At 74.2% G+C, this 57,476-nt stretch carries 45 protein-coding genes and 2 pseudogenes; 28 read left to right on the forward strand and 19 right to left on the reverse strand.

What is annotated here, in order from left to right:
• On the reverse strand, window positions 1-350 hold a 350-nt coding region (locus tag ACFWIC_RS24540; protein ID WP_380520022.1), incomplete at its 3' end, for an ATP-binding cassette domain-containing protein.
• A gap of 11 nt (window positions 351-361) precedes the next feature.
• Complete coding sequence (locus ACFWIC_RS24545; RefSeq protein ID WP_380520023.1) at window positions 362-1,027, reverse strand: DUF4097 family beta strand repeat-containing protein; 666 nt, start codon at window positions 1,025-1,027, stop codon at window positions 362-364.
• Window positions 1,028-1,248: 221 nt separating this feature from the next.
• On the opposite strand from ACFWIC_RS24545, the gene ACFWIC_RS24550 reads away from it, so the two are divergent.
• Window positions 1,249-1,983 carry a helix-turn-helix domain-containing protein gene (locus ACFWIC_RS24550; protein ID WP_329952934.1) on the forward strand — a complete coding sequence of 245 codons (735 nt, stop codon included), beginning with the start codon at window positions 1,249-1,251 and terminating at the stop codon, window positions 1,981-1,983.
• Between the two features lie 223 nt (window positions 1,984-2,206).
• On the opposite strand, the gene ACFWIC_RS24555 is transcribed toward ACFWIC_RS24550, so the two are convergent.
• Entirely contained in the window at window positions 2,207-2,656 is a 450-nt protein-coding gene (locus tag ACFWIC_RS24555) for a VOC family protein (protein ID WP_329952935.1), read from the reverse strand.
• A gap of 132 nt (window positions 2,657-2,788) precedes the next feature.
• Here ACFWIC_RS24555 and ACFWIC_RS24560 point away from each other — a divergent pair, with 132 nt between their 5' ends.
• Window positions 2,789-3,712, forward strand: a complete 924-nt coding sequence (locus ACFWIC_RS24560) for a DUF4231 domain-containing protein (RefSeq protein WP_329883247.1) — start codon at window positions 2,789-2,791, stop codon at window positions 3,710-3,712.
• A gap of 126 nt (window positions 3,713-3,838) precedes the next feature.
• Here ACFWIC_RS24560 and ACFWIC_RS24565 read toward each other — a convergent pair whose 3' ends face one another.
• A complete protein-coding gene (locus tag ACFWIC_RS24565; RefSeq protein WP_329952936.1) occupies window positions 3,839-4,237 on the reverse strand; it encodes a VOC family protein in 399 nt (132 codons plus the stop codon).
• A 176-nt stretch (window positions 4,238-4,413) separates the two neighbouring features.
• Between ACFWIC_RS24565 and ACFWIC_RS24570 the strand changes: the two genes are divergently transcribed.
• Window positions 4,414-4,848: a MarR family transcriptional regulator gene (locus tag ACFWIC_RS24570; RefSeq protein ID WP_329883249.1), complete on the forward strand. Its 435-nt coding sequence runs from the start codon at window positions 4,414-4,416 to the stop codon at window positions 4,846-4,848.
• A gap of 86 nt (window positions 4,849-4,934) precedes the next feature.
• The gene (locus ACFWIC_RS24575) at window positions 4,935-6,566 is read left to right on the forward strand and encodes an MFS transporter (protein WP_380520024.1); all 1,632 of its coding nucleotides are present in this window, start codon (window positions 4,935-4,937) and stop codon (window positions 6,564-6,566) included.
• Between the two features lie 64 nt (window positions 6,567-6,630).
• Here the strand turns inward: ACFWIC_RS24575 and ACFWIC_RS24580 are convergent, their stop codons facing one another.
• Complete coding sequence (locus ACFWIC_RS24580) at window positions 6,631-7,149, reverse strand: GNAT family N-acetyltransferase (protein ID WP_329952937.1); 519 nt, start codon at window positions 7,147-7,149, stop codon at window positions 6,631-6,633.
• 45 nt (window positions 7,150-7,194) lie between these two features.
• Between ACFWIC_RS24580 and thpR the strand changes: the two genes are divergently transcribed.
• Window positions 7,195-7,782 carry an RNA 2',3'-cyclic phosphodiesterase gene (thpR, locus tag ACFWIC_RS24585; protein WP_380520025.1) on the forward strand — a complete coding sequence of 196 codons (588 nt, stop codon included), beginning with the start codon at window positions 7,195-7,197 and terminating at the stop codon, window positions 7,780-7,782.
• Window positions 7,783-7,891: 109 nt separating this feature from the next.
• Here thpR and ACFWIC_RS24590 read toward each other — a convergent pair whose 3' ends face one another.
• Entirely contained in the window at window positions 7,892-8,557 is a 666-nt protein-coding gene (locus ACFWIC_RS24590) for a TetR/AcrR family transcriptional regulator (protein ID WP_329952939.1), read from the reverse strand.
• 84 nt (window positions 8,558-8,641) lie between these two features.
• On the opposite strand from ACFWIC_RS24590, the gene ACFWIC_RS24595 reads away from it, so the two are divergent.
• Window positions 8,642-9,466 (forward strand): SDR family oxidoreductase, encoded by an 825-nt coding sequence (locus ACFWIC_RS24595; protein ID WP_329952940.1) that lies wholly within the window; start codon window positions 8,642-8,644, stop codon window positions 9,464-9,466.
• 218 nt (window positions 9,467-9,684) lie between these two features.
• On the opposite strand, the gene serC is transcribed toward ACFWIC_RS24595, so the two are convergent.
• Window positions 9,685-10,803, reverse strand: coding sequence for a phosphoserine transaminase (gene serC / locus ACFWIC_RS24600; RefSeq protein ID WP_329883254.1), 1,119 nt, complete (start codon window positions 10,801-10,803; stop codon window positions 9,685-9,687).
• Between the two features lie 276 nt (window positions 10,804-11,079).
• Entirely contained in the window at window positions 11,080-12,180 is a 1,101-nt protein-coding gene (locus ACFWIC_RS24605; protein ID WP_329883255.1) for a citrate synthase 2, read from the reverse strand.
• Between the two features lie 416 nt (window positions 12,181-12,596).
• Between ACFWIC_RS24605 and pdxH the strand changes: the two genes are divergently transcribed.
• From pdxH to ACFWIC_RS24640, 7 genes are all read left to right on the forward strand, one after another.
• Window positions 12,597-13,229, forward strand: coding sequence for a pyridoxamine 5'-phosphate oxidase (pdxH, locus tag ACFWIC_RS24610; protein WP_329883362.1), 633 nt, complete (start codon window positions 12,597-12,599; stop codon window positions 13,227-13,229).
• A gap of 246 nt (window positions 13,230-13,475) precedes the next feature.
• Window positions 13,476-13,655, forward strand: coding sequence for a hypothetical protein (locus ACFWIC_RS24615; RefSeq protein ID WP_380520026.1), 180 nt, complete (start codon window positions 13,476-13,478; stop codon window positions 13,653-13,655).
• Window positions 13,656-13,823: 168 nt separating this feature from the next.
• The gene (locus tag ACFWIC_RS24620; protein ID WP_380520027.1) at window positions 13,824-15,254 is read left to right on the forward strand and encodes a TIR-like protein FxsC; all 1,431 of its coding nucleotides are present in this window, start codon (window positions 13,824-13,826) and stop codon (window positions 15,252-15,254) included.
• The gene (gene fxsT, locus ACFWIC_RS24625; protein WP_380357506.1) at window positions 15,244-19,374 is read left to right on the forward strand and encodes an FxSxx-COOH system tetratricopeptide repeat protein; all 4,131 of its coding nucleotides are present in this window, start codon (window positions 15,244-15,246) and stop codon (window positions 19,372-19,374) included. Before ACFWIC_RS24620 ends, fxsT (ACFWIC_RS24625) begins: the two co-directional genes overlap by 11 nt.
• A gap of 228 nt (window positions 19,375-19,602) precedes the next feature.
• Entirely contained in the window at window positions 19,603-19,788 is a 186-nt protein-coding gene (locus tag ACFWIC_RS24630) for a hypothetical protein (protein ID WP_329883259.1), read from the forward strand.
• 52 nt (window positions 19,789-19,840) lie between these two features.
• On the forward strand, window positions 19,841-22,294 hold the full coding sequence (locus tag ACFWIC_RS24635) for an FxsB family cyclophane-forming radical SAM/SPASM peptide maturase (protein ID WP_380520028.1): 2,454 nt from the start codon (window positions 19,841-19,843) through the stop codon (window positions 22,292-22,294).
• 211 nt (window positions 22,295-22,505) lie between these two features.
• Window positions 22,506-23,411 (forward strand): aminoglycoside N(3)-acetyltransferase, encoded by a 906-nt coding sequence (locus ACFWIC_RS24640; RefSeq protein ID WP_380520029.1) that lies wholly within the window; start codon window positions 22,506-22,508, stop codon window positions 23,409-23,411.
• 119 nt (window positions 23,412-23,530) lie between these two features.
• Here the strand turns inward: ACFWIC_RS24640 and aspS are convergent, their stop codons facing one another.
• Window positions 23,531-24,808, reverse strand: coding sequence for an aspartate--tRNA(Asn) ligase (aspS, locus tag ACFWIC_RS24645; protein ID WP_329952950.1), 1,278 nt, complete (start codon window positions 24,806-24,808; stop codon window positions 23,531-23,533).
• Between the two features lie 630 nt (window positions 24,809-25,438).
• Here aspS and ACFWIC_RS24650 point away from each other — a divergent pair.
• The 3 genes from ACFWIC_RS24650 (at window position 25,439) to ACFWIC_RS24660 (ending at window position 31,927) form a co-directional block, all read left to right on the forward strand.
• Window positions 25,439-26,830, forward strand: coding sequence for a TIR-like protein FxsC (locus ACFWIC_RS24650; RefSeq protein ID WP_329952951.1), 1,392 nt, complete (start codon window positions 25,439-25,441; stop codon window positions 26,828-26,830).
• Window positions 26,827-30,819 (forward strand): FxSxx-COOH system tetratricopeptide repeat protein, encoded by a 3,993-nt coding sequence (gene fxsT, locus ACFWIC_RS24655; protein ID WP_380357513.1) that lies wholly within the window; start codon window positions 26,827-26,829, stop codon window positions 30,817-30,819. Before ACFWIC_RS24650 ends, fxsT (ACFWIC_RS24655) begins: the two co-directional genes overlap by 4 nt.
• Window positions 30,820-30,952: 133 nt before the next feature.
• On the forward strand, window positions 30,953-31,927 hold the full coding sequence (locus tag ACFWIC_RS24660; protein WP_329952952.1) for a D-glycerate dehydrogenase: 975 nt from the start codon (window positions 30,953-30,955) through the stop codon (window positions 31,925-31,927).
• Between the two features lie 26 nt (window positions 31,928-31,953).
• Here ACFWIC_RS24660 and ACFWIC_RS24665 read toward each other — a convergent pair whose 3' ends face one another.
• The 3 genes from ACFWIC_RS24665 to ACFWIC_RS24675 form a co-directional block, all read right to left on the reverse strand.
• On the reverse strand, window positions 31,954-32,823 hold the full coding sequence (locus ACFWIC_RS24665; protein WP_329953014.1) for an alpha/beta fold hydrolase: 870 nt from the start codon (window positions 32,821-32,823) through the stop codon (window positions 31,954-31,956).
• A gap of 149 nt (window positions 32,824-32,972) precedes the next feature.
• Entirely contained in the window at window positions 32,973-33,917 is a 945-nt protein-coding gene (locus tag ACFWIC_RS24670; protein ID WP_329883265.1) for a DUF4231 domain-containing protein, read from the reverse strand.
• A gap of 235 nt (window positions 33,918-34,152) precedes the next feature.
• Window positions 34,153-34,917 carry an SIS domain-containing protein gene (locus ACFWIC_RS24675; protein WP_380520030.1) on the reverse strand — a complete coding sequence of 255 codons (765 nt, stop codon included), beginning with the start codon at window positions 34,915-34,917 and terminating at the stop codon, window positions 34,153-34,155.
• Window positions 34,918-35,137: 220 nt separating this feature from the next.
• On the opposite strand from ACFWIC_RS24675, the gene ACFWIC_RS24680 reads away from it, so the two are divergent.
• Window positions 35,138-35,830, forward strand: a complete 693-nt coding sequence (locus ACFWIC_RS24680; protein ID WP_329883267.1) for a metal-dependent transcriptional regulator — start codon at window positions 35,138-35,140, stop codon at window positions 35,828-35,830.
• A 499-nt stretch (window positions 35,831-36,329) separates the two neighbouring features.
• On the opposite strand, the gene ACFWIC_RS24685 is transcribed toward ACFWIC_RS24680, so the two are convergent.
• Entirely contained in the window at window positions 36,330-37,037 is a 708-nt protein-coding gene (locus tag ACFWIC_RS24685) for a bifunctional DNA primase/polymerase (protein WP_329883268.1), read from the reverse strand.
• Between the two features lie 317 nt (window positions 37,038-37,354).
• Here ACFWIC_RS24685 and ACFWIC_RS24690 point away from each other — a divergent pair, with 317 nt between their 5' ends.
• Together ACFWIC_RS24690 and ACFWIC_RS24695 are read left to right on the forward strand one after the other, a co-directional pair.
• A complete protein-coding gene (locus ACFWIC_RS24690; RefSeq protein ID WP_329952955.1) occupies window positions 37,355-38,731 on the forward strand; it encodes a transcriptional regulator in 1,377 nt (458 codons plus the stop codon).
• A gap of 174 nt (window positions 38,732-38,905) precedes the next feature.
• A complete protein-coding gene (locus ACFWIC_RS24695) occupies window positions 38,906-40,060 on the forward strand; it encodes a hypothetical protein (protein ID WP_380520031.1) in 1,155 nt (384 codons plus the stop codon).
• A gap of 101 nt (window positions 40,061-40,161) precedes the next feature.
• On the opposite strand, the gene ACFWIC_RS24700 is transcribed toward ACFWIC_RS24695, so the two are convergent.
• Entirely contained in the window at window positions 40,162-41,463 is a 1,302-nt protein-coding gene (locus tag ACFWIC_RS24700; protein ID WP_329952957.1) for an ABC transporter substrate-binding protein, read from the reverse strand.
• A gap of 173 nt (window positions 41,464-41,636) precedes the next feature.
• Here ACFWIC_RS24700 and ACFWIC_RS24705 point away from each other — a divergent pair, with 173 nt between their 5' ends.
• Window positions 41,637-42,152 (forward strand): hypothetical protein, encoded by a 516-nt coding sequence (locus ACFWIC_RS24705; RefSeq protein ID WP_329883271.1) that lies wholly within the window; start codon window positions 41,637-41,639, stop codon window positions 42,150-42,152.
• 157 nt (window positions 42,153-42,309) lie between these two features.
• Window positions 42,310-43,176, forward strand: a complete 867-nt coding sequence (purU, locus tag ACFWIC_RS24710) for a formyltetrahydrofolate deformylase (protein ID WP_329883272.1) — start codon at window positions 42,310-42,312, stop codon at window positions 43,174-43,176.
• A 52-nt stretch (window positions 43,177-43,228) separates the two neighbouring features.
• Here purU and ACFWIC_RS24715 read toward each other — a convergent pair whose 3' ends face one another.
• Window positions 43,229-44,431: a zf-HC2 domain-containing protein gene (locus ACFWIC_RS24715; RefSeq protein ID WP_380520032.1), complete on the reverse strand. Its 1,203-nt coding sequence runs from the start codon at window positions 44,429-44,431 to the stop codon at window positions 43,229-43,231.
• On the reverse strand, window positions 44,428-45,069 hold the full coding sequence (locus ACFWIC_RS24720; RefSeq protein WP_329952959.1) for a sigma-70 family RNA polymerase sigma factor: 642 nt from the start codon (window positions 45,067-45,069) through the stop codon (window positions 44,428-44,430). The genes ACFWIC_RS24715 and ACFWIC_RS24720 overlap by 4 nt, the downstream gene beginning before the upstream one ends.
• A gap of 586 nt (window positions 45,070-45,655) precedes the next feature.
• Between ACFWIC_RS24720 and ACFWIC_RS24725 the strand changes: the two genes are divergently transcribed.
• From ACFWIC_RS24725 to ACFWIC_RS24750, 6 genes and pseudogenes are all read left to right on the forward strand, one after another.
• Complete coding sequence (locus ACFWIC_RS24725; RefSeq protein ID WP_329952960.1) at window positions 45,656-46,156, forward strand: ATP-binding protein; 501 nt, start codon at window positions 45,656-45,658, stop codon at window positions 46,154-46,156.
• 556 nt (window positions 46,157-46,712) lie between these two features.
• The gene (locus ACFWIC_RS24730) at window positions 46,713-48,038 is read left to right on the forward strand and encodes an MFS transporter (RefSeq protein WP_380520033.1); all 1,326 of its coding nucleotides are present in this window, start codon (window positions 46,713-46,715) and stop codon (window positions 48,036-48,038) included.
• A gap of 181 nt (window positions 48,039-48,219) precedes the next feature.
• Entirely contained in the window at window positions 48,220-48,747 is a 528-nt protein-coding gene (locus ACFWIC_RS24735) for a GNAT family N-acetyltransferase (protein WP_329883276.1), read from the forward strand.
• Between the two features lie 119 nt (window positions 48,748-48,866).
• Window positions 48,867-49,232 carry a DUF4229 domain-containing protein gene (locus ACFWIC_RS24740; RefSeq protein ID WP_329883277.1) on the forward strand — a complete coding sequence of 122 codons (366 nt, stop codon included), beginning with the start codon at window positions 48,867-48,869 and terminating at the stop codon, window positions 49,230-49,232.
• 215 nt (window positions 49,233-49,447) lie between these two features.
• The gene (locus tag ACFWIC_RS24745) at window positions 49,448-50,422 is read left to right on the forward strand and encodes a LacI family DNA-binding transcriptional regulator (RefSeq protein ID WP_380357529.1); all 975 of its coding nucleotides are present in this window, start codon (window positions 49,448-49,450) and stop codon (window positions 50,420-50,422) included.
• A 114-nt stretch (window positions 50,423-50,536) separates the two neighbouring features.
• A pseudogene (locus ACFWIC_RS24750) lies at window positions 50,537-53,491 on the forward strand (SdrD B-like domain-containing protein); the annotation flags it as partial.
• Between the two features lie 77 nt (window positions 53,492-53,568).
• Here ACFWIC_RS24750 and ACFWIC_RS24755 read toward each other — a convergent pair.
• A pseudogene (locus ACFWIC_RS24755) lies at window positions 53,569-53,820 on the reverse strand (hypothetical protein); the annotation flags it as partial.
• Window positions 53,821-53,976: 156 nt separating this feature from the next.
• Complete coding sequence (locus tag ACFWIC_RS24760) at window positions 53,977-55,221, reverse strand: MFS transporter (protein WP_380520034.1); 1,245 nt, start codon at window positions 55,219-55,221, stop codon at window positions 53,977-53,979.
• 443 nt (window positions 55,222-55,664) lie between these two features.
• On the opposite strand from ACFWIC_RS24760, the gene ACFWIC_RS24765 reads away from it, so the two are divergent.
• Window positions 55,665-57,011, forward strand: coding sequence for a dicarboxylate/amino acid:cation symporter (locus ACFWIC_RS24765; RefSeq protein WP_329952964.1), 1,347 nt, complete (start codon window positions 55,665-55,667; stop codon window positions 57,009-57,011).
• Window positions 57,012-57,222: 211 nt separating this feature from the next.
• Here ACFWIC_RS24765 and ACFWIC_RS24770 read toward each other — a convergent pair whose 3' ends face one another.
• Complete coding sequence (locus ACFWIC_RS24770; protein WP_329883282.1) at window positions 57,223-57,426, reverse strand: cold-shock protein; 204 nt, start codon at window positions 57,424-57,426, stop codon at window positions 57,223-57,225.
• Between the last annotated feature and the right edge of the window lie 50 nt (window positions 57,427-57,476).

Genomic DNA, 57,476 nt, shown 5'->3' on the forward strand with positions numbered 1-57,476 from the left:
GCGATCCGTCGTCCCTCCTGCTTGGGGAGGTGGTGGAGGTCGGCCATGAGGAGCATGTTCTCCTCGCCGGTGATGAGGCCGTCGACGGCGGAGAACTGGCCGGTGACGCCGATGGCGGCGCGTACCGCCTGCGGGGCGGCCGTCAGGTCGTGGCCCGCGATCCGGGCCTGCCCGCCGTCGGCACCGATGAGCGTGGAGAGGATCTTGACGACGGTGGTCTTGCCGGCGCCGTTCGGGCCCAGCAGGGCGAAGACCGTTCCTTCGGGGACGGCCAGGTCGATGCCGTCGAGCACGGTCTTGTCGCCGTAGGACTTGCGCAGCCCGTTCGCCGCGATGGCCAGGTCGGTCATGTCGATGCTCCTTAGAGGCTGCGGGCGGTGATGTCGCCGTGGCCGGTGGTCGCGTGGACGGTCAGGTCGGCGGCGCCGTCGGCGTTCCGGAGTGCGTTGTGGATCCGGCCGTGGCCGGTGCCGGCGTCCAGGGCGGCGGAGACTCCGCGGGCGGCGCCGACCTCGATCCCGCCGGCCTCGGTGCGCAGCGTGACGGTGCCCTGGACGGCCTCGGTGATCCGGATGTCGCCCTTGCGGGTGCTGATCTCGGCGGGGCCGCCGAGGCGGGTGACCGAGATGTCGCCGGCGAGGAGGGTGAGGTGGGCGCCGGCGGTCTCGTCGAGTTCGACCGAGCCGTGGGAGAGCTCGACGGTGACGTCGCCGAGGCGTCCGGTGCTGCGGAGTTCGGCGGTGGCGGCCTTGGCGTCGACGCGAGAGCCGGCGGGCAGGTGAACGGTCACCTCGACGTGGCCGGAGGAGCCGAGGAGCCGGTTGTCGGCCGAGGTCCGGATCCGCAGGGCGCCGTCGGCGTACTCGACGGTGGTCTGCTCGGCGGCCTTCACGTCGCGGCTCTTCGAGGGGTCGGCGGGGAGGATCGCGACCGTGGTGTCGGCCCGGTCGGCGGCGATGAGCCGGATGCGTCCTGCGGGGATGTCGAGGACGGTGGCGACCGGGGCGGGGGTGTCGAACTTCTGCATGATGCTGTCCTTCGGCTTGTCGTTTCTGACGATGGAAAAGCTACGTTGCTTTCCAAGTATCGGCAACAAGCTCGTTGCGCAGAAATCCTATTGATGCAGGTAGAAGGCTTGAGATCGTTGCGAAGGCTTCGAATCAAATGCAACGATCGCCAGCGGGTGCGTTGCAATGATTTGGATGTGAACGCTATGCTGGGGCATCACCGACCATGAAGGAGGCCGCGATGCCGGGAGGCAGGCTCACCCAGCAGGAACGCCAGCAGATCGCGTCGGGGGTGGCCGACGGGCTCGCCTACGCGGAGATCGCCAGGCGCCTCGACCGCCCTACCTCGACCGTTACGCGCGAGGTGATGCGCAACGGCGGCCCCACCGCCTACCGGGCCGACCTGGCCCACCGCGCCACCGAACGCCGCGCCCACCGGCGCACGCCGACCGCCCCCCGGGGCGCGCAGGAGCCCGCGCAGGCCCACGGCCGCGACGCCGAGGCGGTGCGCGAGTACGAGGAGACGTTCACCACCGTCCTGATGGCTTCGGGCATGCCCAAGATGATGTCGCGGGTGATGGCCTGTCTCACCCTCACCGACACGGGCAGCCTCACCGCGTCCGAACTCGCCCAGCGCCTCCAGGTCAGCCCGGCGTCCGTCTCCAAGGCGGTCACGTTCCTCGACAGCCAGGGCCTCGTCCGCCGGGAGCGCGACGAACGCCGGCGCGAGCGCTACGTCGTCGACGACGACGTCTGGTACCAGACGATGATCGCCAGCGCCCGCGCCACCGCCCAACTCGTCGAGATCGCACGGCAGGGTGTCGGCATCCTCGGCGCCGACACCCCGGCCGCGGCGCGCCTGGAGAACATCGCCCGCTTCGTCGACTTCGTCAGCGAGAGCATCACCCGGGCCGCCGAGCAGGCCCGCGAGATCCTCCACACGCGGGTCGAGCCGGGGGCGGGCGGTACGACCTGAGGGCCCGGCTCGCGCCGCACGGCCCGGCCGGTGTCGAGCGGGCTCGGCCGGTGTCGAGCGGGCCGGCCGGTCGGCCCTCGGTGAACCGCACGGAACGCGGAGAGCCGCAGCCGACCGGCGGTGCGCCTGCGGCTCTCGTCCGGTCCGACGCTCCCGCGGCAGAGCCTGCGGGGCGGGCGGATCGCCCCCGCGGCCGCACCGGAGCTCGCCCGGCGGACAGGCTCTAGTGGACGCAGAACTCGTTGCCCTCGGGGTCCTGCATGACGACCCACGAACCGGCGGGTTCGTCGACGCGGGTGAGGACGGTGGCGCCGAGGGCCCGGAGGCGCTCGACGGCGTCGTCGCGGGTGCCGGGCTCCGGATGCACGTCGAGGTGAAGGCGGTTCTTGCCCTGCTTCGGTTCGGGGACCTGCTGGAAGAGGAGGCGGCGGCCGAGCCCGGTGTCGGTGGCCGGGTCGTGCGGGTCCTCGGGGTGGCGGACGGCGGCCAGGGTGCGCCAGGCGTGGCGGCCCCCGACCTCGGTGACGAGGTCGGGGCCGGCGGCTCCGGCGGCCAGCAGGCGGTCGATCAGGGCGCTGTGGTCCTCGACCGTGTAGTCGAGGGCGGCGGCCCAGAAGGCGGCCTGGCGGTGCGGGTCGGCACAGTCGATGACGAGCTTCCAGTGCAGTGGCATGTAACCGGTTATACCGGTAATCATGGGTGACGGGCAATCACCGTTCGGCGCGGGGTGTCAAAAAGGTGGCCGTGTAGGGCAGTTGGTGGAGGGAATACTGGCTGGACGGAGAGCGGGGAGGGGGATCGGCTGATGGTGCGAGAAGACCCGCCGGCGGGGGTGGAGGCGCAGTTGCTGCCGGAGCTGTTCCGGACGGCGGACCGGGCGTCCCTGGAGGGGCAGCAGCAGACACTGCGCTGGTACCGGGGCCTGATCGGGATGCTGGTGCTCGCGGCCGCGGTCGGGGCGCTGCCCGGTCCGGACGATCCGGACGAGGGCAGCCTCGTCCCGCTCTTCTCGGTGGTGGCGTTCCTGATCGCGGGCTATTTCTGGTCACGGCTTCGCCGAAGCAACCCGCAGGGGCGGTGGTACGAGGCGCGGGCGGCGGCCGAGTCGGTGAAGACGCTGGCCTGGAAGTACTCCGTACGGGCCGGGCCGTTCGAGGGTGACGCGGATTCGGCCGACGTCGACCGGGGCTACCTGCTCCAGATGGAGGACGTGCTGCGGGCGTTCGAGGACCCGGAGATCGTGCCGCCGGGGACGGCGGCCGAGATCACGCCGGAGATGCGCCGGGTGCGGGCGGAGTCGCTGACGGCCCGGCGGACGCTGTACCTGCGCACCCGGGTGGAGGGGCAGCGGACGTGGTACCGCTCGCGGGCCGAGTCCTGCGAGTCGCAGGCGGTCACCTGGGGGCTGGGCATCGCGACGCTGATCATCATCGGCGCCGCCGCGGCGATCGCGCAGGCGACCGGCGCACTGCAGGTGCACGTCTTCGGGGCGAGCTCGGCGGCGGCCGCGTCGATCATCGCCTGGACCCAGCTGAAGCAGCTCCGCCCGCTGGCGGCCGCGTACCAGCTGGCGGCGCGCGAGCTGGAGAACGTCGGCAACCAGCTCTCCGACCTCGACGTGCGGGCTCCGGACGCCGAGCAGCGCTGGGCCCGGCTGGCGGCCGAGGCGGAGGACGCGGTGTCGCGCGAGCACACCACCTGGCGTGCGCGCCGGGCCTTCCCGCGCTGACGGGGCCGCCGGCCGGACGGACGCGGGAGGCGCGGGAGGCAGGAGAAGGGCGAGGGGCCCGGCCGCGTCGGCGGCGGGCCCCGTCGGCGTGCGCGGGCGGCGGTCCGGCGGGGGTCGCCGGCGCGGTCAGGAGTCCAGGGGCGCTAGACCGAACGGGTGGCCGGCCGGGTCGATCAGGACCTTGAGCGTCCGGCCGTGCTGGTACGTGGGCTCGGTCGCGCCGAGGGCCAGCGCGCGGGCGGTGGTCGCCTCCAGGTCGTCGACGTAGAAGTCCAGGTGGAAGTGCTTGCCGCCGTCCGGCTCGGTCCAGGGCTCCGGCCGGTAGCCGTTGACGCGCCCGAAGCCGAGCGGGCTGCCGCCCTCCGGGTTGTCCAGGATCGCGAACCGCTCGTCCGCGTGCCGCGTCTCCCACCCGAGCAGCTCACCGTAGAAGGCGGCCAGCGCGACCGGGTCGGCGCAGTCGATGGTGACCATGGCGAGCCGGGCGAAGCCGGTGTCGTTCTGCTCGGTGGCGAGGTCGGACATGGTCTGGTCGGCCCTTCTCCTGAGGGGTGGGTGGGTACCCGTGCTTCCAGCATCGCGCTCGGCGCGGCCCACGGCACGGCGGGCCGGACCGCGAGCCGGCCCCGGGCGGGGTGGTGGACGGCAGGAGGGCGGGAAACCGGTTTTCTTTAGCGAGAGTAATGACGTAGGCTAAGGACATGCCCGAGATGTCCGAGCAGGACCTCGTAGCCATCAGTCAGCTGCGATCGTCCGCCATGCGCCTCTCCCGTCGCCTGCGTCACCAGCGGGTCGAGGAGTCGCTCAGCCCTACCGAGATCGGAGTGCTGGGCACCCTCGCACGGTGCGGGAAGGCCACACCGGGTGAGCTCGCCCGGAAGGAGCACGTACAGCCGCCCTCGATGACCAGGATCGTCGCGATGCTGGAGGAGAAGGGCCTCGTGCGGCGAGAGCCGCACCCGGAGGACCGCCGTCAGGTGGTCGTCAGCAGTACCGAACAGGCCGAGACGATCCTGGCGGAGAGCCGAAGCCGCCGGAACGCCTGGCTCGCCGAGCTCGCCGAGGGGCTCGACGAGGAGGAATGGGCCGTCCTGCGCGAGGCCGCGCCCGTGCTCTACAAGCTCGCACACCTCTAGGCACCGCCGTTCCGGTCAGCCGCCGGAGGACGAAGGAGAACCGCATCACCGCAGGACCGACCACCGAAACCAGGAGCGCGACGGCCATGCCACGGGCCGTCGCGCCGCGAGGGGAGACCACCGTGACACCGCCGGCCGCAGCCAGCGCCGCCATCCGCACCGACGACCACCGGACCGCCGACCCCGCCGCAGCGGGCGCCGCGGCAGCCGACGCCCAGGCACCCGCCCCGACGGGGCTGCCGGGCAACGGCGACGACGACCCCGACGAACGCACCGCGGCGGAGGACCCCGCCGCTCCCGGCCGCGCCCACCCGGCGCCCGCCGCCACCCCTCCCGCGGCGCGCCCCGCGCGGCCCCTCTCCGAGGCCACGCCTCCCACGGCGGAGGCCGACGCACCGGCCGGTGCCCGTTTCACCCGGCCCGGGGGGATGTTCTCCTCCCTGCGCGTCCGCAACTACCGCTACTACTTCGCCGGTCAGGTGGTGTCCAACACCGGTACCTGGATGCAGCGGATCGCCCAGGACTGGCTGGTGCTCAGCCTCACCGGCAGCCCGCTCGCCGTCGGCATCACCACCGCCATGCAGTTCCTGCCGATGCTGCTGCTCGGCCTGTTCGGCGGGGTGCTCGCGGACCGGATGCCCAAGCGCCGGCTGCTGATCTTCACCCAGGGGGCGATGGGCCTGCTCGCCGCCGGCCTCGCCGTGCTGACCGTCGGCGGCGTCGTGACCCCGTACTACGTGTACGTCTTCGCGCTGCTGCTCGGCCTGGTCACCGTGGTGGACAACCCGACCCGGCAGGCCTTCGTCTCCGAGATGGTCGGCCCGAAGGACCTCGCCAACGCGGTCAGCCTGAACGCCGCCAACTTCCAGACCGCCCGGCTGGTCGGCCCCGCCGTGGCGGGCCTGCTGATCGCCGCGGTCGGCAGCGGCTGGGCGTTCGCGGTGAACGCGCTCTCCTTCGCCGCCGTGATCGGCGGGCTGCTCGCCATGCGGCCGGGCGAACTGCGCCCGACCGCGCCGATCGCCCGTGAGAAGGGCCAGCTGCGCGAGGGCCTGCGGTACGTGAAGGAGCGGCCGGAACTGCTCTGGCCCATGGTGCTGGCCGGGTTCATCGGCACCTTCGGATTCAACTTCCCGACGCTGCTCTCCGGCTTCGCGACCGACACCTTCCACGTCGGCGCCGGGCAGTACGGCCTGCTGAACACCGCGATGGCGGTCGGCTCGCTGACCGGCGCGCTGATCGCGGCCCGGCGCGGCGCGCCCAGGCTGCGCCGGCTGGTGGGCGCCGCGCTGGCCTTCGGCCTGCTGGAGGTGGTGGCCGCGTTCGCGCCCGGCTACTGGACCTTCGCCGCGCTGCTCACCCTGATCGGCGTGTTCGGGCTGAGCTTCAACACCTCGGTCAACGCCGCGCTCCAGCTGGCCACCGAGCCCGCGATGCGCGGCCGGGTGATGGGCCTGCTGGTGCTGGTGTTCACCGGTGGCACGCCGATCGGCGCGCCGATCGTCGGCTGGGTCACCGCCTCGTACGGGCCCCGGCTCGGGCTGCTGGCCTGTGGACTGGTCTCGGCCCTGGCGGCCGGTGTGGTCGGCCTGGTGCTGGCCCGCAGCGCCGACCTGCGGCTCCGCTTCGCCCTGCACCCGGGGCACGGCGGCCGGGTGGTGGCCCTCGTGCCACGCACCGCGGCGCCGGCCAAGTCCGAGCTCGCCGCCGCCTGCTGACGCCGCACCGGCCCGGACCCGCGGAGGGGGCCGGGCCGGCGGCGGACTGGGCCGGGCCGGCGGCTCAGACCCTGATCGCGAGGATCTGGCCCTGCCAGGGGCCGGCCGGCTGCTCGACCTCGAAGGACTCCGTCTCGGTGAAGCCGAGCGCCCGGTACTGGCCGACCAGCTTGCGGTCGCCCCCGGCGAAGCAGTCCACCCGGAGCAGGCCGATGCCCCGGCGGCGGGTCTCCTCGATCGCGTCGGCGATCAGCGCGGCGCCGATCCCCGAGCCCTTCCGGGACCGGTCGGTCACCAGGTTGCGGATGTACACCTCGGGCTCGTCCACCGGGGTGGCGTAGTCGGGCCGCTCCTCGGAGAGGACGCAGGAGCCGACCGCCCGGCCGTCGTCGGCCACCGCGAGCCGGATCAGGTACGGCTCGGCGCCGTACTTCGCGATGTGCTCCACCCTGGCCTGGGTGCCGCTGAACGAGTGACTGCCCCACTGCCGCGTCCGGCCCTGGGAGGCGAGCCAGGCGACGGCGCCGTCGAGCAGGGCGAGGATGTCGGGGATGTCCTCGGGACCCCCGTTGCGGATCTTCATGAAAACCGTTCTAGCCCAAACCGTCGTGCGCGGGAAGATGGCCCCATGAGGCTCTTTGTGGCGGTGCTGCCGCCGGTGGAGGCATTGCAGGGGCTGGTCGACGCGGTGGCGCCGGTGCGCGAGCTGCCCGGGGCCGACCGGCTCCGCTGGACGGGGGTCGAGGGCTGGCACCTGACGCTGGCGTTCCTCGGTGAGGTGCCGGTCGAGCGGGTGCCGGAGCTCGAAACGGGTCTGGCCGGGGTGGCCGAGGTGCACGCGGCGCACCCGCTGCGGCTGGCCGGCGCCGGCCGGTTCGGGGACCGGGTGCTCTGGGCCGGGGTGGAGGGCCGGACCTGGGCGCTGCGCCGGCTGGCCGAAGCGGTGAACGACGCCACCGCCGGGGTGGTGGGTGAGGTGGACGCGTTCAGCTTCCACCCGCATCTGACCCTGGCCCGGGCCGGCTCGACGCGCGGGCACCGGCGGGCGGTGCAGCGGGCGGCGGCGGCGGAGCTGGACGGGCTGGCACTGGCGCTCGGGGAGTACCGGGGGCCGGAGTGGGAGGCCGCCGAGCTGCACCTGATGAAGAGCGGGCAGGACGGCGGGTTCGCGCACTACGAGACGGTCCGCTCCTGGCCGCTGGCCCGCTGGAGCTGAGAGCCGGACGGCGGGCCCGGTTCCCGCAGGCCGGGGCAGGCCGGAACCGGGCGGGCCGGGCCTACCGGGGCAGGCCGGAACCGGGCGGGCCGGGGCCGAGGGGGCCCGGTCAGGGCCACACGCGCATCGCGTCGGCGGCGACCCGCTCCAGCTCGGCGCGGGTCGCGCCGTCGCGGGCGCGCTGCGACATGCCCTGGACCACGGTCGCGGTGAACTGGGCCAGCGCCGCCGGGTCGGCCCCGGCGGGCTCGTGCCCGGCCGCGACGTCGGCCCGGATCAGCGACTCCAGGGCCCGGACGTTGGCGTTGCGCAGCGCCCGGACGGCCTCGACCACCTCCGGCGAGGTGCAGTTGACCGTCGAGCTGATCAGCAGGCAGCCCCACGGGTGGTCGGGGTCGGTGGCCTCGGCGGCGGCCTCGCGCAGCATCCGGGCCACCCCCGCCCGGGCGGTGGGCTCCTCGGCGAGCGCGCGGGCGGAGTAGGCGCCGTGGCTCTCCCGGTAGCGGGCGACCACCTCGTCGAAGAGCGCGCGCTTGTCGCCGAAGGCGGCGTAGAGGCTCGGCGGGCGGATGCCCATGACGGCGGTGAGGTCGGCAACCGAGGTCGCCTCGTAGCCGCGTTCCCAGAACAGTCGCAACGCCTGCTCCAGGGCGGCCTCACGGTCGAAGGAGCGGGGCCGGCCGCGCTGCGCGGCGCCGGCCCGGGCGCCGGCGGTCGGTGCGGCGCCCGCTCCCGTCGTGGTGGTGCCGCTCTTCGCGCTGCTCGTCGTCGCCATGGGGTGATTCTATATCGACCACTACAGAAGGCGTGCTAGGGTTCCTTTCATTAGCGACCGCTACATAAATGGGAGGGCGTAGCCATGGGGACGTCGACGGGCAGGCTGGCGGGGAGGACGGCGCTGGTCACGGGCGGCAGCCGGGGCATCGGGCGGGGGATCGCCGAGCGGCTGGGGCGGGACGGCGCCCTGGTCGCCGTCCACTACGGACGGAACGCGGCGGCGGCCGAGGAGGTCGTCAAGACGATCGAGCACGCCGGCGGCCGGGCCTTCGCGGTCGGTGCCGAGCTGGGCGTCCCCGGCGACGCCGAAGCGCTCTGGGCCGCCTTCGACGCGGGGCTGGCAGGGCAGAGGGCGGCGGGGGAAGGGGCAGAAGGCCGGGGGCCGGCCGGGCAGGGGGCGGCGGGCAGCCTGGACATCCTGGTCAACAACGCCGGGATCGGCCAGTACGGGCGGATCCACGAGGTGGCCGAGGCCGACTTCGACAAGGTGTTCGCGGTCAACGCGCGGGCGCCGTTCTTCGTCGTCCGGCACGGCCTGGAGCGGCTGCGCGACGGCGGCCGGATCGTCAACGTCTCCTCCGGCGTCACCCGGGTGGCGTTCCCGACGGCGATCGCCTACGCGATGACCAAGGGAGCGCTGAACACCCTGACGCTCACCCTCGCCGAGGAGCTGGGACCGCGCGGGATCACCGTCAACGCGGTGCTGCCGGGCGTGGTCGCCACGGACGTCAACCCCTGGCTGGACGACCCGCGGGCGCGCGCCCGGGTCGCCGCCTACTCGGCCTTCGACCGGGTCGGCGAGGCGTCCGACGTGGCGGACGTCGTCGCGTTCCTCGCCTCCGACGACGCCCGCTGGGTCACCGGCCAGAACCTGGACGCGAGCGGGGGGTCCAACCTCGGCGTCTGACCGCCGGCGGGCCGGGGGTACGCTCGTTGACCGTGGATCCCAAGACTCGTATGCGTATCGTGACCGGAGCCCTGGTGCTGCTGCTGGTCGTCGTGCTGATCAGCTCACTGGTCGGCCAGTAGCGTCCCCGGCGAGGGGGCCGCAGACGTCCCCGGAGAACGGGAAGGGCCACCGCCCGGAGGCGGTGGCCCTTCGTCCGTCGTGCCGACCGGTCGGGATCAGAGCTGTCCGACCACGTAGTCGATGCAGGCGGTGAGCGCCTCGACGTCGGCCGGGTCGACGGCCGGGAACATCGCGACGCGCAGCTGGTTGCGGCCCAGCTTGCGGTACGGCTCGGTGTCGACGATGCCGTTGGCACGCAGTGCCTTGGCGACGGCGGCGGCATCCACGGCGTCGTCGAAGTCGATCGTGCCGACCACCTGCGAACGCTCGTCCGGGTTCGCCACGAACGGGCTGGCGAACGAGGACTTCTCGGCCCAGCCGTACAGGCGGGACGAGGAATCAGCCGTACGGGCGACGGCCCAGTCGAGCCCGCCGTTGCCGTTGAGCCACTCCAGCTGGTCGGCCAGGAGGAACAGGGTGGCGATCGACGGGGTGTTGTACGTCTGGTCCTTCGACGAGTTGTCGATGGCCGTCGGCAGGTCGAAGAACGGCGGGATGTAGCGGCCGGAGCCGGCGATCTCGGCGGCGCGCTCCAGCGCGGCCGGGGAGAAGGTCGCCAGCCAGAGGCCGCCCTCGGCGGCGAAGGACTTCTGCGGGGCGAAGTAGTAGACGTCGGTCTCGGTGATGTCCACCGGCAGGCCGCCGGCACCCGAGGTGGCGTCCACCAGGACCAGCGAGCCCTGGTCGCCGCCGGCCGGACGCGCGATGGGCATCGCGACACCGGTCGAGGTCTCGTTGTGGGTGAGCGCGTAGACGTCCACGCCCGCCTCGGCGACCGGCAGCGGGTGGGTGCCCGGGGCGGTCTTGATCACGCTCGGCTCGGCGAGCCACGGCGCGGCCTTGACCGAGGAGGCGAACTTGGAGGAGAACTCACCGAAGTCGAGGTGCTGGGACTTCTCCCGCACCAGGCCGAAAGCCGCGATGTCCCAGAAGGCGGTGGACCCGCCGTTGCCGAGGACCACCTCGTACCCCTCGGGGAGGGAGAAGAGGCTGCTCACGCCCTCGCGCACGCGCTTGACCAGGTTCTTGACCGGGGCCTGGCGGTGCGAGGTGCCGAGCAGGGAGGTCTCGGTGGCGGCGAGGGCACTCAGGGCCTCGGGGCGCACCTTGGACGGGCCGCAGCCGAAACGGCCGTCTGCGGGCTTGATGTCAGCGGGGATCTGGATCTGAGCCACGGGCGGCAGCCTACCGGCCGGGTCGACCGGGAATCGACGGGAGTCCGCCCGCTGAGATGCGATCTTCCCGGCCGCGAGCTGCGGAAACAGCGGGTCCGGTCGGTACCGGACCCGCTGTTTCGCAGGGGCTCAGTTCAGGGCGGTCGGGGTGGCCGGGGGGCGTGCAGGGCGCGCGGTGCACGCGGGGCGCGGAGTGCCCCGCGCCGTGAGCGGCGGAATCAGCCGGCTCGGCGGCCCGGCGGCCCGGCGGCCTGGTGGCCTGGCGGCCTGGCGGACTCAGCGGGCGATGGCCTCGTAGCCCTCGATGTCGTGGGGGCTGCGCGGGTTGGGGCCGATGTAGCGCGCGGCGGGGCGCACGAGCCGGCCCGTGCGCTTCTGCTCCAGGATGTGCGCCGACCAGCCGGCGGTCCGGGCACAGGTGAACATCGAGGTGAACATGTGTGCGGGGACCTCGGCGAAGTCCAGCATGATGGCGGCCCAGAACTCGACGTTGGTGGCCAGCACACGGTCCGGACGGCGGTTGTGCAGCTCCTCCAGCGCAGCCTTCTCCAGCGCCTCGGCGACCTCGAAGCGCGGCGCGCCGAGCTCCTTGGCGGTGCGGCGCAGCACGCGGGCACGCGGGTCCTCGGCGCGGTAGACGCGGTGGCCGAAGCCCATCAGGCGCTCGCCCTTGTCCAGCGCGTTCTTGACCCAGGTGGTGGCGTCGCCGGTGCGCTCGATCTCCTCGATCATGCCGAGCACCCGGGACGGCGCGCCGCCGTGCAGCGGGCCGGACATCGCGCCGACCGCGCCGGAGAGGGCGGCCGCGACGTCGGCGCCGGTGGAGGCGATGACGCGGGCGGTGAAGGTGGAGGCGTTCATGCCGTGCTCGGCGGCGGACGTCCAGTAGGCGTCGATGGCCTTGACGTGCTTCGGGTCGGGCTCGCCCCGCCAGCGGATCATGAACCGCTCGACGACCGTCTCGGCCTTGTCGATCTCGCTCTGCGGGACCATCGGCAGACCCTGGCCGCGGGCGGACTGGGCCACGTAGGAGAGGGCCATGACGGCGGCGCGCGCGAGGTCGTCGCGGGCCTGCTCGGCGTCGATGTCCAGCAGCGGCTTGAGGCCCCAGACCGGGGCGAGCATGGCGAGGGCGGACTGCACGTCCACCCGGATGTCGCCGGAGTGGACGGGGATCGGGAAGGGTTCGGCGGCCGGCAGGCCGGGGTTGAACTTGCCGTCGACCAGCAGGCCCCAGACATGGCCGAAGGAGACGTGGCCGACCAGGTCGTCGATGTCGACGCCTCGGTACCGCAGGGCGCCGCCTTCACGGTCGGGTTCGGCGATCTCGCTCTCGAAAGCGACGACACCTTCGAGCCCGGGTACGAAGTCGGACATGCACGGCTCCTTCAGTTCTGCGATCGGCGGGCCGCCGTGGTGGGGAGGCACGCCTGTGACCGAATGGTGGTTGGCACTCGGTGCCAGGGTGACAGGCACGGGGTGCATTACGCCATACACCACCGTGCTGATGTTTTCCGGGGGCCCGCTTGACTTTTCGCCCGAAGACCGGTCGTGTCCGGCGAATCTCCGGAACCGCGGCCCAGATTCCGGACAAATCACCGTACGACGGGCGGCCGAACGGTGGCGAGTCACCTTATCTCCCACCGGGGTTTGTCCGGAGGTAGCGGTGCCGGTTGCTTGTCGTACGGGATGATGTTGACGTGCAGACCCCGGACCGCGCCCAGTCGACGCCCCTGACCCCCGTCACCCGGATCCTGGCCGACGAGGCCCGCCCCGGACCGGACCTCACCGTGATGCGCAAGCACTACGCGCACGAGGGACTGGTCGAGGAGCGGCTCGCCGCGGAGCCGGTCGCCCAGTTCACCCGGTGGTTCCACGACGCGGACGAGGCCGGGGTGGTGGAGCCCAACGCCATGGTGCTCTCCACCGCCGACGCCGAGGGGCGGCCCGGCTCGCGGACGGTCCTGCTCAAGGGCTTCGACGCCCGCGGCTTCGTCTTCTTCACCAACTACGGCTCGCGCAAGGGCACCGAGCTGGCCGCCAATCCGCACGCGGCGCTGCTCTTCCCGTGGATCGCGCTGGCCCGCCAGGTGATCGTCCAGGGCCGGGTGGAGAAGGTCGGCCGGGACGAGACCGCCGCCTACTTCCGGACGCGCCCGCACGGCTCGCAGCTCGGCGCCTGGGCCAGTGAGCAGTCCAGCCCGGTCGCCTCCCGCGAGGTGCTGGAGCAGCGGTACGCGGAGCTGGAGCGGCGCTACCCGGAGGGCGAGGGGGTGCCGGTGCCGCCGTTCTGGGGCGGCTACCGGGTGGTGCCGGAGATCGTCGAGTTCTGGCAGGGCCGGGAGAACCGGCTGCACGACCGGCTGCGCTACCTGGCCGACCCGGCCGCGCCGACCGGCTGGCGGGTGGAGCGGCTCTGCCCGTGAAGCCTGGCGGGCCGTACGAATGCCCGGACGTCCGCAGGGTGGGCGGTAGGGGCAGCGGGCGGCGGAGGGGCCGGCGGTCCTGGCGGGGTGCGGGCGTCGAGGTCCTGCGGACCCCGGTGGGGCGTGCGCCGGGGCGTGCTCCGCCGCGATCCGGCGGGCCCGGCGTTTGTCCGCCCGAGGGCCGGAATCGGCGGGTACCGTGGGGCGGACGGCATCGCCGCCGACTCCACGGAGAGGGTGAGCCACATGACGAACGAAACCCCCGCTGCTCCGACCCCGGCCTCCGAAGGCGCCCCCGGGCGCCCCACGCTCGGTCAGCTCGCCGACCACACCGACGACTTCCTCGTCGATCTGGTGCGCCGGGTCGGCCTGGCCCACGACCGGCCGGGCGCGCTCTCGCAGGCGGGCTTTCACTCCTCGATCTGACGGCCTGCGCGCAGGGCGCCGACCCGGCTCCCCGGCGGGGTCGGCCAACTCCGGCGGCGCCGTGCGGAAACCGGCAGGATGTGATCCGGTCCGGCCCGGATCACACTGGTGACGGCACGTCAACTCCACTACGGTGAACGGGTTCGCGGACCGGGCCGGGGGTGCTGAGTGCGGCCGTACTTCTTCTTCAGCTATGCGCGCCGGGACCATCTGGTGGGAGGCGCCTTCGTCGACCAGTTCTTCGCCGACCTTCGCGACGAGCTGGCCCGTATCGCGCCGGAGGCCGGACCGGCCGAACTCGCCTACCGGGACACCGAACGGCTTCGCGTCGGCGACGACTGGGAACAGCAGCTCTCCCGAGTGATCGGCGCCAGTCGCACCATGGTGGCGCTGTACTCGCCCGCCTACTTCGCCAGCGTCTACTGCGGGAAGGAGTGGACCGCGTTCGACCGGCGGATGCGTCGGCACCGCGAGCTGACCGGCGAGACGGTCGCGGCGCTGATCCCGGTCCTGTGGGAGCCGCCGCCGGAGGACCTGCCGCCCGAGGTGCGGCGGATCCAGTACCTCCAGTACGACTTCGGGGCGGCGTACGCCGTCGGAGGGCTGCGGCACTTGCTCCGCTCCGATCCGCACGGAACCGAGTACCGCCAAGTGGTCCGGACCGTCGCGGAGCGGGTCCGGGAGGGGGTCGCCCGTCCGGTGGTCGAGCTGCGGGACCTCGACCTGGCCCAGGTGGAGGGGTGCTTCCCGGCGCCGGACGCCCCGGCCGGACCGGTCCGCAGCGGCCTGGTCAGGATCTTCGTCGCAGCCGGCCGGGCCGAGGGCCGGGCGGCCGAGCGGGCCGCCCCGGGCATCGCGGCGGGGGCCGATCCGGCGCCCGGGGCCGAGTCGGCGCACGACCCTCTGTGTCGGGGCGGGTGGTACGGCGCCCACCCCCGGGACTGGGCGCCCTACCACCCGCCCCGGCTCCCCTCCCTGGTCGTCCAGGCTCAGCGGGTGATCACCCGGGCCGGGCACAGCACCAGCCTGGACACGGTCGGCCCCGACCTCGCCGCCACCCTGGACCGGGCGCGGGAGAACAACGAGGTGAGCCTGCTGCTGCTGGATCCCTGGGCCGTCGGCCGGGAGCCGTACCGGCAGGTGCTGCGCGAGTTCGACGGGCAGAACCACCCGGTGACCGGTGTCCTGCTGCCCGACGGCGCCGACGACCCGCCGGACGGACCGGCGCGCGCCCAGCTCTGGGAGGGCGTGCGCGAGGTCTTCCCGCGCAACTGGTTGCACCGGTCCGGGCCCGATCCCCTCTTCCGGGTCAGGGTGGCGCGCGAGACCTTCGAAAGAGTGCTGGTCGAGGCCCTTACCACGGCGCAGAACCGCCTGTTGGACCAGATCGACCACGACCCGGCCGCGGTGCGCACGCAGTTCGGGCTCGGGCCGGCGGCTGCGGCCCTTCCCGGGCTCACCATCCCGGCCTGGCCGCCCGTGCCCGTGCCCGCGAGCCCTGCGGGCAGCGGCGGCCCGGCCTCTGCGCCCGTGCCCCCGCGACCGGCCCCCCGGCGCTCCGGGAGCCCCGCCAAGGAGACAGCGAACGATGACCACTGAACAGGTCGCCCTCACGGACGCCGAGTCCGCGGCCCCGACCACACCCGGTACCGGAACCGGCACGGTGGTCACCTTCTACTCGTACAAGGGCGGCACCGGCCGCACCATGGCGCTCGCCAACCTGGGCTGGATCCTGGCCAGCCAGGGTCTGCGGGTCCTGGTGGTGGACTGGGATCTGGAGGCGCCGGGCCTGCACCGCTACTACCACCCGTTGCTGGTCGATCCCGAACTGCACGCCACCGACGGCCTGATCGACCTGCTCCGCGCCTATGTGGACCAGGCGCTTCCCGGCGCCGACGGTGTGCCGGGTGCCGGCCCCGGCGAGTGGCTGGCCGCCCCCGGCCGGCTGGACGGTTACCTCTGCGGCCTGGCGCTCGACCTCCCGGCCGGCGGCCGGCTCGACCTGATGCCGGCCGGGAGACAGAACGCGGCCTACTCGGCCGCCGTGACCAGCTTCAACTGGCGCACCTTCTACACCCGCCGGGACATCCGGGGCGCCGAGTTCCTGGCCATCCTCAGGGAACAGTGGACCGGCTCCTACGACTATGTGCTGATCGACAGTCGGACCGGAGTGAGCGACACCTCGGGCATCTGCACCGTCCTGATGCCCGACACCGTCGTGGACTGTTTCACCCTCGGCGCCCAGAGCATCCGCGGCGGCGTCGACGCGGCCCGGGCCATCGTCGACGCCGACGAGCGCGACATCCGGGTGCTGCCCGTCCCGATGCGGGTCGAGGACGCCGAGCGGGCCGGGCTCGCGGCCGGCCGCGACCTCGCGCACGACGCCTTCGCCCCCTACCTGGACCGATGGCTCGGCCCCGAACGCCGGGCCGAGTACTGGCGGGACGTCGAAGTGCCGTACAAACCGTTCTACGCGTACGAGGAGGTGCCGGCCACCGTCGTCGACCGGCCGCAGCAGGACCGCAGTCTGCTCGGTGCCTTCGAGCGGTTGGCCGGATGGCTCACCGACGGCCGGGTCCGTGCGCTGCGCCCCGTCCCCGACCGCGCTCGCCGCCGCCTCTACGCCGCCTATCTGCGCACCGGCCGCACCCGCTCCCGACAGGTCTGCGTCAGCTACGCGCCCGGCGACCGGATCTGGGCCGAGTGGGCCGCCGCCGTCCTGGCCGGCTTCGGCTACCTGGCCACCCTGCACAGCGCCGGCGCGCCGCTCGAGCCCGGTCCGCCGGACCGGGCTCCGCTGCCCGAGGCGGCGGGGCCGCTGGACGGCGACGGGAGGGTGCTCGTGCTGCTCTCGCCCGAGTACGCCGCCCTGCCACGCGGCCGCGAGCTCTGGCGCCGGCTCACCGGGGCCGGGGAGGAATCCGGTTCGGGCGCGCTGCTGGCCGTCCGCCTCACCGGACCGCAGGGGCCGCTGCCTGCACAGTCCCCCGCACAGACCTCCGCGCCGCTGCCCGCGCCGTTCGCCGGCCACCGGGTCGTCGAGCTGGCCCGGGGACCGGCGGCGGCCGCCGAGAACCAGCTGTTCGAACTGATCGGCCCGCCGCCCGGCGCCGGCCGATGGCTGGACACCGGTGAGGAGGCCACGGTCGTACCCGCTCGCTTCCCGGTCGACCGGCCGGTGCTGTGCGAGCTCCCGCCGCAGCTGGCGGCCTTCACAGGGCGGGGCGGCCTGTTGGAGGCACTGCGCGACGGTCTCACGACCGGCCCGGCCGTCGAGCCGGTCCAGGTCCTGTACGGGATGGGCGGGGTCGGCAAGTCGCAGACCGCGGTCGAGTACGCGTACCGTTTCGCCCCCGGCTACGACGTCGTCTGGTGGGTCCCGGCCGAGGACCCGGCCGGCATTCCGCAGCGGCTCGCCGAACTCGCCCCGGGCCTCGGCCTGGAGAACGACGGCGACGTCGTCCGGTCTGCCCACGCGGTGCTCGACGCACTCGGCCGGGGCCGGCCGCACCGGCGATGGCTGCTGATCTTCGACAATGCCGGGGACCCGGAGCAGCTGGCCCCTTGGCTGACGGCCGCCGGCGCCGACGGGCACGTTCTGGTCACCTCGCGGGACCGGCGCTGGGCCCGGCACCGGGGCCGGACCGAGGTGGATGTCTTCGACCGCGCTGAGAGCGTCCGGCTGGTTCGGCACGTCAACACCGGGGCCACCCGCGCCGAGGCGGAGCGGATCGCCGAGCTGCTCGGCGACCTGCCGCTGGCCGTCGGACAGGCCGCCGCCTGGCTCCAGGAGACGCCGATGCCGGCGTCCACGTACGCCGACCTGTTGGACGAGGCGCTGACCGAGATCCTCGACCGGCCGGTGCCGGCCGGCACCGGGGAGCAGCCCGGATCGGGTGAGCCGGGCGGGCAAGGTACGGAGGACCGTTTCCGCCCGAACGTCACCGCTGCCACCTGGCGGATCGCCGGCCGGGACCTGCGCCGGATCAACGCCCCGGCCGCCCGGCTGCTGGAGGTCTGCGGCTTCCTCGGCCCGGACGCCATCCCCATCGGGCTGCTCTACAGCGCCCCGGTGGCCGAGGTGATCGGCCTGCCTCAGGGTGGTTCGGACGACCGGATCGCCGTCGGCGAGATCCTGCGCACCGTAGACCAGTTCAACCTGGCCCGCTACGACCGGGCTGCCGGCACACTCGGCGTGCACCGGATCGTCCAGGCGCTGCTCCGCGACCAGGTGGTCGAGGTCGACCGGGAGCGGGTTCGGTCCGCGGCCCGGAGCGCGCTGGCCCTGGCCGACCCGGCCGATCCGGACGACCCCGCGACCTGGTCCCGGTACGCCGAACTCCTGCCGCACCTGCGGCCGTCCGGCGCGTCCGACTCCACTGACCCGGCGGTCCGGCAGTGGATCGTGCACACCGTCCGATACCTCTGGCACCGCAGCCTGCACACCGTCGGCCGGGACCTCGCCGAACACGCGCTCGCCCGCTGGCGGGACGCGGCCGGACCGGGCGTCGAGGACGACCTGACGACCCTCCGGCTGCGGGTCCAGCTCGGCAACATCCAGCGGAGCCTCGGCGTCGTCCGGGACGCGTACGAGACCGACCGGGACGTGCTGGTCCGGTTGCGGGCCGCACTCGGTCCGAACCACCCGTACACCGTCGCCGCGGCCGGCAGCCTCGGTGGCGACCTGCGTCACCTCGGCCGCTACCGGGAGGCCCGCGAGCTCGACCGGGAGACCCTGGCCACCGGACTGCGGGTGCTCGGACCGGACCACCCGCGGACCATGATGGCTGCCAACAACCTGGCCGTCTCCACTCTGCTCGACGGTGACGTCGCCGAGGCGCTCGACCGGCTCGCGCAGTCCCATCAGCGGGAGTACGAGGTGCTCGGCCCGCGCAGTCGCTACACGCTCAACGCGGCTGCCACACACGGCCGGATGCTCCGCGAGGCCGGCCGGTTCCCCGCCGCGCTGGAGCTTCTGGAGACCGCCGTCGCGGAGTGTCGGGAGGCCTTCGGCGAGGAGCACGACGACACCCTGCGCGCCCGCCGCTACCTCGGGGCCACCCTGCGCCGCCTGGGTCGGTACCGGGAGGCGCTGGACAACGACGAGGACGTGCACCGCCGGCTCCTCCGCCGCAACGGCGCCGGTCACCCGGACACGGCCGCGGCCGCCGGGAACCTGGCCGCCACCCTCGGCGCTCTCGGCGAGTTCGGCCGGGCCGTACCGCTCGCCGAGGAGGCCCACCTCCACCACCTCGACCGGCTCGGCCCGGCGCACCCCACCACGGCCACCACGGGCGGGAACCTTGCCGTGCTGCTTCGCCGGGCCGGACGCACCGAGGAGGCCCGGCGACTCTCCGGCGCGGCGCTGGCCACCCTGCGCGCGGCGCTGGGCGACCGGCACCCGTACGTCGGCCTCGCCCTGGTCAACCATGCCCACGACTCCGCCCTGGCGGGAGACCGGGCCGCCGCCCTGGCCCTGGCGGAGGAGGCCCACGGGTTGCTGTCCGGGCGGTTGGGCCCGGACCATCCGGACGCCCTGGCGGCGGCCGGCTGCCTGGCGCTCGCCCTGGCGGCTGCCGGGGCGGGGGAGCGGGCGGCTGTGACGGCAGAACGAGCTCTCGGACTGGCCCGGCAGGCGTTGGGCCAGGATCATCCGGTGACCCGGGCGCTCGCTGCGGGGGACCGGCTGGACGGGGAGGTCGAACCGCCGCCAGTGTGAGCCCGGCGCCGCTCCGCCGGGTGGCCGTGCGCCGGGCAGGTGTCGCGATGCGACCGCCGAGCGGGTGAACTTCGGCGCGATCTCGCGGCCTGCCGGGGGTAGCGGTGCGAACGGCGGGTCCGATGGGACGGCGCCGCCGCTGCGGTGGCACTACATTTGGGGCGAGGAGGCCGGGACTACTACCCGGCATCGGCAATCTCTAATCCCCTTCGTGGAAGAGAATCGAACATGACATCCGCACTGGACGCCCGCCCCACTGTTGAACTGACGCATCGTCAGGACACGTCCGATCGGGCCAGTCTCGCAGATCTCGCCGAGCTCGGGACGGCGGACCTCGACCGGCTGATCCGACGCGCACTGCCCGGCGCCGATTCAGGCCTCGTGCCGGTCGCTGCCTTCAACTCGTCCATCTGACCAGCCGATCCATCGTCGTCTCCGGCTGAAACCGAGCTGAACCCGAATGGCCATGACGCGCAATCCGCTGCCTTTCACGCAGTTCGTGGTGAAGGTCCACAGTCGGTGCGATCTCGCCTGCGACCACTGCTACGTCTACGAGCACGCGGACACCAGCTGGCGGTCCAGGCCGAAGACCGTCGCCGACGCCGTCCTGGCCAGGGCCGCCGAACGTGTCGGCGAGCACGCGGCCACGCATCGGCTGCCGTCCGTCCGGGTCGTCCTGCACGGGGGGGAACCCCTGCTGGCCGGCCCGGAACGGCTGCGGCGCGCCGCCGAGGAGTTCCGGGCGGCCCTGCCGCCCGGCTGTTCCCTCGACCTGCGGATCCACACCAACGGTGTGCTCCTGAGCCCCGCCTTCTGCGACCTCTTCGCCGAACTGGACGTCAGGGTCGGGATCTCGCTGGACGGCGACCGTGCCGCCAACGACCGCCACCGGCGCTACGCCGACGGCCGCTCCAGCCACCCGCAGGTGCTCCGCGCGGTGGCGCTCCTCCGCCGACCCGAGTACCGGCACCTCTACGCCGGCCTGCTCTGCACCGTCGACGTCGAGAACGACCCGGTCGCGGTCTACCGGGCGCTCGCCGAACTCGAACCCCCGGCCGTCGACTTCCTGCTCCCGCACGCCACCTGGGAGCAGCCGCCGAAGCGCCCCGCCGGACGTGGTCCGGCCCCGTACGCGGACTGGCTGCTCACCGTCTACGACCACTGGGAGGCGGACGGCCGCCCGTTCGCCGTCCGGACCTTCGACTCCGTCCACCGCACCCGGCACGGACTCTCCAGCCTCACCGAGTCGCTCGGTCTGGAACCCTCCGCCCTGGTGGTCCTGGAGACCGACGGCACCTTCGAGCAGGCCGACAGCCTGAAGACCGCGTACGACGGAGCCCCCGCCACCGGGTTGGACGTCTTCACCCACAGCCTCGACGAGGTCGCCCTCCACCCCGGGATGGCCGCCCGGCAGACCGGCCTGGCCGGACTCGGCGCGACCTGCCGGGCCTGTCCGGTGGTCCGTTCCTGCGGGGGTGGTCTGTACGCCCACCGGTACGGCGGCGGCAGCTTCGACCACCCGTCCGTCTACTGCGGGGACCTCATGAACCTGATCAACGGCATCGCCGACCGGTCCGACGGCCCCGGCCGTCCGGGTGGTCCCGACCGTCCTGGCGGTCCCGGCGCCACCGTCCCCGCGGCCCTGCCGGTGCAGGCCGGCGCGCCGGAGGTGCCGGCCGGGCTCACCGGGGCGCAGCTCGACGAGCTGGCCCGCGGCCACGGCGGAGCGGACGCCGTCCGCGCCCTGAACCGTTCCCAACTCGCCATCACACGCGCGATGCTGGCCGCCGTGCGGAGCACCTCCGGGCTGGCCCGCTCGGCCGCCTGGGAACTGCTCGCCGAGCTCGACTCGGCCGCGCCCGCCGCGGTGGACGCGGTGCTCGCCCACCCCTACGCCCGCGCGTGGGCCGCCCGGCGGCTGGGCGGCGACCCGGCCGCCGGGCTCGGGCCGCTGGCCGGGCTGGCCGCCGCCGCCGCGGTCCGGGCCGGGCGCGGGGACACCGTCGCCGTCCCGCTCCGGGACGGCGCGCTGCACCTGCCCACGCTCGGCCGGCTGGACCTCGGTGCCGGGGCCCGCGAAGCGGTGGTCACCGGCGGGGCGCGGGGGTTCGCCGTCCGCGCCGACGACGGTTCGTCCGCCCGCCCCGGTGAGGGGGACCCGCGCTGGCGGCCGGTCCGCCGGGTCGCGCTGGCCGGTGGTTGGACGCTCGCCCTGGAGGACGTCGACCCGCAGCGGGACAGCCACCAGTGGCCGGTCTCCGACCGGTTGGACGATCCCGAACTCACGGCCTGGAGCTGGGCGTTGCGGGAGGCCGTCGAACTGCTGGACCGTGACCTCCCCGAGTACGCCGTCGGCCTGCGGGCCGGCCTGACCACCGTCACCCCGTTGCGTCCGGGCCCGCCCGGCAGGGACGTCAGTGCCGCCGCCCGGCAGGCCTTCGGCGCGGTCGGGATCGCCCGCCCGGCGACCGCGCCCACCCTCGCGCTCCTGCTGGCGCACGAGTTCCAGCACGTCAAGCTGGGTGCGGTGCTCGACCGGGCGGACCTCTACGACCCGGCCGACACGGGGCTGTACGACGCTCCCTGGCGGCCCGACCCGCGCCCGTTGGAGGGGCTGTTCCAGGGCACCTACGCCCATCTGGCGGTGACGGCGTACTGGGGGACGAGGGTCCGGGCCCACGACGGTCTGCCCGGTTCGGCCGCCGACCACGCCCGGGCCCAGTTCGCGCTGTGGCGCCGGTACACCGCCGAGGCGGTGGAGCGGCTGGCCGGCTCCGGCTCGCTGACCGCCCTCGGCCTGCGCTTCGCCGAGGGCATGGGAGCGACCGTCGGCCCCTGGTCGGCCGTCCCGCTGCCGCGGGCAGCCGAGGAGGCCGCCGACCGGGCCCGCCGGGACCGCTCGCCGACGGTGGCGGGCTGACCGCCCGGTCGGTACCCGGCGGTGCCCGGTGCCCGGCCCGCCGGGTGCCCGGCCCGCCCGAGGCCCAGCCCGCCCGACGCCCGGCCCGTCGGACGCCCGGCGCACGCCGGGGCCCGGACGCCGGGCGCCGGTGCCCCGTTCCCAGCCGCGCCCCCGCCCACTACCCTGGCCGCGGATCCCCCGTCCGTGGCCGTCACCCCCGGGACATGCCATGACCACCGAGACCCGCGTCGCCGTCGCCCCCGCGACCGTGACCGCCCCCACGACCGCCCCCGTGACCGCCCCACCCCCGCACGTCGTGACCGCCGGTCGCGCGGCGCCGGCCGACGAGCCGCCGCCGACCCGCGACCGGCTCGCCCGCCGGTTCGCCGCGCTCGGGGTCCGGCCGGGCGGCGTCCTGCTCGTACAGGCCTCGCTGCGGGCCCTCGGCCCGGTCGACGGCGGCGCCGCGACCGTCACCGACGCCCTGCTGGACGCCCTCGGCGGACCGTCGCACGGCACCCTCGTCGCCTACACCGCGACCCCGGAGAACTCCTCGACCTCCCGCCTGCACCTGGCCGCCGTGGCCGGACTCACCGAGGCCGAGGCCGCCGCGCACCGGGCCCGGATGCCGCGCTTCGACCCGGCCACCACGCCCTGCTCGCCGACCGTGGGCGCGCTCTCCGAGGAGATCCGGACCCGGCCGGGCGCCCGCCGCAGCGCCCACCCGCAGACCTCCTTCGCCGCGCTGGGCGCCCGGGCCGAGGAGATCGTCCGCCGCCACGACCTCACCTCCCACCTCGGGCCGGACTCCCCGCTCGGCCGGCTGTACGAGCTGGACGCCCGGGTGCTGATGATGGGTGTCCCGATGTCCCGCTTCACCGCCTTCCACCTGGCCGATCTGCGGATGCCCGGCGTCCGGCTGCGCGAGTACCGCTGTTCCGGCCCCGACGGCTGGGTCACCTTCACCGCGCCCGACCTGGACGACCTCCACTTCGCGGAGCTGGGGGCCGAAGTGCTCTCCCGTGCGACGGGGCTGACGGAGCGCCGGATCGGCGGCGCGGACTGCCGGCTGGTCCCGGTGCGCGAGGCCGTCGACCTCGCGGTCGAAGCGCTCCGGGAACTCCGCGGCCGGTAGGCGGGGTGGCACCCGCCGGGGATTCCCGGGCAGCCACCGGGCGCGCCACCGGAGGGCACCACCGGGCGCGCCACCGGAAAGGCCACCGACCGCGCCCGGAGCGGACGGCCGGCGAGGCGTCAGGGCGACAGGCGGTGCAGGTCGCGCGGGAAGAGGGTGCTGGACCGGATGTTGTCGGACCGGGTGAGCCGGGCGGTCCACCGTTCGAGGCCGAGGGCGAACCCCCCGTGCGGCGGCATCCCGTGGGCGAAGGCGCTGAGGTAGCCCGCGTACGGCTCCGGGGACTCGCCGCGGGCCGCGAGGGCGGCGAGGTAGTCCTCGTGCCGGTGCAGGCGCTGCCCGCCGGTGACGAGCTCCAGGCCCCGGAACACCAGGTCGAAGCTGTTGGAGTACGCGGGCCGTCCCGGCTCCGGGTGGGTGTAGAACGGGCGCTTGCGCATCGGGTAGCCCACCACGAACAGGAACTCGCTGCCGTGCTCGCGCAGCGCCCACGCGCCGAGCTCGCGCTCGTGGGCGGGGGAGAGGTCCGGCTCGTCGGCGCCCAGCACGCGCATGGCCTCCGCGAAGTGGATCTGAGGGATCTCCGCCGGGACCTCCGGGAGGTCCACCGCCAGTGCGCCGACCGCCCCGGCGGCACGCGAGGCCACGGCGGCGACCATCCCGGCGACGGCCTCGCGGACGACGGCCATCACCTCGCGGTGGTCGGCGATGAAGCCCAGCTCGGCGTCCAGGCTGGTGTACTGGGCCAGGTGGCGGGCGGTGTCGTGCGGTTCGGCCCGGAAGACGGGACCGGTCTCGTAGACCCGTTCGAAGACCCCGACCATGGTCTGTTTGAAGAACTGCGGGGACTGCGCGAGGTAGGCCCGCTCGCCGAACCAGTCCAGGGCGAAGACGTTCGCCCCGGACTCGGTGGCCGAGGCGACCACCTTCGGGGTCTGGATCTCGGTGAAGCCGAGGCCGTCCAGCGTCGACCGGAAGCCGGCCACCGAGGCGGCCGAGATCCGGTGGACGGCGCTGAGCCGCGGGTGCCGCAGGGCCACCGGCGCGTGGTCCAGGACGACCGGCAGCGTGGCCGGCACCGTCGGCCGGAACAGGCTGAACGGCGGGGGTTCGGCGAGGCTGGACAGGACCTCGATCTCCGGCGAGGTGAGTTCGACCCCGGCGGGCGCCTGGGAGTTGACGGTGACCGTCCCCCGAATGCGCAGGACGGTCTCCTCCGGGTAGTCGGCGCCGTTCCCGGCGGTCACGACCTGGGCGAGACCGGAGCGGTCCCGGAGGACGAGGAAGGTGACGGACTTGAGCCCGCGGCGGCGGTGCAGCCAGCCGCTGACTTCGACGGATTCGCCTACGCGGCCGGGTAGTTCCGCAGCCAGGACGCGGGTCGTCGGGTGGATCATCGCAGCCCTCCAGGGGCGTTGCCGTGATCCCTTCGGAGTGCGGGCGAGAAGGGGCAACTCGCGGTGCCACCGCACTTTCGCCGGCACCCCGGAGGGCGCCGGCCTCGTTCTGGCCCGGTGACGGGGGCCGGCCGACGGGGCATTTCCTCCCCGCACTCAGGAGTGTCTTCCCTCCGGGGCGTGAGGCCGCCTTCCCAGCTGCCGGCGGCTCTCTCGGCCCACGGTGACCCGGGGGTACTCGTCTCCGTCCACGTGTTCCGTCGAGGGTAGGTCGGGTCGGCCGCCCCCGGCAACGCGTTTCCCCGGCACGGCGTCTCCCCGGTGCCGACGGCCTCCCGGGCGCCGCGGCGCGCCTCCGGGCAGCGTGGCGCGTCGCCGGGGTCGTCGGGGGTGGGCGGGGTCGTCGGGGTCGCCGGGGGTGGGCGGGGGTTGTCCGGCGTCACCGGACGCCGCCGAAGTGCTCCGGCCGCCCGCGCGTGCGTGCGACCGTGCGCCCCCGGTCGTTTCGGTCATGTCAATCCGGGTGGCCCTTCGTGCTATTCCCATGCCCCCCGGGTCGTTCCTACACTGAAGCCCCGCGATCGGGGACGCGAGGGGTGGCGGTTGCCGGGGGGCCAGGGGGAGGCGCGTGTGAACGACCATGGCTGGGACGAGGACGCGGCCCGGCCGTACTTCTTCCTCAGTTACGCGCACACCCCGAAGGCGGGCGCGCGCGGCGCCGGCGACCCCAACCACTGGGTCCGCCAGCTCTACCGGGACCTCTGCGAGGCGGTGCTCCAGCTCACGGCCGTGCCCGCCGGCGTGCCGGTCGGCTTCATGGACGAGTCCATGCACCAGGGCGAGCTGTGGGCCGAACGGCTCTCCGAGGAGCTGGCCGCCTGCCGGGTGTTCGTGCCGCTCTACTCGCCGCGCTACTTCAACAGCATCCCGTGCGGCCAGGAGTGGCACTCCTTCACCCGCCGCCCGGTCTACCCGGCGACCATCGACGCCGAGCGGACCAGCGGCATCGTCCCGGTCCTCTGGGCGCCGATGAGCCGCTACAAGCTGCCCAAGGTGGCCGGCGAACTCCAGTTCAACCACGCCAGCTTCGGCCCCGACTACGCCACCGAGGGCCTGTACGCCCTGATGAAGCTCAGCTACTTCCGTTCCGCGTACGAGCTGGCCGTGCACCGGCTGGCCGCGCGGATCGTCGAGGTGGCGGAGGAGACGGTCATCCCGGTCGGGCGACCGCTCGACTTCAACGCCCAGCCAAGCGCCTTCGACGTCGCCGCGCCGACCAAACGCCTGCGGATCTCCGTCCTCTCGTACCACCGGAGCGAGGTGCCGGCCGACCGCAACCCGGACTACTACGGCACCCGCCGCACCGACTGGCACCCCTACCGGCCGGTCGCCAACCGCCCGCTCGCCGAGCACGCGGTGCGCCTGGCCCGGCAGCTGGGGTTCCAGCCGACCGTGCACGAGTTCGACGAGGAGGCCGAGGCGCTGCTCGGGGGCGGCGAGCCCACCGCCCCCGGACTGCTGCTGCTCGACCGCTGGGCCCTCTGCGACGAGCAGCGCCGCGAGCTGGTCCGGCGGTTCGACCGGTCGGACTCGGCCTGGGTGAGCGTGCTGGAACCCTGGAACGCGGACGATCCCGACTGCGTCGAACACCACCGCGACATGGCCGACCTCGCGGACCAGGTCCTGCGGTTGACCCACCGGGCGGCGCGCCCCAGCTTCCTCGGCGTGCTCGGCGGTACCCCCGGGCTGGCCAGCCTGGAGGAGTTCGACGACGCGCTGCCCAGAGCCGCGATGAAGGCCAAGTACGCCTTCGAGGGCCGGACGAGGACCGAACCGGACGAGCCGCCGACCCCCCGCCCGAGCCTGCGCGGCGCGTTCCGGCCGCAGGGCGGACGGGCCGGCCCGGACCGGTACGGCGGGGACCCCTTCGGACCGGACGAGCCCTTCGGTGACGACGACCACCCAGCACGCCAGAGAGGCGACCGCCCGGACGACGGGACGCCCGGGGGAGGAACCACATGAGCGAGGACCGCACCAGGAACCTCCGCATCGGAGGGCTCACCGCCGAGGCGCTCGCCGCCCAGCGCGAGGCGGAGCGCGACCGGCACGGCCGGATCATCACGTTCTACTCGTACAAGGGCGGCACCGGCCGCACCATGGCGCTCGCCAACACCGCCTGGATCCTGGCCGCCAACGGCTTCCGCGTGCTCACCGTGGACTGGGACCTGGAGGCGCCGGGCCTGGCCAAGTTCTTCCACCCCTTCCTCGACCAGGCCGCCCTCGCCGGCACCACCGGGATGATGGACCTGATCGCCGAGTACCGGGAGGAGGCGCTGCGCCCCGTCGAGCACGCCGAGGGCTGGCACCTGGACTTCGCCCGGGTGCACCCGCACGCGCTCTCGCTCTCCTGGCCGCTCTTCCCGCCCGGCGGCAGCCTGGACTTCCTCTCCGCCGGCCAGTTCAACCGGGACTACTCCGAGGCCGTCACCCACCTCGACTGGGACATCTTCTACGACCGTTTCGACGGCGGGCAGTTCTTCGACGCCCTGCGCGCCGACATGAGCAAGCACTACGACTACGTGCTGATCGACTCCCGGACCGGCCTCTCCGACATCGCCGAGATCTGCACCGTCCAGATGCCCGACGACCTGGTCGTCTGCTTCACCCTCAGCGACCAGTCCATCGACGGCGCCTCGCGGATCGCCCAGCACATCCACGACCGCTACCGCGAGCGCGGCATCCGCATCCTGCCGGTGCCGATGCGGATCGACGAGGGCGAGAAGGAGAAGGCCGACGCCGGCCGGGCGCTCGCCCGGATCCGCTTCGACGGCCTCCCCGCCGGCCTCGACGGCGACGAACTCGCCCACTACTGGGGCTCGGTGGAGATCCCGTACCGGCCGTTCTACGCCTACGAGGAGATCCTCGCCACCTTCGGCGACCAGGGCGGCGCCCAGACCTCCATGCTGGCCGCCTGTGAGCGGCTCACCTCGGCGATCACCGAGAGCCGGGTCCGCTCGCTGCCGGCCGTCGACGAGGAGATCCGCCTCCGGTACGTGGACGCCTTCACCCGGCGCCGCCCGTCCGTCCCGGCCGACCTCTACCTCTCGTACGTCCCCGAGGACCGGATGTGGGCGGACTGGATCGAGTCGGTGCTCACCCGGGCCGGCTTCCGGGTGCTGCCCCGCGACCTCAGCGCCGGCGCCGAACCGCGCCAGGACACCGAGCGCGGCATCGACGCCGCCCACCGGACGGTCGCCGTCCTCTCGCCCGCCTACCTGCGCTCGCCGCAGGCCCGCGCGCTCTGGGAGTCGGTGGTCAGCTCCGACCCGTCCGGCACCCGCCGTCAGCTGGTCCCGGTCCGGGTCGGCGACGTCCGGCTCACCGCGCCGTTCTCCAACCGCAACCCCGTCGACCTCGTCGGGCGCGACGAGGCGCAGTCCGTACAGACCCTGCTCCGCGCGCTCGGCCGCGGCGACGTCGCCCTCGCCGAGGCCCCGGCCGGCGGCCCCCGGTTCCCCGGCAGCAAGCCCCAGGTCTGGGACGTCCCGCCCCGCAACCCCTCCTTCACCGGGCGCTCCGCCGTCCTGGAGCAGCTCCGCAACCAGCTGCGCGGCGGCATGGCGGCCGTCCTGCCCACCCCGCAGACCCTCTACGGGCTCGGCGGCGTCGGAAAGACCCAGGTCGCCCTGGAGTACGCACACCGCTTCATGTCCGACTACGACCTGGTCTGGTGGATCGACGCCGAACAGACCGAACTCGTCGCCCCCGCCCTCGCCGACCTCGCCCGCCGACTCGGCCTGCGCGTCGGCGACTCCGTCACCGAAGCCGCCGAAGCCGCCCGCGAGGCGCTGCGCCGCGGGGTGCCCACCTCGCGCTGGCTGCTGATCTTCGACAACGCCGACGAACCCACCGAGATCCGCCGCTTCTTCCCCGGCGGCTCCGGCCACATCCTGGTCACCTCCCGCAACCAGGCCTGGTCCGGCCACGCCGAGGCCCTGGAAGTGGACGTCTTCACCCGCGGCGAGAGCGTCGAACACCTCTGCCGCCGCGCCCGCGGCCTCTCCCGCCCCGACGCCGACCGCGTCGCCGAGGCGGTCGGCGACCTGCCGCTCGCCGTCGAGGTCGCCGCCGCCTGGCTCGACACCACCGGCACCCCGGTCGACACCTACGTCGCCCAGCTCCAGGCCGAAGCGGCCCGCGCCCTCGCCGGCACCCGCCCCGCCGACTACCCCACCCCCGTCGGCGCCACCTGGAACGTCTCCATCGCCCGGCTCCGCGAGCAGTCCCCGGCCGCCGTCCGGCTGCTCCAGCTCTGCGCGTTCTTCGCGCCCGAGCCGATCTCCATGAACCTCTTCTACAGCGACCAGATGATCCGTGCGCTCGTCCAGTACGACGCGGACCTGAGCGACAAGTTCATGCTCGGCAAGGTGATCCAGGCGATCGGCCGGTACGCGCTCGCCAAGGTCGACGCCGGCACCAACAGCTTCCAGGTGCACCGCCTCGTCCAGGCCGTCATCCGTGCCGAGATGACCGACGACGAGCAGGAGGTCGCCGTCCACGAGGTGCACCGCATCCTCACCGGCGCCCGGCCCTCCCTCGGCGACACCGACGACCCGGCCAACTGGCCCGCGTTCGACGAGATCTGGCCCCACCTGTCGCCCTCCAAGGCCCACAACTGCGACGAGGCCGACACCCGCCAGCTCCTCATCGACCGCGTCCGCTACCTGTGGAAGCGCGGCGAGCTCGACCGCGCCCGCGACCTCGGCCACGCCCTCGACGACGAGTGGACCCGCAAGCTCGGCGAGAACGACCGCCAGACCCTGCTGCTCCGCTTCCAGCTCGCCAACGTCCTGCGCTCGCAGGGCAACTACGCCGAGGCCCTGGCCCTGGACGAATCGACCCTGGAGCGCCAGCGGGCCCTGCTCGGCGAGCACCACCCCTACACCCTGATGACGGCGGGCTCCCTCGGCGCCGACCGCCGGGCCCTCGGCCGGTTCCAGGCCGCCCTCGACCTCGACCGCGAAATCCTGGACCAGTTCCGCGAGTTGTTCGGTGACGACAACCCGCGCACGCTCTCCATGGCGAACAACCTCGCCATCGACTACCGCCTCGTCGGGGACAGCGAAGCCGCCCGCGAACTCGACCAGGAGACCCTCGACCGGCGCACCGCGGTGCTCGGGCCGCGCCACCCGTACACCCTCTCCACCAAGTCCAACCTCGCCCGCGACCTGCGGGAACTCGGCGACTACCAGGGCTCGGTGGAACTCCTCCAGGAAGTCACCAACGACCTCGGCGGCGTCCTCGACCCGGACCTCCCGGAGAACCTGCGCAACGCCAAGTCCCTGGCCGTCTCCCTGCGCCGGATCGGACAGCTGGCCGAGGCCCGCCGGATCACCAAGGAGACCTACGAGCGCTACCTGGAGCGGTACGGCGCCGACGCCCCGGACGCACTGGCCTGCGCGCTCAACCTGGCCGCCGACCACAGCGCGTCCGGCGACAAGGAGACCGCCCGCGACCTGTGCGCCACCGTCTACGAGGGCCACCGCCGACTGTTCGGCGACGAGCACCCGTTCTCCCTGGCCTGCGCGAACAACCTCGGCATCTACCTGCGCGGCAGCGGCGACGTGCCCGGGGCGATCGCCCGCGGCCTGGCCACCGTGGACGGCCTCACCCGCTCGGTGGGGCCGGACCACCCGTACACCCTGATCGCGATGATCAACCTGGCCAACGCCCACGGCGACGACGGCCGGACCGACCTCGCCGAGGAGCTCGGCCGCGCCGCGTACGAGGGCCTCTGCCGCCGCTACTCGGCGCGCCACCCCGACGCGGTGGCCTGCGAGGCCAACCTGGCCGTCACCCTGCGGGTGGCCGGCCGGCACACCCCGGCCGCCGAACACCGGGCCCGGGCGATCGCCGAGCTGATCCGCCAGTTCGGCGAGGAGCACCCCAACACCGTCGCGGCCCGGGGCTGGAAGCGGATCAACCGCGACCTCGAACCGCAGCCGGTGTGACCGGCCCGGGCGGTGTGCGGGTCGGCCGCACACCGCAGGGGCGCACACCGCCCGGGCCGGCCCTCGCGGAGGCCGGTCGCCGGCGTCGGCCGTCCGCGGTGCGCTCCGGCCCGCCGCGTATGCTTCGGGCCTGATGAACGAGCAGCCTCCGGTCCTGGTCACCCGCCGTCTCGCCCCCGGCGTCGTCGAACGGCTCACCGCGCACCACGCGGCCACCGTGCACGACTCCGAACTGCCGCTGCCGCGCGCCGAACTGCTGGCCGCCGTCCGCGGCCGGACGGCCGTGATCACCACCCTCGACGACGTGGTCGACGCCGAACTCCTCGACGCGGCCGGCCCCGGCCTCCGGGTGGTGGCCAACCACGCGGTCGGCCACCACAACATCGACCTCGCCGCCTGCGCCGACCGCGGGGTCCTGGTGACCAACACCCCCGGCGTGCTCACCGCCGCCACCGCCGACATGGCGTGGGCGCTGCTGCTGTCCGCCACCCGCCGGCTCGGCGAGGGCGAGCGCCTGCTGCGCTCCGGCCGGCCGTGGGCCTGGGCCCCCACCTTCATGCTCGGCCTGGAACTCGCCGGCACCCCGCTGGGCATCCTCGGCATGGGCCGGATCGGCCGGGCGGTGGCCCGCCGGGCCCGCGCGTTCGACATGCCCGTCAGCTACCACAACCGCCACCCGCTGCCGCCCGAGCAGGCCGAGGGCGCCGACTGGCTGCCGCTGGACGACCTGCTCGCCGCCTCCACCGTGCTGGTGGTCACCTGCCCGCTCGGCGACGCCACCCGGCACCTGCTGGACGCCCGCCGGCTCGCCCTGCTGCCGCCCGGCGCGGTGGTGGTGTCGATGACCGCCGGAGTCGTCGACGAGGAGGCGCTCGCCGCCGCCCTGGAGTCCGGCGCGCTGTTCGCCGCCGCCGTCGACAACTTCGAGAACGAGCCGGCCGTCCCCGCCGCGCTGCTCGCCCAGGACCGGGCCGTGCTCGCGCCGCACCTCGGCAGCGCCACCGTCCGCACCCGGCAGGCCATGGGCGGCCTCGCGGTCGACAACGTCCTCGCCGTCCTGGCCGGCGACCCCCCGGTGACGCCGGTCGCGCCGGTCACCCCCCGGTGACGCCGGTCACCCCCCGGTGACGCCGGTCACCCGCCGGGAGCCCGGCCCGCCGCCCAGTTGAGAGCCGTGGCCATCACCCGGAACGCGCCGAAGTGGGCGGCACCGGGTTCCAGGAACAGCTCGGAGCCGGGGATGTGGTCGGCCAGCCAGCGGGAGTGGTCGACGGGGGAGAACTGGTCGTCGGCGCCGTGCCAGAGCCAGGTCGGCACCCCGATGTCCCCGACCTGGAAGCCCCAGCCGGCGGTGAAGGCCAGCACGTCGTCGATCCAGCCGTCGGCGCCGTGCCGGAACGCCTCCCGGTAGTTGCTCTGCAGCATCCGCCGCAACCCGGTGTCGGCCACCACCTCCCGGTCGGTGGCCGGCAGTTCGGGCCGCAGCCCCTTGAGCAGGCTGACCGGGTCGGCCCGGATCTGCTGCGAGCGGAAGAGCATGCCGGCGGCGATCCGGTCGTGCCCGCGCTCGGCCTCCCGGTACGCCCGGACGTTGGACGGCGTCATCCCGCCGTACCAGTCCAGACCGGCGGCGTCGCGGGGGGCCAGGCCGACCAGGACGGCGGCCCGGGTGACCCGCTCCGGCAGCAGCGCCGCGCAGGCCAGCGCGTGCGGACCGCCGCCGGAACGGCCGAGCACCGCGAAGGCGTCGATACCGAGATCGTCGGCGATGGTCCGGACGTCCACGGCCGCGGCGGCCACCCGGCGGCCGGGCAGCCGGGTGGAGTCGCCGTACCCGGGCCTGTCGAAGGAGACCAGCCGGACGCCGAGCCGGTACAGCACGGTGCTGCGCGGGTGCGGGCCGACCCGGCTGCCGGGCATGCCGTGGAGCAGGAAGACCGGGCGACCGCGCGGGTCGCCGTGGGTCTCGACCGCGAGTGCGCGGCCGTCCGCCGCCTTGACCATCCGTAGCGCCACGCACGACCTCCTCGGCTCTCGGGGTCCGGCCGGTCGGCCGGCGGCCCCGGTCGGCGGGCCGGCCCGGATTCAGGTGGGTTGATCCCCGGGCGGCCCCGGCGGGTCGATCCGGGCGCCGGGCCCGGTCGACCGCCCGTTCAGTGGTCCCGGTCGGTCGTGCCGCGGACCTCGCGGCGGGCCTGCCAGGTGGTGTGCTCGCGGGAGACGGCGTCCTCGGCGTCGCGGGCGAGCCGGGCCCAGAGCTCCTCGGCGTCGGCCGAACCCACGTCCAGCCGGGCGAGCTGGTTGCTGATCAGCTCCAGCTCGTGGGCGGCCAGGCCGTACGCGGCGGCCAGCGGCCGGTACTGGCGCAGCTGCGCCCAGGCGGCGACCGAGGCGGCGACGGCGGAGACGGTACCGAGCGCGTCGTAGGAGAACTCGCCCATCGCCCGCAGCGCCGCCAGCACCAGGCCGAGCAGCGGCAGCACCACACCGAGCACACCGGCCCAGAACCCGGCCCGGGCGCAGTACCGCGCCTTGGACCGGTACCAGTCGTGCTGGACCCGTATCCGCTCGCGCAGGTAGACGTCCCGGCGGACCGCCAGCGGCTGGTCCCGCAGCCCGCGCATCGCCTCGGTGATCTGGGTGTCGGCGGGCCGGGTGCCCAGGCCGGGGCCGACCGCGCGGCTGTCCCGGAAGGCGTTCAGCACCCGGCCCAGCTGGAAGCCGTAGAGGCCCTCGGCGTCCGGCAGGCTGCGCGGCGGCGGCTGGAAGGCGTCGGCCCGGACGGCGAACTTCCAGGCGAGGGTCTTCACCGACTCGGCGGCGGCCCGGCCCTCGTACCAGAGGCCCTGCGGGTTCTGCCGGCTGATCACCACGGCCAGGCAGATCGCCCCGAGGTAGGCCGCGGCCGCGAGCCAGGCCCAGAGGCCGCCGTCGGCGGAGCCGGCCGCGGCGGCGGCGACCAGCAGCACCAGTTCCCAGGCGGAGAGCCGGACGGCCCGCCGCTGCCCCTGCCGGGAGGCCGAGTCGGCGGCCCAGAACAGTTCGGGCAGCAGCTCGCGCTCCTGCACCCGGGCCAGCGGCCCCGCACCCGACGCCATGCTCGGCCCCCACCAGTCGCTCCGGTCGCACGCTGTCCTGCCCCGGCGGCCGGGCCGGTACGCCTGCGCGGGCCCCGGCCCGTCCGCTTTGGCCGGGAAACCGCCGGAGTTTGTCCCGTATATCGGTGCTCCCGCGACCGCGCCGGCGCCCGGGAGCCGCATCTCCCGGGCCCGCGCCGGGCCCGCGCGCCGGCCGGGCCCGCGCCCCGGGCCCCGCGAGCGCCGGAGCCCCGACTCAGTAGGTGTAGAAGATCCGGTCCGTGTTGTCGGCCATCTGCTTGGCGTTCCACTCGGTCCCGCCGGGCACGTTGCCGGAGCGGAAGAGCGGCGGGGCGGCGCCGTCGCCGGCCGCCGCGGCGTCGGCCAGCCGGCCCACCGCCGAGGCGACCACGGCCTGCATCAGCGCGCTGGTGACGATGGTGGAGACCGGCCCGAAGGTGGCCTCGGCGCCCGGGTGGGTCAGCTCGCCGTCGCCCACCGCGATCTTGTTGTCCAGGACGACGTCGCAGTGGTCCTTCAGGTAGGTGCCCGACGGGTGCGCCGAGGGGACCTCGCCGGGGTAGGCGAGCGAGGTGAGCCCGATCACCCGCAGGCCCCGGCCGCGGGCGTGCTGCGCCAGCTCGACCGGCATCACCTGGCGGCCGGAGAGCGAGATCACGAAGAGCAGGTCGCCGGCGGTGGCGGGGGTCAGGTCCAGGGTGGTGGTGGCCAGTCCGGAGACCCGCTCCAGCGCGCTGGAGAGCGGTGCGGGCATCACCGTCACCCCGGCCATCCCGGGGACCTCCAGGAGGTTGATGGGAACCAGCCCGCCGGCCCGGTAGACCACGTCCTGGGCCGCCAGCGAGGAGTGGCCGGCGCCGAAGGTGAAGATTCTGCGTCCTTCGGAGATCGCCGAGGCCAGCAGGGCGGCAGCCGCCTCGATGGTGTCCGCCTCCTCCGTCCGGGCCCGCTGGAGGTGGGCGATCGCGGCGTCGAAGTACCGGCCGACCAGCTCGCTCATCTGCTGCCTTCGCTCTCTGCCGGTGGGGGAGCCGGCCGGGTGGGGCGGCTCCGGAGGTCCGGGCCGCCGATGGAGAAAGCTACGGCGAGCACCGTGCTGCCTCACCGGGGCCGCTGTCAACAGCCACGAAACCCACGCCCGGGACCCTTGCGCGGGCCCGGTCGTCGGCCCGGTAGGTCAGAATTGGCGATGAGGACACCGAGGAACGGAGCCAGCGGCGATGTCTGGGCTGATCGACACCACTGAGATGTACCTTCGCACCATCCTGGAACTGGAGGAGGAGGGCATCACCCCGATGCGCGCCCGGATCGCCGAGCGCCTGGAGCAGAGCGGCCCCACCGTGAGCCAGACGGTCGGCCGGATGGAGCGCGACGGACTGCTCCAGGTCGCGGGCGACCGCCACCTCGAACTCACCGAGGAGGGACGACGGCTCGCGGTGCGGGTGATGCGCAAGCACCGCATCGCCGAGTGCCTGCTGGTCGACGTGATCGGACTGGAGTGGGAGCAGGTGCACGAGGAGGCCTGCCGGTGGGAGCACGTGATGAGCGAGACGGTCGAGCGCAAGGTGCTCGCCATGCTCGGCCACCCCACCCAGTCCCCGTACGGCAACCCGATCCCGGGTCTGGAGGAGCTGGGCGACGCCAAGGCCGAGGGCGAGGGCTTCGACGCCGGGCTCGTCCCGCTCGACTCGGTGAAGCCCGGGGACGACGGCGCCAGCGTGATCGTCCGCCGGATCGGCGAGCCGATCCAGATGGACGGCGACCTCATGCGCACGCTGCGCCGGGCCGGGGTCCGGCCGGGCTCCACGGTGCGGGTCACCGCCGGGGTCGGCGGGGTGCTCGTGGGCTCCGGGGAGAACGCCGCGGAGCTGGGCAAGGAGATCGCCGCGCACGTGTTCGTCGCGCAGCCCTGACGGGGCGCCCCGACGGGGCGCGAGTCAGCCCGGGCCCTGTCGGCCCCGTCCCGGTTGGTCCGGGACGGCCGACAGGGCCCGGTGCTTTCCCCGAGCACCGGGCCCTGCTGGTCCCTCCCTCACCTGCCCTCCGTGCCACCGGCCTCCCCGAACCCGGCCGGTGACACGGCCCCCGCCTCCCTCCCGTCCCCTCCGTCCCTCCCGCTCCGCCTCGCCCGGCTTCCCCGTCCGAGCGCCCCGTCCTGCGGCCCCTCACAGGTGGATTCCTCCCCTCGGTCGATCATGGCAATCCTTGAGCGTTGTCACTCGTACGAGGGGCTTTCGCCTGTGACCAGCGGGTACACCGAAGCCTTATCCGGACATGCGTATGACGGGCCCCGTCTCCGGTGGGAGACAAGGCCCGTCACTCGCGCGCGGGGTCTCGCGCATCGCGCGCCCTCACCCGATAGGCGTAGGGCGGCCGTTCGGGGGCGACCGGCGGGCTGCTCGGCCGGGCGGCTCAGCGCACCGCCGCCGGCTGGGCCGAGCGGTCCGGGAGCGAGGGCGCCTCGCGGCCGCACGCGTACGCCAGCGGACTGATCAGCTCGGCGGCGTCCGGCAGCCAGCGGTTCAGCGCGGAGGGCGAGCGGGCCCACTGGGCGAACCCGGTCGGGCCGACCCGGGACGGCGGGGCGACCGTCCAGTCCCCCTCGCCGCGGGCCACCAGGTCCAGCCGGCCGGTCGGCCAGCCGAGCTTGCGGAGCATCTCCGGCAGCTTGGCCGCCACGCCCGGCAGGACCAGGAAGTGCAGCCGCCGACCGTACCGCCCCGACGAGGCCGGGGCGACGACCACCGGGCCGAGCTGGAGGCCCATCCGCTCCATCCGGGCCAGCGCCAGGCAGCCCGCCACCTCCGGCACGTCCAGCACGTCGAAGGACCGGCCGGTGGGCAGCAGGATCGACGCCTCCGGCCGCTCCGTCCACCAGCGCCGCACCGCGCCCGGCCCGGCGCTCGCCTTGCGCGCCCAGTCCGAGTCGATCGGGTGGGCGCCGGGCAGCGGGCAGCGCGGGTCCGCGCAGGAGCAGCGGGCCGGGCCGTCACCGTCGATCAGCCAGGCGCCCGGCGCGACCTCCCAGTGACGGTTCTCGGCGTAGCCGACGGCTTCGATGAGCAGCGGGGGCAGTCCGGCGTTGCCGCCCTGGTCGGGGGAGTCGGGGGTGTCTTCCACGGGCTGCTCAACTACCGTGCGTGAGGCTGGTTACGGTCCGGTGCGGGACGTTCCGCCGGGCGGGGGCAATTCACCCGAACCGGTGAGGCGAACCGTGTGGAAGAGCGCCGGGGGGAGGCGAGGTGGGCGCAGTGGGGGCGCACGGGAGCATATTCCCGGGCGCGTGGGGGGTGGGGATCGTCACCGTGGGTATCCCGCTGGCGTTGCTGATCGCTAACCTGATGTCAGATTCCTTTGACGGTCGGACAGTCGGCAACAGAGATCAGCAGAAAGCGTCGCCCGCCGGCCGGACCGGAGGGTGTGGGGAGGCGAAGCCAATGGCCGCGAGACCACTTGTCGCACGACAGCCCAACGAGCGTCTGCAGCAGCTGATCCAGGAGGCCAGCTGCTCCAACGCCGGTCTGGCACGGAGAGTCAACCTCTGCGGTGCCGAACACGGCCTGGACCTGCGCTACGACAAGACCTCCGTCGCGCGCTGGCTCCGCGGCCAGCAGCCGCGGGGGCAGGCACCGGCGGTGATCGCCGAGGCGCTCGGCCGCAAGCTGGGGCGGAGCGTGTCGGTCGAGGAGATCGGCATGGCCGACGGCAAGAACCTCAGCTCCGGGATCGGGTTGCAGTTCGCGCCGACGCTGGGTGCCGCACTGGAGCAGGTCTGCGAGCTGTGGCGCAGCGACGTCGGCCGCCGGGACTTCCTGACCGGGGCGACGGTGGCGGCCTCCGCCCTGGTCGAGCCCAGCCGGGACTGGCTGATCACCCCGCCCGACCCGGTGGTGGCGCGGACCGGCGGCACGCGGGTCGGCCCGACCGACGTCGCGGCCATCAAGGCGACCACCGCGATGCTGGTCGACCTGGACCACAGGTTCGGCAGCGGCCACGTCCGCCCGGTGGTGGTGCACTACCTCAACAGCGTGGTCTCCGGCCTGCTCGGCGGTGCCTACCGCGAGGAGACCGGACGCCAACTCTTCGCCGCGGTAGCGCGGTTGACGGAGCTGGCGGGCTACATGGCGGTGGACACCGGCCAGCCCGGCCTGGCCCAGCGCTACTACATCCAGGCGCTGCGGCTGGCGCAGGCCGCCGACGACCGCGGCTACGGCGGGTACGTGCTGGCGGCCTCGATGAGCCACCTGGCGGCGACCCTCGGCAACCCGCGGGAGATCGCCCAGCTCGCCCGCGCCGCCCAGGAGGGCGCCCGTTCGGTGGCCACTCCGACGGCGATGGCGATGTTCCTCGCGGCGGAGGCGCGCGGGCACGCCCTGCTCGGCGACGCCCGGGCCTGCGAGGCGGTGGCCGCCAAGGCGCTGGAGATGATGGAGAAGCGCCGCCCGGAGGACGACCCGGACTGGATCGTCCACTTCGACGACGCCTACCTCGCGGACGAGCTGGCCCACTGCCACCGCGACCTCGAACAGGCCGGCCAGGCCGAGCACTACGCCCGCCGGGCGCTCGACCTGCACCCGCCGACCCGGGTCCGGCGCCGCGCGGTGGACCTGGTCCTGCTGGCGACGGCGCAGCTGCAGCAGCGGGACGTCGAACGGGCCTGCGAGACCGGGGCCCAGGCGGTCCGGCTGCTGAGCGGGCTGCGGTCCAACCGGGGCGTGGAGTACCTGGACGAGTTCCGGCGCAGGCTGGAGCCGTTCCGGGAGCAGCGGGTGGTCCGCGAGTTCCAGGCCCGGGCCGAGGCGGAGGCCGCCTGAGCGGAAGGTCGGCGGGGCGCGTGCAGGGTCGGTGAGGGACGGACCGCCCACGTGGTCGGCCGGTTCGTCGAACCGGTAGCGTGGGCGCGACGTCCAAGGAACTGTGATGCTCCCAAGAACCGACGAGATGTGGTCCGCCGTCAGCGCGCGGTCCTGCACAGGTGAGGAATCGCGTTGAGCCAGCGCCGCTCGTACCCCAACTCGGGTGACTTCAACCTGGACGACCTGTTCCGCCCGGAGCCCGGCCAGCAGCAGGGGCAGCCGCAGGGCCAGCCCCCGGTGCCCCCGGGCCAGCTCGCCGGCCCCCCGCAGGGCCACCCGCAGCCGGGCCGGCCCTCCGGGCAGCCCGAGTACCTCGGCGACAGCGCGTTGCCGACCCAGGCCATCCCCGCGCAGTCGGGCACCTGGGGCGGTGCGCCGCAGCCCGGTTACCCCGGCACGCCGCAGCCCGACCCGGCCCCGGCGACGCAGTACCTGCCGCCGTACCCGACCGGCGGCCCGCCGGCGCCGGGCGGCTACCCGGCCGCCGGGCCCGGCTACGCCCCGCCGGCGCAGGCGTACCCGCACCAGCCCGAGCCGGGCTACCAGGGCTACCCGCCGGCCGCGCAGGACTACCCGGGGCAGGAGTACCGGGAGCACCCGACCCAGGAGACCCCGGGGGGCCCGGGCGGCGGCCGTGGCGGGCGTTCGTCCACCAAGCTGATCGTCGGCGCGGTGGTGGCCGGTTGCCTGGCGGCGGCCGTCCTGGTCGCCGTGCTGATGGACAAGGACGAGCCGACCGGCCAGGAGCCGAAGGCCACCCCCGTGGCCACCGGCGGCGCCGCCGCCGGCAGCGCGGGCCCCACCCCGACCGCCGGTCCGTCGACGGCCACCGTCAGCCCCGAGGTCAAGGCCCAGGCGCAGGCGCTCTCCGACCTGCTGGGCACCGCCAACGACAGCCGCCAGGCGGTGGTGAGCGCGGTCGCTTCGGTGCAGAAGTGCGAGAAGCTGCCCGAGTCGCAGCAGGCGCTGACGGCCGCCGCCGGCCAGCGGCGGGAGCTGCAGACCAAGCTCGCCGCGCTGAAGACGGACAAGCTGCCCGGTGGTCAGCAGCTGGTCGAGCAGCTCAACGCGGCCTGGCAGGCCTCGGCGGGTGCCGACGACGAGTACGCGGCCTGGGCCGGGGACGCGCAGGGCGGCTGCGAGCCCAAGAAGACCGATAACCAGCACTACAAGAACGCCGTGCAGGCCAGTGGCACCGCCACCACCGCCAAGAAGCAGGCGGCCGGGCTCTGGAACACCGTCGCCGGTCAGACCGGCCTGCCGACCCGCACCGACGGCGACCTCTGAGCCGTCCGCGGCCGGACCGCCCCCGCCGGACCGCCCCGCGGCGCCCGGGCACGCCGGAGGGCCCGGACCGGGCGGTCCGGGCCCTCCGGGACGGGCGTGGGTCAGGCCGGCGGCTTGCCCCCGGTGAGGACCCAGCGCACGTCCACGAAGCCGGGCCGCTGCAGGGTCATCTGGCCGCCCTTGACCACCTGGTAGGTGACCCAGGTGTTCACCAGCCGGGGGGACTCGGTGCTGGGCAGCATGTTGGTGGTGCCCCAGTTCAGCGGCGGGGTGAGCCCGACGTCGATCTGCTCGCCGCTGTCCAGCAGCGCGGAGACGGCCTTGCTGCCGATCGGCCGGCCGGCCGCGTTCAGCCGCTCGGCGATCTGCCTGAACACCTGGTAGGCGACCCAGGTGGTCTGCACCCCGGGGTCGGCGGCGTCGATGGTCCGGCCGTTGGCGGTGTCGGCCTGGATCACGGCGCGCAGGCCGTCCCAGACCTTGGCCGACTCCGGCGGGTACCAGCCGGTCACGAAGGCGCCGGACAGCGGGCCGGAGTCGCCGCCGGTGGAGTTGACCACCGACTGCTGCACGCTCCCGATCACCGAGGCGATCCGGGTGTTCTTCGGACCGACCCGGCGGTAGGCGTCGAGCAGGTTGCCGGTCGGCTCGGCGCCCAGCGCGCTGGTGACGCAGTTGCCCGGCTGGTCGGTGCCGATCGCCTTGCGAACGGTCGGGCTGTAGTCGTTGGACTTCTCCGGCGCCTTGACGTCCAGCAGCTTGATCCCGGCCGGCTTGAGCGCGTTGCCCAGGTACCCGAGCAGGTTGTCACCGGCCGGGGTGTCCGGACGGATCAGGGCGACCGCCTTGCAGCCGGCCTCCACCAGCTGGCGGCCGCTGCCGCCGATCAGGGCCGGCATGCCGCCGCCCACCGGGTAGGAGAGCGGGCTGCTGAACTCCGGCTGGGAGAGGCCGTAGCCGCCGATCAGCGGGATGCCGGCCCGCTCCAGGGCGGGCATGAAGTCGTCGCCGTACTGGCTGTAGGAGCCGATCACCGCGACCGCCTTGGCGTCCACCGCCTGCTGCGCGCAGGCCTTGGCCCCGTCGGAGCTGTTGTGCTCGTTGCAGGTGATCACACGGAGCCGGCGGCCGTGGAGGCCGCCCTTGAGGTTGATGTCCCGGCCGATCGCCTCGGCCAGGGCGGTCATCCCGGGGCGGTCGGCCGCGCCGGTGTCGGCCGGGGCCCACGTCATCACGGTGAGTTCGCCGCTGCCGGTGGCGGCGTCGGCCGGTCCGCCGCACGCGGAGGCCGAGAAGAGGGTTGGGAGCAGCGCCGCGGTGGTGGCGGCGGCAGCGATCGGGCGCCGGCGGCGCCGTCCCGCGTTCGGGTGCATGTCCTGGGACGAGCCTCGTCGGCCGGTCATCGGTCTTCCCTCCCTGGGCGCCGTACTGCGCACGGGGACCAGCCAAGCCTTGACGCCGCAAGCCGAGAGGGCCGAAAAGCGAACGGACGGGAAACGACAGCAGAACTCGGGGCACGGACGCGTGTAGAGCGGGAGTGGAGTACGAACGGTGGGGGAACGTACGATCGTCGTTCATGTCCGCCAGCACAGATTCTTCGTATCGGTCTGCCCGAAACCCTTCTCGTCCGGGCCACCGCTCCAGCACGATGGGCGGCATGTCGCTCAACGACCTGCCCTGGTGGCGCTGGCGGGCCCGCCTCCGCTCGGCGCTCCACATGCTTTCCGACCCCGGGTTCCAGCAGGACACCTGGCTGACCGGCCGGGAGGGGTACGGCGACGTGACCGACGCCGTCTACCGGCTGGTCGAGGACACCTGGCTGGACCGCTGGTCGGCCGAGAAGTACGTCGGAACGATCTTCCGGGACTCCGCCGAGGCCGCGCTGGTCGACGTGGCGGTGCTGCGGGTGGTGCAGATCCTGCACCAGGTCGGTGCGGACGCCCCGACCTCCGCGTACCTGGCGCACCAGGACTGGCCGGAGGCGGTCCGGGCGGCCCGCGAGGCGCACGTCAGGCTCGCGGCCGGCGACGGCGACGACCCGGACGCCCCGCCGCGTTCGCTGGACGTGCTGCGGATCCTGACCCAGGTCTGAGGCCCGTCCGGGGAGCGGTCCGCGCCCCGTCGGGCCGGGTCCGGGGCCCGTCGCGCAGGCCCGTCTTGGAGTGCGGGCAGCCGGACCGGGCCCGTCCCGGAGTGTGAAACGCTGGACCATTCACACTCGCACGAGCTCAGGACGGGACACCACCACCGTGGAACAGCAGCCGGCCAGCGCCCAGTACGTCCTCACGCTGTCCTGCCCCGACAAGCAGGGCATCGTCCACGCGGTCTCCAGTTACCTCTTCATGACCGGGTGCAACATCATCGACAGCCAGCAGTTCGGTGACGGGGACAGCGGTCTGTTCTTCATGCGGGTGCACTTCTCCGCCGTCGAGCCGGTGACGGCCGACAAGCTCCGGGCCAGTTTCGCCGCGATCGGGGCCTCGTTCGGGATGGACTGGCAGATCCACCCGAGCGAGGACAGGCTCCGGATCGTCCTGATGGTCAGCAAGTTCGGGCACTGCCTCAACGACCTGCTGTTCCGCACCCGGATCGGCGCGCTGCCGGTGGAGATCGCCGCGGTGGTCTCCAACCACACCGACTTCCAGGACCTGACCGAGGGCTACGGCATCCCGTTCCACCACATCCCGGTCACCCGGGACACCAAGGACGACGCCGAGCAGCAGCTGCTGGACCTGGTCGCCAAGGAGAACGTCGAACTGGTCGTGCTCGCCCGCTACATGCAGGTGCTCTCGGACCGCCTCTGCACGGAGCTCTCCGGCAAGGTGATCAACATCCACCACTCCTTCCTGCCGAGCTTCAAGGGCGCCAAGCCGTACCACCAGGCGCACGCCCGGGGCGTGAAGCTGATCGGCGCCACGGCGCACTACGTGACCGCCGACCTCGACGAGGGCCCGATCATCGAGCAGGAGGTGGCCCGGGTGACCCACGACGTCACCCCGGACCAGCTGGTCGCGCTCGGCCGGGACGTCGAGTGCCAGGCGCTGGCCCGAGCGGTGAAGTGGCACAGCGAGCGCCGGGTGCTGCTGAACGGGACGCGCACCGTCGTCTTCACCTGATCCTCCGGGGTACCGGCCCCCGGCGGTCCGGTACCGCCGGGGCCGTTCGCGGTCAGGGCCGCGAGAGCAGCGGCGTCGCGCGCAGCACCTCACGGATCGCGGCCCGGTCGCCGTGCTCGCCGACCGGTACCCGGTCCGGGTCGCGGTGCGCGGCGGCCAGCTGGCAGAACTCCAGCCCGTCCAGCACCAGGGCGGCCACCGGCTCGCCCCCGGGCGGACCGGACTCCGGTCCGTCCAGCGGTATCAGCCACTCGCCGGCGGCCGGGCCGTCGATCACCAGCCTGACCCGTCGTCCGGTCCGCTCGCCGCCGGTCCGGCCCTCCGCCCGGCTCTCGGGCGCGCCCGCGGGCGCCCCGGCGTGCTCGGGGCGGGCCGCGCGCTGCCCGGCCAGGGCGAACGGCAGCATCCGGACGGCCAGGTCGATCATCTGCCGCAGGTGCTGCGGGGCCGGCGGGTCGTACGGGTAGGCGACCGCCCGGGCCACGTCCTCGCCGTGCACGTAGCACTCGAAGGCCCGGTCGACGAAGGCGTCCCGCAGCGGGACGGTCGCGAAGCCGAAGTCGACCGGGGTGTTGCCCTGCGGGGCGAGCGCGGCGGAGCGGACCAGCTCGTGGCAGTGCCGGCGCCACCTGGCGCGCACCCGCTGCGGCGGCTGCCCGGCCTGCTCGGCGGTCAGCCGGGCGGTCCGCTCGGTGATCCCGGCCCAGCGCGGGACGCCCTGCGGCGGCACCCGGGGGAGCGGCGGGACGGCCTCCTGCGGCGGCACCCGCCGGGCGACGGCCGGTGCGACGCCGCCCGGGACGGGGTCGGGCAGGCCGAGGGCGACGGCCAGGTAGCCGTCCACGGCGGCGAGGTGGCAGAGCACCTCGGCCGGCCGCAGGTACTCGGTGCCGCCGTGCCAGGGGAGTTCGGCCACCTCCTGCCACTCCTCCGGGCCGAGGTCGCGGAGCAGCGCGTCGAGCTTGGCGGTCTCGGCCGTGTAGGGCGCGCCCCAGACCGGGACGGGCAGGTCGGCCGGGCGGCGGGCGAGGCACCAGTCGAGCACCTGCTGGCGCAGCGGGCCGGGCTGGTCGAGGGGCTCCTCCACGCCGAGCCAGCCGGCCGCCTCGCGCAGCCGGGCCGCCTCCGCGGCGCACCCCGGGCAGGCCCGCAGGTGCTCTTCCAGTTCGGCGGCCTCGCGGTGCGGGACGGCGCCGAGGGCCCAGGCACCGAGCAGGGAGCGCAGGGCCTCGTGCCGGTCGTCGGCGATCGTCACGCCTCCCCGCCCTCCTTCCGCTGCCCGTTGCCGCAGTCCCGGCCGTCCGTGCCGCCATGGTCCCCCGGCGCCGGGGTGCGCCGGTGGCGGGAGCGTTCCTCTTCGAGTTCGGTGGCCAGGAGCTCCAGACCGAGCCGCATCCGCTGTTTGGCGGTCTGTTCGCTGATGCCGAGCCGGTGGGCGGTCTCCTGGTAGGTGCGGCCGTCGTAGTAGGACTCGGCGATGGTCTCACGCAGGGGTTGCGGCAGGGAGGCGACCACGTACTGGACGCGGGCGGCGGTGGCCACCGTCCGGATCTCCTCCTCGGCGGCGCCGTCCTCACCGGCTGCGGCCGGTCCGGCCTCGGCGGCGCGGCGGGCCCGCAGCCGGTCCACGGCGCGGCGGTGGGTGAGTGCGCCGAGCCAGGAGCGGAGCGAGCCGCGGGCCGGGTCGAAGGCCTCGGGGTGCTCCCAGACGTGGGCGAATATCTCGCGCGTGAGCTGGGCGGCGGCCGTCTGGTCGGCGAGTATCCGGCCGGCCAACCCGTGGACCATCGGCGCGAGTTGGTCGTACAGCTCGCCGAGGGCGGTCTCCTCGCCGCGGGCCAGGCGCCGCTGGAGCTGTTCGTCCCAGCGAGGGGCGCCGTCGGTGGTGGCCATCGGTCACCACCCCTCCTGCCGTGCGGACCGCTGACGTGCCCCACGGTATCCCGCGCCGTTCGGGCGGTGGAGGGATTCGGTGAAGAACGGAGGAGCCGGTTTCGGATGGTCGGATCGTGGGATCTGCCGTCGATCCGGCCGTCGCGCCGGGCCTGTTCGAAGGTGGCTGGACATATGTTGCACGGGTGGTTCGCGAGTGGCGGGAGCGGCGGCGGGGGCGGGCGGCGGTAGGTTCACCACTGCATCCCCGGCCGGTCGGGCCGGGCCGAGCGATCGCCGGTCCGAGGCTCGCCAGAGTGAGCGGGACAGTATGCCCTGCGCTGTCCCCCGATCGCTGGAATATGCCCGAAGCGCTTGCTGCGGCCGGTCCGCCGAATCATCCTGAGGCGTGTTCGTGTCGCGGCCGGTGCGCGACGGACGAGGTGACGCGGGTGCGTCGTACCGGGTGTGACGTGCGGCGGCCCGACGGGCGGCTGCCGACCCGGGGGACGGCGACCCGATGGGCGGCCCGGTGTGTGCCCGGGCAGGCCGGGTGATCAGGCCAGGCCGGGACGATGGCCGAACTGCGAGTGCAGGTGGTGGAGCAGTGCAGGTTCTACAGGTACAGCTGGCGGTGCAGGCGGACCCCGCCGAGGTCGGCCGGGCCCGCCGGTGGGTGCGCTCACGGCTGCTCAACCACGGCGTCGACCCGGACGCGCCCATCGCCGAGACGGTCGTGCTGGTGGTCTCCGAACTGGTGACCAACGCGGTGGTGCACACCGGCTGTCCGGCCGTGCTGAGGCTCTGCTTCCCGATCGGCGGGGGCCCGGCCGAGGCCGCACCGGCCGCCGGGGTGCGTGAGGCGGCGACGGTCGGCCCGCTGCGGGTCGAGGTCGCCGACGCCAGCCAGGCCGCCCCCGCCCCCCGGCACGCCGGGCCGGACGTGGACGCCACCAACGGCCGGGGCCTGGAGCTGGTCGAGCTGCTCTGCGACCGCTGGGGCTGGTACCCGGACGGGGCCGGCAAACGGGTCTGGTGCGAGATCAGCCCGGACTCCCGGCCGACGGACCCGCTGGCCGCCGTGGACTGGGCCGCGCTGGTCCAGTAGTGACGGGTGCTCACCCGGCACCCGGCCGTCGTGCACGGCTGCGGAGCCCCGACGGAGCCCCGACGGAGCGTCCGAACGGGGCGCGCGGCGGCCCGGTGATCGTCGGGCCGAAAGCTGACGCAACCATTCCGAATTTCGGACAACCCATTGACGTGACGTATCCGACTGATCACGCTTGGGTGCAGCTCTTCGTTGCGAGGGGACGCCGAGGGAACACCCGAACGCCGCTGCGGTGCTGCTGTCCAGGGGGATCACGTCAGCAGGGGGGCCGCGGTCTGTCGTCGTGTGCTGGCTCCTTGGCGAGTGCGGAGGGTGCGGCGCGGGTTCAGGGCCCGTGCGTCGAGGTTGGATGGCGGCCGGCCGTGCCGTGCTCGGGGTGCGTGCGGCCCGCCGTCATCCGATCTGCCCGTGGGGGCGGTTGTTTTCGGCCACCGGGGCCGCCGGCCGAACGACCGGTTCCGGTCGGCCGGTTCCTGCCCCTCACTGGCCCGATTCCGACGAAATTCGGCAGTCCCGCCCCTCGTCGCCCGCCGGTCCCTTCGGGAGACTCTGGCGGGTGAACGAACCGCCCGCCCCCGCCCGCCCCACCGCCCCCGGTTCCGCCCGGGTGCTCCCCGCCGCCCGTGCGCCCCGGGTGCACTACGCCTGGGTGGTGGCCGCCGTCTCGCTGGTGGTGCTGCTCGGCTCGGCCGGATTCCGCTCCACGCCCAGCCTGATGATGGATGCGCTGCACCACGAGTTCGGCTGGTCGACGGGCACGATATCCAGCGCCACCTCGGTCAACCTCACCCTCTACGGACTCACCGCCCCCTTCGCCGCCGCGCTGATGGACCGGTTCGGCGTGCGGCTGGTGGTGGTCTGCGCGCTGCTGACCATCTCGGTCGGCGCCGGTCTGACCATGCTGATGCGCGAGCCCTGGCAACTGGTGCTCTGCTGGGGAGTGCTGGTGGGTCTCGGCAGCGGCTCGATGGCCGGCGCGTTCGCCACCACGATCACCGGCCGCTGGTTCCAGGCCCGGCAGGGGCTGGTCACCGGGGTGCTGACGGCCGCCGGAGCGGCGGGCAACCTGGTCTTCCTGCCGGTCGGCGCCTGGCTGGTCGAGCAGCACGGCTGGCGTTCGGCCGTCGTGGTGGTCTCGCTGGCGGCGACCGCCGTCGCCGTCCCGGTGCTGCTCCTGATGCGTGAGCGGCCCGCCGACCTGGGCCTGCTCCCGTACGGCGCGACCGAGGAGCCCCCCGCCCCGGCGACCGACGGGCGGGCGCTGGCCCGTTCGCTGCGGGTGCTCCGCAGGGCGTCCCGGAGCCGGGCGTTCTGGCTGCTGGCCTCCTCCTTCGCGATCTGCGGCGCGACCACCGCCGGCCTGGTCGGCACCCACTTCATCCCGGCCGCCCACGACCACGGACTGCCGGTCACCACGGCGGCGAGCCTGCTGGCGCTGATCGGCGTCTTCGACGTGGTCGGCACCGTCGCCAGCGGCTGGTTCACCGACCGCTTCGACGCCGGCCGGCTGCTGGTCGTCTACTACGCGCTGCGCGGGCTCTCGCTGCTCCTGCTGCCGCAGTTGTTCGCGGGTACGCCGGAGCCGCCGATCCTGGCCTTCGTGATCTTCTACGGACTGGACTGGGTGGCCACCGTGCCGCCGACCGTCGCGCTCTGCCGTCACCACTTCGGCGCCGACGCACCGATCGTGTTCGGCTGGGTGCTGGCCTGCCACCAGATCGGCGCGGCCGTGGTCGCCGGGCTGGCCGGGCTCTCCCGGGACGCGTTCGGCGACTACGACCTCGCCTGGTACGCGGCCGGGGGACTCTGCGCGATCGCCGTCGTCCTCTGCCTGGCGCTCCGGGAGGCCCGGCCGGAGCGGATCGACCCGGCGCTGTCGTGAGGGGCCCTTCGTGAGCACGGCCCACCCTGAGGGCGGCCCACCCTGAGCACGGCCCACCGTAAGGGTGGCCCACCGTGAGGGCGGACTGCCGGGGGTTGCCGGGGGCTGCCGGGGTGTCCTCCCGGAGGGTGGCGGCCTGTCGCCGGGGTCATGTCGTAAGGGGCGACTAGGCTTCGCGCCCATGACGCTCATCTTCACCCTCGACCCCGACCTCGACCCCGGTCTGCGCGGCGAGATCACCCGGCTGTGGACCGAGGCCAGCAACGCCGGCGGCGCGGTGGGCTTCGTGCCCCCGGTCACCGAGGACGAGGTCTGGGTCACCGCCGAGAAGCAGTTCGCCGGAATCGCGCCGGCCGGGCCGGACCGGCTGCTGGTGGCCCGGGAGGCCGGGACGGGACGGCTGGCCGGTCTGCTGGTCTTCGAGTCGATGCGCTTCGAACTGATGGAGCACTGGCGGGTGCTCTCCCGGGTGATGGTGCACCCCGAGCTCCAGGGGCGCGGCTACGGCGCGGTGCTGATGGCCGAGGCCGAACGGATCGCCCGGGAGTGGGGCCTGGCAGGTCTGCGGCTCCACCTGCGCGGCGGGCTCGGCCTGGAGTCGTTCTACGGGCGCAGCGGCTACACCGAGGCCGGCCGGGTCCCGGGTGCCATCCGGATCGCGCCCGGTGACGACCGCGACGAGGTCACCATGTGGCTCGACCTGCGCTGACCGCACCCCCGGCGGAGCGCCTTCCGCCCGGGGACGGCGGACCCGTTCCCCGGCGGGCCGCCCGGGCATGCTTCACTGGGAGACCGGCCAGCCCCCGCGCAGAGAAGGACGTGTCCCCGGTGAGCAGCACTGTGAGCAAGAAGTCGCACGCCACACTCCGCTACACCTCCATGCGGGTCTCCATCTTCCTCGGCTGCCTGCTGGTCGCCCTGCTGCTGGGGCACTTCCAGGTGATCCCGGTCAAGGGCCAGTCCGGCACGGTCTTCCTGTTCCTGCTGGCCGCCCTCGTCTCGGCGCCGCTCAGCTACGTGCTGCTGCACAGGCAGCGCGACGACATGTCGGCCGAGATCTCCGGCCGGGTGGACGGCATCCGGACGCGGACGGCGCAGAAGATCGCCGCCCAGAACGCCGAGGAGGACGCGGCCGACGACGCCGCCCGCTCGGCGGCGGCCACGTCCGCCCGGACCGCCGCCGCGCCGAACTGACCAGCGCCGCCGACGTGCCCCGCTCCGGTCCCGCCACGCCAGGCGCCGTCCCCGACGACGCCGGGCCCGGTGACGTCGTACCGCCGGGGACGCCGGCCGGTGCGACGGGTCCGCCCGGTGCCGCCGGTGCCGGGTCCCCGGAGCACGCGGTCGAGGGCGACGGGCCCGCGGCCGGTACCTGGCCGGCCCCCGTCCGGCGGCCCACCGGCCGGGACGTGGCACGGCTCGCCGGGGTCTCCCAGGCCACCGTCTCGCTGGTGTTCTCCGGCTCGGAGGCGGGCCGCCGGGTCTCCGACGCCACCCGGGAACGGGTCCGCGAGGCCGCACGCGGGCTCGGCTACCGCCCGCAGGCGGCCGGCCGGCAGCTGCGCCTCGGCCGCAGCGGCATGATCCTGCTGGCCGTGCCGAACATCCTCGGCCCGTTCTTCGGCCGGGTGCTGGAGGGCGTCCACGAGGAGGCGGGCAAGCACGGCCTGGCCGTCGTGGTCAGCTCCGGCTGGGGGAGCGCGACCCTCGCCGAGGCCGCCACCACCAGCCGGTTCGACGGCCTGCTGATCTGCTCCCCGGACGACAGCCAGCTCGGCGAACTGCCCGCCGACACCCCCGCGGTCTTCCTGGACGCAGACCCGGGCACCGACCGCGCCCGCCCGACGGTCGAGCTGGACGTGGCCGGCGGCATGCGCGCCGCCGTCGAGCACCTGGCGGCCCTGGGCCACCGCCGGATCGGCCGGCTCCGCTCCACCCACTCCGCCTACACCTTCCGGGTCCGCCAGGCCGCCTTCGAGGAGGCCGTCCGGTCGCTCGGCCTGGACGTGCTCGAACTGGGCGTCAGCCTGAACGAGGGCCAGTCCGCGGCGCGCGTCGCCGCCCACCGGCTGCTGGAGCACCCGGCCCGTCCGCGGGCGGTGATCTGCGACGACGACGTGGTCGCCTCGGGCGTCTACCAGGCCGCCGCCGAACTCGGCCTGCGGGTGCCCGCCGACCTCTCGGTGGTCGGTATCGACAACGTCCCGGTGGCCGCGCTGCTCGCCCCGCCGCTCACCACCGTCGACCTGCCGGGCGAGGAACTGGGCCGGGCCGGTGTCGCGGCGCTCGCCCGGCTGCTCCGCGGCGAGCCGGTGGCGCCGGTGGCGCCGCTCGCCACCTCGCTGGTGCTGCGGTCCTCCACCGCTCCGGGGCGGACGGACTGACCGTCCGTTCCGGAGCGGTGGACCGCTCGACCGGGCTGGGCCCGACGGGTGAAATATCGTCATACGGACTCGCGCCGACGCCGTGGCCGGCTGGGCGGGCGATGAGATTCCGATATGTGGACGTTTCGACCTAAACCCTCACGCCTGCCACTCCTGGCCGCATCCCTGGGCCTGATCGGTGGCACCCTGCTGACCGGCACCCTGACCGCCCCGCCCGCCGAGGCCGCCGTCACCTTCACGAAGTCGGTGGACAAGCCCAACCCGGTACCCGGCGAGAACGTCACCTACACACTGCGCTACACCTGCTCGGTCAGCGACTGCGTCAACGGGCAGATCGTCGACACGCTCCCGGCCGGGATGGAGTTCGTCGGCTGGACTCCGGACGCCTCCACCGTCGACGTCCCCAACTCCACCGTCCCGGCGCCCGGCACCGTGGGCGGCACCCTCACGGCCAAGCTGCAGGACCTCACCCCGGGGACCACCGCCACCATCAACGTGGTCCTGAGGTACCCCAACTTCACCACCGCCAACGGCACCCAGAGCACCAACTCGGCCACCCTCACCGCCGACGGGGAACAGCCCCAGACCGGTACGGCCGGCACCACCGCCGTGGTCCAGCCCAGCTACACCACCACCAAGGGTGTCCAGGGCAGCAGCCAGGACGGCCGCTCGGTCACCTACCAGTTCAGCGCCTGCTCGACCGCCAACGTGCCCAACGTCGACCTGGACGGCAGCCGGCTGGTCGACACCCTGCCGCCCGGTGCGGTGGTGGACACCGGCCGCTCCCCGGGCTGGGTCAACGACCCGGCGGGCTCGACCACCTGGGTGTACGACATCGGCGCCTTCCGGGCCGGCAACGGCCAGGCCGGCTGCCGGATCCCCGGCGTCCTGGTGGTCAACTACCCCGACCCGACGTTCCCCAGCGGCACCACCTCCACCAACACCGTGACGCTCCAGGGCGACCCGCTCGGCCCCGAACCGCAGCGGGACCTCTCCACCGCCACCGCCGAGACCCCGGTCTTCCAGCCGCCCGTCACCGGCATCCAGGTCGGCGCCTCCAAGGTGTGGCAGACGACCTCGGTCTCCGGCGACCTCACCTCCTTCAGCCTGCGCCCCAGCAACGTCGCCGGTCCGATCACCGGCCTGGTGGTGACCGACCCGGGCACCGGCACCACCGCCAACCTGTACAACTGGCTGATCCCGCAGTCCATCCAGCTGGAGGCGTGGAACCCGACCTCGATCGGTCTCGCCCTGGAGTACCGGCTGGACGGCGACCCCGCCTGGCAGACCTTCACCCCGGGCACCCCGCTGAACGGGTCCGGCACCCGCCGGATCACCTTCGCCACGGGCGCCGGCGACCCGGCCAACGACGTGCTCGGCATCCCGGCCGGCCGCTACCTCGACGGCCTGCGGTTCACCTGGACCGGCCCGATCCCGACCGGCTGGAGCCCCGGCAACTCCGTCCAGCTGCTCGCCCAGACCATCACCCCCGGCCACGACGGGCGCCCCGCGCCCGTCCCGCTGCGCAACTGCGTCGACGTGGTCGGCACCGACGCGGCCGGCGACACCTCGGCCGCCAACGACTGCGCCGACTCCACCGTCACCGCCGCCACCAACCTGGGTGCCGCCAAGACCACCGTGGCCGGCGCCGTGCTCTCCCCCGGCGGGGTGGCCACCTTCCAGATCACCCCGTACAACCGGACCGGCCGCACCCTCGACCGTCCGCTCGTCCTCTACGACCTGCTGCCGCCCGGCATGGTCTACGTCGAGGGCAGCGCGCGCCCTGACCCCGCCTACGCGGAGTCGGTCGCCCCGGAGTCCGTCGCGGTGCTGCCCGGTCCCGACGGGCGGCAGCTGCTCAAGCTGACCTGGCCGGCCGGAAGCCCCGACATGATGTACCTGAACGACCACCGGGCCTACCGGACCCTGATCGACGTCCAGGTGGCCGGCAGCGCCCGCCCCGGCACCCTGACCAACGACGTGTACGTCACCACCGAGGGCAGCGGCCCCCCGGTCGCCTGCTTCTACTTCGGCAGTGACAGCGGGGTGCCGGACGCCCAGGACCTCGACAAGGACGGCGACGCCACCGAGACCCTGTGCCACGCCTCCTCGCAGGTCGAGGTGCAGGTGCCGGCCGTGCTGCGGTCCTACAAGGAGGTCAGGGGCGACCTCGACCCCGACTACACCACCACCGGAACCACCCGGCCCGGCGGCGGCATCTCCTACCGGCTGACCGTCCGCAACGACTCCGCCGACCCGGTCACCGAGTTCGTCGCGTACGACAAGCTGCCCACCCCCGGCGACGGGTACGTGCTGCGGCCGGACACCCCGCGCAGCTCGGCCTGGACACCCTCCCTGGTGGAGCCGCTGACCTCCAGCGACCCGACCGTGGTGATCGAGTACACCACCTCGCCCGACCCCTGCCTGCCCGCCGACTTCGCGGTGCCCGGCCCGTGCGACGCCGGCGCGCAGTGGAGCACGGCCTTCCCCGGCCCCGGCACCGCCACCTGGTTCCGGGTGGCCCGCCCCGGCACGCTCGCCCCCGGCGCACTGTTCACCCTGACCTGGCCCATGGTCGCCTCGTTCGACGCGGGCGCGGACGAGTTCGCCTGGAACAGCTTCGCCTACTCCGCCACCGACGCCTCCGGCCGTCCGTTCCTGCCCGCCGAACCGGCCAAGGTCGGGGTCGGCGTCGAGCAGGCCGTCCCGCCGGCCAACGCGCTCGGCGACTTCGTCTGGAACGACCTCAACGGCGACGGCATCCAGCAGCCCGGTGAACCCGGCGTCCCCGGCGTGCGGGTCGAGCTGCTGGACGGCGAGGGCCGGGCGGTCCGGGACAAGAGCGGCCGGCCGGTCGCCGCGGTCACGGACGCGAGCGGGCACTACCTGTTCGAGCAGCTGCCGGACGGGGTGTACGCGGTGCGGTTCGACCTGACCACGCTGCCCGAGGGGGCCACGGTGACCCGGCGGGCCGCCGGGGCGGACCGGGAGCTGGACTCGGACGCGGACCCGACGACCGGAGTGACCCAGACGGTCACGCTGGCCGGCGGGACGCGGGACCTCGGCCTGGACCTGGGACTGGTGCTTCCCACACCGTCGCCCTCGCCCTCGCCGTCCCCGTCCCCGTCGCCGTCCCCGTCCCCGACCGTCTCGCCGTCGCCGACCGCCTCCCCGTCTCCGACGGTCTCCCCGTCCCCGACGGTGTCGCCCACCTCGTCGACGTCCACGGCCGTTCCCTCGCCGTCGCCGACGGTCGAGCCCTCGTCGCCGACGCACTCGCCGACGCACCGGCCCACGACCCACCACCCCACGACCCACCATCCGAAGCCGACGCACTCGTCCGGCCACGGCGGTGAGCTGCCCGACACCGGCGGCGGACCGGGCACCCTGATCGGCATCCTCGCGGCCGCCGTGCTCGGTACCGGCCTGCTGCTCGCCCTGATCGTCTGGGGAGGCCGAGGCCGCCACAGCTGAGGCACCGGCCAGGAGAAAGTGACTGCGCCCGTCGGCCGGACCACCGGCCCGACGGGCGCAGCCACGTCTTCGGGGCGGGCTCAGCCCACCGGCACCGGCACCGGTCCGGCGTCGGCGGGCGCGCCGGAGCCCGCCGGGCCGGCGGCGGGGACGACCCGGAACCAGCGGCGGGCGCCGAACAGCAGCAGCCCGCCCAGGCCGATGCCGCCCGCCGCACAGAGCGCCACCGAGCGCAGCGATCCCTCGGCGAGGTGGCCCGAGACCGCGTAGCCGAGCGAGTTGCCGGTCGCGAAGAGCGTGACCAGCCAGGCGAAGGCCTCGGTCACGGTGCCGACCGGGGCCAGCTCGGCGACCAGGACGAACGCCGCCGCCAGCAGCGGGGCGAGGGCGATCCCGGAGACGAACGCCAGTCCGGCCATCGCGGCCGGTCCCGGAACCAGGAGCAGCGGCAGGTAGGAGGCGGCCATGCCGAGCGCCATCAGCCCGGTGCGGGTGGCGGTGGAGCTGCGCCACTTCACTGCGCCGTAGGCGAGCGCCCCGAGCAGCCCGCCGAGCGCGGCCAGCGCCAGCAGGGTGCCCGCGCCGCCCGGGAGCCCGTCCGTCCGCTCGTGGGCCTCCGCGTAGGCGATGAACAGCACGTTCTGCGCACCGACCGCCCAGCCGGCGCCGGCCAGGCCGACCAGCAGCAGCACCAGTCCGGGGGAGCGGAGCGGTCCGAGCAGGCCCGCCGAGTGCTCGCGCGGCGGCGCCTGCCAGGCCCGGGCCGGTGCGGTGGTGGCCACGATCAGGGCCCCGGCCAGCCCCAGCCCGGCCGCCACCCAGAGTGCCGCGACCGGGCTGGCCGCACCGGCGATCCCGGCCACCGCGAGCGGACCGGCGACGTAGAGGATCTGCTGGGCGGCGGAGTCGAACGCGTAGGCGGTGTCGAGCTGTTCGTCCTCGACGACGTCCGGCCAGAGCGAGCGGAGGCAGGGTTCGAGCGGCGGCATGGCCAGGCCGGCGATCGCGGCGCCGACCGGCGCGGCCAGGGCCGATCCGGGAGCCAGCGCGAGCAGGGTGTACCCGCCGCCGGCGACCACGGCGGAGAGGAGCAGGACGCGGGGCTGCCCCGTCCGGTCCACGATCCGGCCGAGCACCGGTCCGCCGACCGCCGCCGCGATCGCGTACGCGGCGGTGGCCAGGCCGATCCGGCTGTACGGCGCGCCGGCCTCGCGCAGGGCGAGCGCGATCACCAGGGCGGTCATGCCGGCCGGGAGGCGGCCGAGCAGGGTACCGAGGAGCAGGCGGCCGACGTGCGGGGCGCGGAGCAGGGCGAGGTAGCCCATGGGCGGGGTTCTCCGGTCTGGGCGGTGGGCGTGGAGGGGGCGCCACCCAAGTTATACGTATAACCGGCAGGCGGTCAATCGGGGCGGGCGGTCGATCTGATGGGGCGTCAGCTTCGTTCGTGTCCGGACTCCGACCGGGCCGCGAGTGGGCGCATGTCCGGAACTCAAACAACTACTTTGAACATCTCAAACCTTTACTGCTAACGTATCGGCCATGACCACCTCAGACGCACTCCGGATGCACGGCCTGGGCTCGCAGCCCGGCGCCGCCCGCGGGTGCCGTCTGCCCGGTGCTGTGGACAGCCCGCGCCGTTGTCGCGCGATGAGCTGTATTCCGGCGGCACGCCCCTGACCGGGGCCGGTCCTCCTCCCCCGGCCCCCGCCGTGTCGCCTTCCCCGCCCCGCCTCACCGTCAGCAACGCCTCCCCCGGAGCCGCACCGTCATGTCCACAGCGCCCGAGGCGACCTCGTCGCCGTCCGTGCTCGCCAGAATCCGCAAGACCCCCTTCTGGGTCCAGATCGTCGCCGGCCTCGTGCTCGGCATCGGGCTCGGTTACCTGGCCCGCGCGGCCGACATCTCCTGGCTGGCCACCACCCTGGAGACGATCGGCAAGATCTTCGTCCAGCTGCTGAAGCTCGCCGTCCCCCCGCTGGTCTTCACCGCGATCCTGGTAAGCGTCGCCAACCTGCGCAACGTGACCAACGCGGCCCGCCTGGCCGTCCGCACGCTGCTCTGGTTCCTGATCACCTCGCTGATCGCGGTGGCCATCGGCCTCGGCCTCGGCCTGCTGACCAACCCGGGCGAGGGCACCGACCTCAAGACCGAGGGCCTCAAGGCGCCGAAGTCCACCGGCAGCTGGATCGACTTCCTGACCGGGATCTTCCCGACCAACATCGTCACCGCGTTCACCGAGGTCGAGGTCCTGCAGATCGTCTTCCTGGCGGTCGTGGCCGGCGCGGCGATCCTCAAGCTCGGCGCGAAGGCCGAGCCGGTCCTCAAGCTCAGCGAGTCCGTCCTGGAGCTGATCCAGACCGCCCTGTGGTGGGTCATCCGGCTCTCGCCGCTCGGCACCCTCGGCCTCATCGGCAAGTCCGTCGCCAAGTACGGCTGGGACCTGCTGAAGCCCTTCACCGTCCTGACCGTCGACATCTACGTCGGTTGCGCGCTGGTGCTGTTCGTCGTCTACTCCCTGCTGCTGAAGTTCGCCGCCGGCCTCAACCCGCTGAACTTCTTCAAGGGCGCCTGGCCCGCCATCCAGCTGGCCTTCGTCTCCCGCTCCTCGGTCGGCACCCTGCCGGTCACCCGTCGCGTCACCGAGCGCCTCGGCGTGCCGAGCGAGTACGCCTCGTTCGCGGTGCCGTTCGGTGCCACCACGAAGATGGACGGCTGCGCCGCGATCTACCCGTCGCTGGCCGCGATCTTCGTCGCCCAGGTCTACGGCATCGACCTCGGCATCAAGGACTACCTGCTGATCGCCTTCGTCTCGGTCGTCGGCTCGGCCGCCACGGCCGGTCTCACCGGCGCGATCGTGATGCTGACCCTGACCCTCTCCACCCTGGGCCTGCCCCTGGAGGGCGTCGGCCTGCTGCTGGCGATCGACCCGATCCTCGACATGATCCGCACCGCGACCAACGTCGCCGGCCAGGCCCTCGTGCCGATCGTGGTCGCCGCCCGGGAGAAGACCCTCGACCTGGTGGCCTACAACAACCCCACCGGCGACCTCTACGCGGACGCCCCGGCGGCCGTCGTCCCGGCGCAGTCCGGCCCGAAGGCCGCGGCCACGGCCTGACCGGTTCCGCGCAGGGCCCCCTCCCCGCCGGGGAGGGGGCCCTGCGCATGCCCGCGGAGGGGGCGCGGCACAGCCCCCGGCGCCGGAAGAGGCAGGGGGCCCACCGAAAACGGCGGGCCCCCTTGGGTGTTGCTCTCTTGTGCTCTGGTGACGGCCGACGGCCGTCGGCGGACCCGAGGGGTCCCGAGCGATCAGAACATCGTGAGGATGGTCAGATAAGGGTGACGTTCTCCGCCTGCGGGCCCTTCGGGCCCTGAGTGACGTCGAAGCTGACCGCCTGGTTCTCCTCCAGCGAGCGGAAACCGCTCGCGTTGATGGCGGAGTAGTGGACGAAGACGTCGGGGCCGCCGCCCTCCTGGGCGATGAAGCCGAAGCCCTTCTCAGCGTTGAACCACTTGACGGTTCCCTGAGCCATGCCGTTCTCCTTGCGAGGGACGTGTCGGGGACCACACCGTGTGGCACCCG

This window comes from Kitasatospora sp. NPDC127035 (assembly GCF_042726075.1).
In the GTDB taxonomy this organism is placed as follows: domain Bacteria; phylum Actinomycetota; class Actinomycetes; order Streptomycetales; family Streptomycetaceae; genus Kitasatospora.

Coding starts and splice junctions, on each gene's coding strand:
- ACFWIC_RS24545 (WP_380520023.1), bottom strand. CDS start 1,027: ATGCAGAAGTTCGACACCCCCGCCCCGGTCGCCACCGTCCTCGACATC.
- ACFWIC_RS24550 (WP_329952934.1), top strand. CDS start 1,249: ATGCCGGGAGGCAGGCTCACCCAGCAGGAACGCCAGCAGATCGCGTCG.
- ACFWIC_RS24555 (WP_329952935.1), bottom strand. CDS start 2,656: ATGCCACTGCACTGGAAGCTCGTCATCGACTGTGCCGACCCGCACCGC.
- ACFWIC_RS24560 (WP_329883247.1), top strand. CDS start 2,789: ATGGTGCGAGAAGACCCGCCGGCGGGGGTGGAGGCGCAGTTGCTGCCG.
- ACFWIC_RS24565 (WP_329952936.1), bottom strand. CDS start 4,237: ATGTCCGACCTCGCCACCGAGCAGAACGACACCGGCTTCGCCCGGCTC.
- ACFWIC_RS24570 (WP_329883249.1), top strand. CDS start 4,414: ATGCCCGAGATGTCCGAGCAGGACCTCGTAGCCATCAGTCAGCTGCGA.
- ACFWIC_RS24575 (WP_380520024.1), top strand. CDS start 4,935: ATGCCACGGGCCGTCGCGCCGCGAGGGGAGACCACCGTGACACCGCCG.
- ACFWIC_RS24580 (WP_329952937.1), bottom strand. CDS start 7,149: ATGAAGATCCGCAACGGGGGTCCCGAGGACATCCCCGACATCCTCGCC.
- thpR (WP_380520025.1), top strand. CDS start 7,195: ATGAGGCTCTTTGTGGCGGTGCTGCCGCCGGTGGAGGCATTGCAGGGG.
- ACFWIC_RS24590 (WP_329952939.1), bottom strand. CDS start 8,557: ATGGCGACGACGAGCAGCGCGAAGAGCGGCACCACCACGACGGGAGCG.
- ACFWIC_RS24595 (WP_329952940.1), top strand. CDS start 8,642: ATGGGGACGTCGACGGGCAGGCTGGCGGGGAGGACGGCGCTGGTCACG.
- ACFWIC_RS24605 (WP_329883255.1), bottom strand. CDS start 12,180: ATGTCCGACTTCGTACCCGGGCTCGAAGGTGTCGTCGCTTTCGAGAGC.
- pdxH (WP_329883362.1), top strand. CDS start 12,597: ATGCGCAAGCACTACGCGCACGAGGGACTGGTCGAGGAGCGGCTCGCC.
- ACFWIC_RS24615 (WP_380520026.1), top strand. CDS start 13,476: ATGACGAACGAAACCCCCGCTGCTCCGACCCCGGCCTCCGAAGGCGCC.
- fxsT (WP_380357506.1), top strand. CDS start 15,244: ATGACCACTGAACAGGTCGCCCTCACGGACGCCGAGTCCGCGGCCCCG.
- ACFWIC_RS24630 (WP_329883259.1), top strand. CDS start 19,603: ATGACATCCGCACTGGACGCCCGCCCCACTGTTGAACTGACGCATCGT.
- ACFWIC_RS24635 (WP_380520028.1), top strand. CDS start 19,841: ATGACGCGCAATCCGCTGCCTTTCACGCAGTTCGTGGTGAAGGTCCAC.
- ACFWIC_RS24640 (WP_380520029.1), top strand. CDS start 22,506: ATGACCACCGAGACCCGCGTCGCCGTCGCCCCCGCGACCGTGACCGCC.
- aspS (WP_329952950.1), bottom strand. CDS start 24,808: ATGATCCACCCGACGACCCGCGTCCTGGCTGCGGAACTACCCGGCCGC.
- fxsT (WP_380357513.1), top strand. CDS start 26,827: ATGAGCGAGGACCGCACCAGGAACCTCCGCATCGGAGGGCTCACCGCC.
- ACFWIC_RS24660 (WP_329952952.1), top strand. CDS start 30,953: ATGAACGAGCAGCCTCCGGTCCTGGTCACCCGCCGTCTCGCCCCCGGC.
- ACFWIC_RS24665 (WP_329953014.1), bottom strand. CDS start 32,823: ATGGTCAAGGCGGCGGACGGCCGCGCACTCGCGGTCGAGACCCACGGC.
- ACFWIC_RS24670 (WP_329883265.1), bottom strand. CDS start 33,917: ATGGCGTCGGGTGCGGGGCCGCTGGCCCGGGTGCAGGAGCGCGAGCTG.
- ACFWIC_RS24675 (WP_380520030.1), bottom strand. CDS start 34,917: ATGAGCGAGCTGGTCGGCCGGTACTTCGACGCCGCGATCGCCCACCTC.
- ACFWIC_RS24680 (WP_329883267.1), top strand. CDS start 35,138: ATGTCTGGGCTGATCGACACCACTGAGATGTACCTTCGCACCATCCTG.
- ACFWIC_RS24690 (WP_329952955.1), top strand. CDS start 37,355: ATGGCCGCGAGACCACTTGTCGCACGACAGCCCAACGAGCGTCTGCAG.
- ACFWIC_RS24700 (WP_329952957.1), bottom strand. CDS start 41,463: ATGACCGGCCGACGAGGCTCGTCCCAGGACATGCACCCGAACGCGGGA.
- ACFWIC_RS24705 (WP_329883271.1), top strand. CDS start 41,637: ATGTCCGCCAGCACAGATTCTTCGTATCGGTCTGCCCGAAACCCTTCT.
- ACFWIC_RS24720 (WP_329952959.1), bottom strand. CDS start 45,069: ATGGCCACCACCGACGGCGCCCCTCGCTGGGACGAACAGCTCCAGCGG.
- ACFWIC_RS24735 (WP_329883276.1), top strand. CDS start 48,220: ATGACGCTCATCTTCACCCTCGACCCCGACCTCGACCCCGGTCTGCGC.
- ACFWIC_RS24760 (WP_380520034.1), bottom strand. CDS start 55,221: ATGGGCTACCTCGCCCTGCTCCGCGCCCCGCACGTCGGCCGCCTGCTC.
- ACFWIC_RS24765 (WP_329952964.1), top strand. CDS start 55,665: ATGTCCACAGCGCCCGAGGCGACCTCGTCGCCGTCCGTGCTCGCCAGA.
- ACFWIC_RS24770 (WP_329883282.1), bottom strand. CDS start 57,426: ATGGCTCAGGGAACCGTCAAGTGGTTCAACGCTGAGAAGGGCTTCGGC.